Raw genomic sequence first — 42,044 nt, 5'->3', positions numbered from 1 at the left:
AAGGCCGCTCCGCGGCTCGTGAGTCCTTCCGGAGCGCCCGACCTCCGAAAAGACTCACGACCCGTATGCGGCCTACTTCGATTCCGGCCGATCGATCAAGCGCAGCCATGTCCCATCGGACTGGCGTCGCACCACTTGGACCCGTCCGCCGGTGTTGTCGGACGACGCTGTCGACGTGAGCGCCAGATCGCCTGCCAATACTGTCGGGAGCGGCGCTTCGAAGAGAAAGGTCGGCCTTGCGGCGATCAATTTTTCGCAGACGGACGCAATAGCCGCCCGCCCAACCGTTTCGCTTCCCGGCGGGAATGCCAGTACGGCATCGGGCTCGTAGAGCAGGGCCATTCCGGCAGCATCGCCTGCATTCGCGCGCTCGACGAACAAGCGGGTGAGATCTTCTGGCGTCGAGGCTGTTTCGCGGTGTTCGGACATTGTCGTGACCCACTTTCTGTGTCTCCAATTGCTGTCATCCACCATCGTGCCGACCCGAGTAACTAGAAGTCCAACAGCTAGTTCTTCTCATAGCTAGAATCACCAGTTATGGAACTGCGCCAACTCGAATACTTCGTCGCTGTCGCCGAAGAAGCGAACTTCACGAGAGCCGCCGACCGCGTGCACGTCGCGCAGCCCGGGATCAGCGCCCAGATTCGCAAGCTCGAGCGTGAGCTCGGACAGGAATTGTTCGACCGATCCGGTCGAAGTGTTCGACTGACCGATGCGGGCAAAGCGGTGATGCCTTACGTACGTAAGGCACTCGGCGCCGTTGCCGGTGCACGCACTGCGATCGAAGACCTGAGTGGACTGGTCCGCGGGCGCATCGCAGTCGGGGTAGTCGGTGCGGGGCCCACGATCACCTTCGCCAACCACCTGACTGCCTTTCATGCCGAACACCCCGGAGTCGATATCGTTCTGGCGGAGGCAGATTCGGCCACGCTGCTGGATCGCCTCCGCTCGGGCGAACTCGATTTCGTCGTCGTCGGACTTACGAACGAGCCGACTCCCGACCTCACGATCCAGATTCTGAGCGAGGACCCGATCGTTGCGGCCGTTAGTCGCGACCACCCGCTTGCCGGTCGAACGTCGATACCGCAGAGCGCAATGCGTGACCTACCTCTGATCACCCTGCCGCGCGGCAACGGTGTTCGATCGAGGATCGAAGACGTCTGTGCCAGAGCGGGTTTCGCGCCGAGGGTGGCCTTCGAGACGAGCAACATCGCGGTCCTCACGCGGCTTACCGAAGCGGGTGTCGGCATCGCGATCGTGCCAGAACAGCTGGTTGCGATCATGTCGAAAGATTTGCTCGCGTTGGCGATTCGCCCCGAGATTCGTGCGCAGATCGCACTGGCCTGGCGTACGGAAGGTGCGATCAGTCCCGCAGCGGCTGCGTTCCTGCGTCGGATTCGTTGACACCTACCGCGTCGGCTGCGGTTGGAGTGTGCCGACACGGGCAGAGTAGAGCCGCGCTAGGTTGGTCCGATGCGCGCAATTCAGGTGACCCGGCTCGATGGCCCCGATGCGGTCGAGCTCAGCGAGATCGACGAACCGAACGGTGACGGCAAGGTCATCATCGATGTGCACGCGGCAGGTGTCGCGTTCCCCGACGCGCTGCAGACGCGTGGTCTCTACCAGTACAAGCCGCCGACCCCGTTCGTCCCTGGCAGCGAGATCGCCGGCGTCGTGCGTTCGGCACCCGAAGGATCGGGGTTCGCCGCGGGAGATCGCGTCGTCGGACTGACCGCGCTCGGTGGTGGTATGGCGGAAGTTGCTGCGCTGCAACCTGATCTGGTGTTCCCTCTGCCTGACAATGTCTCGCTCGCCGCCGGCGCGGGACTGCTCTTCAACGACCTCACCGTGCACTTCGCCCTGCGTAAGCGCGGGCGGCTGAGCGACGGCGAGACCGTGCTCGTCCACGGTGCCGCCGGTGGCATTGGTACGTCCACGTTGCGAATGGCGTCGGTGTTGGGCGCCGCCCGCACGATTGCCGTGGTCAGCACCGAGGAGAAGGCCCAGATCGCGCGTGACGCAGGCGCGACCGACGTCGTCCTCACCGACGGCTGGCTCGCAGCCGTTCGCGAACTCACGCAGGGCCGCGGCGTAGATATCGTCCTCGACCCTGTCGGCGGCGACCGCTTCACCGACAGTCTGCGATCGCTCGCACCGGCAGGACGCTTGCTCGTGGTCGGCTTCACCGCGGGAGACATCCCGACCGTCAAGGTGAATCGGCTGCTGCTCAACAACGTCGACGTAGTCGGGGTCGGCTGGGGTGCTTGGTTCATGAGCCATCCGAAGTATCTCGCCGAGCAGTGGGAGCAGGTGCAGCCCCTGCTGGCGTCAGGGAAATTGGTTGCACCCGAACCGGTGACCTATCCGCTCGACCAGGCCGGTGCGGCCATCGCGTCGCTCGAAAACCGAACCGCGACGGGCAAGGTCGTCGTCACCGTTCGCTGACGGCTCCGAACACGGCGCACGGCGGTTGTGCGAATGAAACCCACCCGGCCGCGCGTCGGTAGAGTTCGGGTGTGCGAACCAAGCTGGGTGCGGCCGCGGCAGTTGCGTGTGTGGTCATGTTGTCGGGATGCGGCGGCGACAACGGTGGCGACGACGCGCCCGCAGGGAGCCCGCCGACCCGTGTGGTTTCGGAACAGGGGCCGTTCTTCGGCGAATGTGGTTCCGTTACCGACGACGAGGTCAAGGACGCTTTCAAGATGCCGGGCTTCGGCACGGTGACGCGTAACTCGGTCGGCTGCGTCTGGGAGGTCAGCGGTTCGACGGGACCGAGCGTGAGCTTCTCCTGGTACCGCGGCAGCCCGATCGGTCGCGAAGCGGCAGGCTCGGATCGATTGGCGCGCCCGCCGATGCCGGTCGAGATTCGTGGCCACAAAGGCTTCATCGGCCAGGTCCCAGGACTGCTGTGCGAACTAGGTCTGCAGTACGGCGACGACTTCTTCCACTGGTCGGTGACATTCGGACTGTTCCCACCGACGACGGACGAATGCGGAGTCGCTCGCCAGCTCGCCGAACTCACCGCATCGAGGGTGCAGGAATGAAATTCATCGGAACACCTCGTGTCCTTCGAGTGGTCGGCGCGTTGGCCGTCGCGGCCGGTCTGCTGACGGGTTGCAGCCAGACGATCGACGGCACACCGCGCGGTGAACGGCAAGCCGATGTGGGGGAGGACGGCGACTTCCGCAACCTGCTGGAGGAATGCCAGAACGTCACAGATCAGCAGATTGCCGAAACCGTCGGCGGCAATTCGATCGATCAAGCCTTCTATGGTGCGATCTGCCGGTGGGATGTCGGCGGTCCGAGCGGGCCGGCGAAGGTGACGTTCAATTGGTACGAGACGGGTTCCCTCGAGGTCGAACGTAAGACGCTGGAACAGCTGAAGTACGTCCTCACCGAGGTCAAGGTGCAGGGCCGCAGGGCAATTCAGCAGCAGCGGCCCAACGATCCCGATTCGTGTGGTGTCACCGCGGGTGCGCCCGATACCGGCATCATCGGATGGTGGGTCAACTATCAGCCAGGTAACCATCCCGATCCGTGCACAGCTGCGATCAAGTTGGCGGAGCTGACTTTGAACCTGAGTCGCTGAGTCCGGTCCTGCACAACCCCCGAAACACGTACTCTGGACACAGGTTCATCCAGCACACGTTTGGCCGCTTTGACCTTCGGGCGCGCCGACGGGTATCGTGGATCGCTGTGCCCGGAGCATGCGGGCAGGTTTGTGTGCAAAGTTTAGGCCAGCGAGAGCGGCTGACTATCTAGTCGTGCCCCGGAACTGGCCTTGCAACTGCGCGCGACACACCCGACCTCGGGACAAGAGGCAGGGTCACCAGCTCGAAGACATGAAGTTCCACCACAGCGTTAACTAATTAGCGTTAACCAGAAACAGGAAAGCCGGTCTATGCCAACCATCAACCAGCTGGTCCGCAAGGGTCGCCACGACAAGGTCGCGAAGCTCAAGACCGCGGCCCTGAAGGGCAGCCCCCAGCGGCGCGGCGTGTGCACTCGCGTGTACACAACCACTCCGAAGAAGCCGAACTCCGCGCTTCGTAAGGTCGCGCGTGTTCGCCTCACGAGCTCGGTTGAGGTCACGGCCTACATCCCCGGCGAAGGCCACAACCTGCAGGAGCACTCGATGGTGCTCGTTCGCGGCGGTCGTGTGAAGGACCTTCCGGGTGTGCGTTACAAGATCATTCGTGGCTCGCTCGACACGCAGGGCGTGAAGAGCCGCAAGCAGGCTCGCAGCAAGTACGGCGCCAAGAAGGAGAAGAGCTGATATGCCACGCAAGGGCCCCGCACCCAAGCGTCCGCTGATCAACGACCCGGTTTACGGGTCCCCGTTGGTCACGCAGCTGGTCAACAAGATCCTGCTCGACGGTAAGAAGTCGACTGCAGAGCGCATCGTGTACGGCGCGCTCGAGCAGGCCCGCGAAAAGAGTGGCACCGATCCGGTCGTCACCCTCAAGCGCGCACTCGACAACGTCAAGCCGGCCCTCGAGGTGAAGAGCCGCCGTGTCGGTGGCGCCACCTACCAGGTGCCGATCGAGGTCCGTCCGGGCCGCGCCAACACGTTGGCGCTGCGCTGGCTGGTCACGTTCTCTCGCGCTCGTCGTGAGAAGACGATGGTCGAGCGTCTTGCCAACGAGCTGCTCGACGCAAGCAACGGTTTGGGCGCTTCGGTGAAGCGTCGTGAAGACACGCACAAGATGGCCGACGCGAACAAGGCGTTCGCCCACTACCGCTGGTGACCCGAAGCTCGCTTCGGGTCGGCCGAGCCCCTCGGGCTCGGCCGCGGAGCGAAGCGAAGCCCTTCGAAAAGAACAGCCTTTAGTCCGAACTATTGCCGGAGGCAACTAGTGGCACAGGACGTGCTCACCGACCTGAACAAGGTCCGCAACATCGGCATCATGGCCCACATCGATGCGGGTAAGACCACCACAACCGAACGCATCCTCTTCTACACCGGTATCAGCTACAAGATCGGTGAAGTTCACGATGGCGCAGCCACGATGGACTGGATGGAGCAGGAGCAGGAACGCGGCATCACGATCACGTCGGCTGCCACGACTTGCTTCTGGAACGACAACCAGATCAACATCATCGACACCCCGGGTCACGTCGACTTCACGGTCGAGGTCGAGCGCTCACTGCGCGTCCTCGACGGTGCCGTTGCCGTGTTCGACGGCAAAGAAGGTGTCGAGCCGCAGTCGGAGCAGGTCTGGCGTCAGGCAGACAAGTACGACGTTCCCCGCATCTGTTTCGTCAACAAGATGGACAAGCTGGGCGCCGACTTCTACTTCACGGTGCAGACCATCAAGGAGCGCCTCGGCGCAAAGCCGTTGGTCATCCAGCTGCCGATCGGCGCAGAGGACAGCTTCGAAGGCATCGTCGACCTGGTCGAGATGAACGCGAAGGTCTGGCGCGGCGAGACCAAGCTCGGTGAAAAGTACGAGGTCGTCCCGATTCCCGACGATCTCGCCGAGCTGGCCGAGCAGTACCGCACGGAGCTGCTCGAAACCGTCGCCGAGTCCGACGAGGCGCTGCTCGAGAAGCACTTCGGTGGCGAAGAGCTGACGATCGACGAGGTCAAGGCTGCGATTCGCAAGCTGACCGTCAACTCCGAGCTCTACCCGGTGCTGTGTGGTTCGGCGTTCAAGAACAAGGGCGTTCAGCCCATGCTCGACGCCGTCATCGACTACCTGCCGTCGCCGTTGGACGTCGAGGCCACCACCGGCCACGCCCCCAACAACGAAGAAGAGGTCCTCACTCGCAAGCCCGACGCCACCGAGCCTTTCGCAGGCTTGGCGTTCAAGGTTGCGACGCACCCCTTCTTCGGCAAGCTGACCTACGTCCGCGTGTACTCCGGCAAGGTCGACTCCGGTGCCCAGGTCATCAACTCGACCAAGGGCAAGAAGGAGCGTCTGGGCAAGCTGTTCCAGATGCACTCCAACAAGGAGAACCCGGTGTCGACGGCCAGCGCCGGACACATCTACGCGGTCATCGGCCTCAAGGACACGACGACCGGCGACACGCTCAGCGATCCGCAGAACCAGATCGTTCTCGAGTCGATGACGTTCCCGGACCCGGTCATCAACGTCTCCATCGAGCCGAAGACCAAGTCCGACCAGGAGAAGTTGGGTACGGCCATCCAGAAGCTGGCCGAAGAAGACCCGACCTTCTCGGTCAAGCTCGACGAGGAGACCGGCCAGACCGTCATCGGCGGCATGGGCGAGCTCCACCTCGACATCCTCGTCGACCGCATGCGTCGCGAGTTCAAGGTCGAGGCCAACGTCGGCAAGCCGCAGGTGGCCTACCGCGAGACGATCACCAAGTTGGTCGAGAAGCACTCGTACACCCACAAGAAGCAAACGGGTGGTTCGGGTCAGTTCGCCAAGGTGATCATCAACGTCGAGCCGTTCCACGGCGAAGACGGTTCGCACTACGAGTTCGAGAACAAGGTCACCGGTGGCCGCGTTCCGAAGGAGTACATCGGATCCGTCGATGCCGGCGCACAGGACGCCATGCAGTACGGCGTACTTGCGGGCTACCCGCTGGTGGACGTCAAGGTCACCTTGACCGACGGTGCGTACCACGACGTCGACTCTTCCGAAATGGCGTTCAAGATCGCCGGCTCCGCCGCGTTCAAGGAAGCTGCTCGTAAGGCCGGTCCGGTGATCCTCGAACCGATGATGTCGGTGGAGGTCACCACGCCCGAGGCATACATGGGCGACGTGATCGGCGACCTCAACTCCCGCCGTGGCCAGATTCAGGCCATGGAGGAACGCAGCGGTGCACGTGTCGTGAAGGCACTGGTTCCGCTGTCTGAAATGTTCGGCTACATCGGAGACCTTCGGTCGAAGACTCAGGGCCGGGCGAACTACTCGATGGTGTTCGATTCCTACGCAGAGGTTCCGTCGAACGTCTCGAAGGAAATCATCGCGAAGGCAACAGGCGAATAAGCCTGGAGCCGAAGGCGACGGGTGAGTTCGCGTAAGCGAACGAGCCAATCGGGCACAACAGAGTAGTCCGATGCCTTGCACGACCGATTTATCAACCGCAATGCTGCAAACTGCAAGCACTGACAAGTCCAGGAGGACACCAAGTGGCGAAGGCGAAGTTCGAGCGGACAAAGCCGCACGTCAACATCGGGACCATCGGTCACGTTGACCACGGCAAGACGACGCTGACAGCGGCAATCACCAAGGTTCTGCACGACAAGTACCCCACTCTCAACGAGAGCTTCGCCTTCGATCAGATCGACAAGGCTCCCGAAGAGAAGGCTCGTGGTATCACGATCAACATCTCGCACGTCGAGTACCAGACGGAGAAGCGTCACTACGCTCACGTCGATGCTCCCGGTCACGCCGACTACATCAAGAACATGATCACCGGCGCGGCTCAGATGGACGGCGCGATCCTGGTTGTGGCTGCCACCGACGGCCCGATGCCCCAGACGCGTGAGCACGTGCTGCTCGCCCGTCAGGTCGGCGTTCCGTACATCCTCGTCGCGCTGAACAAGGCCGACATGGTTGACGACGACGAGATCATCGAGCTGGTCGAGATGGAGGTTCGCGAACTTCTTGCTGCGCAGGAATTCGACGAGGACGCTCCCGTCATCAAGGTCTCCGCACTCAAGGCGCTCGAGGGCGACGAGAAGTGGGCCGAGAGCATTGTCGAGCTCATGCAGGCCGTCGACGACTCGGTTCCGGACCCCGTCCGTGAGACCGAGAAGGCGTTCCTCATGCCCGTCGAGGACGTTTTCACGATCACTGGTCGCGGCACCGTCGTCACCGGCCGTATCGAGCGTGGCTCGGTCAACGTGAACGAGGAAGTCGAGATCGTCGGTATCAAGGAGAAGTCGACCAAGACGACTGTCACCGGTATCGAGATGTTCCGCAAGCTGCTCGACTCGGGCCAGGCAGGCGACAACGTCGGTCTGCTCGTTCGTGGCATCAAGCGTGAAGATGTCGAGCGTGGACAGGTTGTCGTCAAGCCGGGCACCACGACTCCGCACAAGGAGTTCGAAGGCCAGGCGTACATCCTGAACAAGGAAGAAGGCGGCCGTCACACGCCGTTCTTCAACAACTACCGTCCGCAGTTCTACTTCCGTACGACTGACGTCACGGGCGTTGTGACCCTGCCCGAGGGCACCGAGATGGTTATGCCCGGTGACAACACCGAGATGACCGTCAAGCTGATCCAGCCGGTCGCCATGGACGAGGGCCTGCGCTTCGCAATTCGTGAGGGTGGCCGTACCGTCGGTGCCGGTCGCGTCACGAAGATCATCGCGTAGTTTCACTCTCCACCAGTTCTGCCAGGCAGCGCCGGTTCCCTTCGGGGAACTGGCGCCGTTTGCTGTTCGCGACACCCGATAACGTGGTCGGTCAGACCTGGTCGTTGTGAAGGAGCGGATTGTGGGTAGAACGGCATTGGTGACCGGCGGAACCGGCGGCTTGGGCAGCGCTGTGACCGCGAAGTTGCTCGACGACGGTTGGCGGGTTGTCGTTCCATGGATCGCCGAACGCGAGATCGAACGTCTCGACAAACACCCGTCGCTGGAGCTGATCCAGGCCGATCTTTTCGACGAGGCGAGCGTCGCCGAGGTCGTCGAGTTAGCGGGTGGCCGCGAGGAAGCGCCGCTGCGCGCGGTCGCAAATCTCGTCGGTGGTTTTGCGATGGGCGGCAAGGTGCACCAGACGCCGATCGACGAGTTCGAGAAGTTGTTGCGCCTCAATCTGCGGCCGACGTACCTGACCACTCACGCCGCGGTGCCCTATCTGATCGAGGCAGGCGGCGGCTCGATCGTGGCGATCTCGACGAAAGCGGCGTTCTCGCCCTTTTCGGGAGCAGCCGGATACATCACGTCGAAGGCCGCCGTGTGGGCCTTCGTCAGCGCACTCGCCGTCGAGTATCACGACGATGGGATCCGGGTGAACGCGGTACTGCCATCGGTCATCGACACGCCGGGAAACCGCGCCAGCCAACCTGATTCGTCCCGTAAGGGTTGGGTGACCCCACAGGCCATCGCCGACGTCATCGCGTTCTTGTTCAGCGACGCCGGTGCCGCAATAACCGGTGCCCAGGTGCCGGTTCCCGGTGTGGGAACATGACGGGCGTGAGTGAGAGCGAACAGCGCGTCGTTGGGCGTGTGGTCATTGTCGGTGCCGGACTTGCAGGCTTACGCACAGCCGAGGAACTGCGTCGTTCGGGCTTCGAAGGCGACGTTGTGCTCGTCGGAAACGAAGAGCATCTGCCGTACGATCGGCCGCCGCTGTCGAAAGAAGTGATGCGCGGTGAGAAGGACGACACGACGCTCAAACCGAGAGAGTTCTTCGACGACAAAGGGATCGAGCTTCGTCTCGGTGCTCAGGCGTCCGGCGTCGACGTAGACACGAAGTCGGTTCTGTTTGCCGATGGCACCGAACTTTCCTACGACCAGCTGATCATTGCGACGGGCCTCGAGCCGCGGCGCATCGCAAGCTTCGGGGATCTCGGTGGCGTCCATGTGCTGCGGTCGCTCGACGATTCCCTCGCGCTGCGCTCCGAACTCGCACCCGGTAAGCGTGCGCTGATCGTGGGCGCGGGGTTCATCGGGTGCGAACTTGCCGCGAGCTTCCGCGCTGCGGGTGTCGAGGTGGTCCTCGTGGAACCGCAGCCGACCCCGTTGGCTGCCGTGCTCGGCGAGGAGATCGGCGGACTCGTTGCACGGCTGCACCGTGACGAGGGGGTGGACCTCCGTTGTGGGGTTGGAGTCGAGGCGCTGAAGCCGGCCGAGGGTGGCCGTGTCGGTAGCGCAGTGCTCAGCGACGGCACCGTCGTGGACGTTGATCTGGTGGTGGTCGGTGTCGGCTCGGTGCCGGTAACTGGGTGGCTCGCGGAGTCGAAGATCGCTTTGGCCGAACCTGCGGACGGTGGCGGGGTGCTCGCCGACGAGGTGGGTCGCACCGAGACCGACGGCGTTTGGGCCGTCGGCGACGTCGCTGCGTGGCGCCACAGCACCGGCAACCAGAAGCGGGTCGAGCATTGGTCCAACGCAGGCGATCAAGCGAAAGCGCTCGCGAAAGCTTTGGTCGGCGCGCAGTCGGGTCCTGCTGCGGTGCCGTACTTCTGGAGCGACCAGTACGACATCAAGATTCAGGCGCTCGGTACGCCGTCAGCGCAGGACACCGTGCATGTCGTCGAAGACGATGGGCGCAAGTTTCTCGCGTACTACTCCCGTGACGGCAAGCTGACCGGCGTCGTCGGTGGTGGCATGGCTGCGAAAGTGATGAAGGCACGTGCCAAGATCACCGCCGCCGCACCGATCGAGGAGATGCTCGGTTCGTGATCGTCGCACTGATCGACTCCGGGCTCGGGTTGCTGCCGACAGCTGCCCGACTGCGCAAGTTGCGCCCTGAACTCGATCTGCTGCTATCCATGGATCCTGCGGGCGCGCCGTGGGGTCCGAAACCCGAGTCGTGGGTTGCCGATCGTGTCGTCGCCGCGGCCGAGGCCGCCGTTGCCAATGGCGCGGAAGTCGTTGTGCTTCCATGCAATACGGCGACAGTGACGTCCGTCGATGCGGTCCGCGCGAAGCTGGGTGCCGCGATACCGGTGATCGGAACGGTCCCCGCGATCAAACCAGCGGCGGCGGTGTGCACCTCGTTCGCGGTGTGGGCGACGGCGGCAACAACTGCGAGTCGCTATCAGGCCGATCTGATCGACCGATTCGGCAACGGCGCAGAGGTTTTCGCCATCGCCTGTCACGGGTTGGCTGACTCGATCGATCGGGGCGATGTCGAAGGCGCACGGTCCGCTGTTGCTGCTGCCGCAGCGCTGACCCCTCGTCACGTGCAGGGTGTCGTACTCGGTTGCACGCACTACCCCCTTGTCATCGACGAGATCGCGGCGAGTCTCGCGCCGACGGTTCAGCTCTTCGACAGTGCGGATGCTGTTGCTGCACAAACTCTTCGACGGATCGATGCGCTCGGTCGCCCGTCGTCGGGTGGCGGAACGGTCCGCGTCCTGATCAACGGCGAGCCAGGTGAATTGCCTGCCGCCGCAGCGGCGTTCGACTACGGTCGCGAGCTGTCGCAGCCATGATCGCTGCCGACGTCGTCGCGGCGTTGGCCGCAGTGTCGGACCCGCTCGATGCGGTCCATCTGCAGCGGTTCTTCAAGACCGGTCCAGGCGAGTACGGCGAGGGTGATGTCTTCGTCGGAGTCCGCGTTCCCGCTACCCGGAAAGTGGTCAAGTCGTTCGCGGAGCTGCCCCTCGACGAGGTCGACGTTCTGCTCGACAGCGAAGTGCACGAGCATCGTCTTGCTGGTCTGCTGATCTTGAACGCGCAGTTCGCTGCGGCATCGAAACCGCGGAACTTCGACGTCGAGAAGCAGGAGCGTGTCGTCGATCGCTATCTCGGCGCGATCGGCCGGCGCCGGGTCAACAACTGGGATCTGGTCGACTCCTCGGCCGAGAACATCTTGGGCCCATGGCTTTTCGATCGTCGGCGCGATCTGTTGTTCTCGTTCGCTCGCAGCGCTGATCTGTGGGAGCGCCGGATTGCGCTCTTGACGACGTTCCATTTCATCAAGCAGGGCGACGCGTCGACGACGTTCGAACTTGCCGAGTTACTACTGCCCGACCGTGCGGACCTCATCCAGAAGGCGCTCGGCTGGATGCTCAGAGAGGTGGGCAAGAAGGTCGATGGGGCGCTGTTGCTGTCGTTTCTCGAGCAGCACGCGTCAGCGATGGGCAGGACGGCCTTGAGTTATGCCACAGAACATTTGGACCCGGAAACACGTAGGGCGCTCCGCGCCTCGTGAGTCCTTTTGGAGGGTGGGACCTCCGAAAGGACTCACGAGCGGCGTAGCCGCCTATCGGCCTTAGAACTCGATTTTGACGTAATCGGAGACTGGGTGGGATTGGCAGCCGAGGACGTAGCCGTTTTCGATGTCTTCAGGGTCGAGGATCTCGGCATTGTCCATCTCGACCTTGCCTTCCAGCACCGTGCATGCGCACGAACCGCATTCGCCCTCTTGGCACGAGTATGGAACGTCGATGCCTTTGGCCAACATGATGTCGACGAGGGTCTGCTTACGCGGCCAGTTCAGCTTGTGGACCTCGCCGTCGAGTTCCACGTCGACCGTGGCTGCGTCCGCTGCGTCCTCGTCGGAAAGCTCGACTGGTGCCGAATCTGTAAATGGGTCGCCGGCAAGGGAATTGAACACCTCGGAGCGCACGTGACTGCGCGGGACGCCCAGATCGTCGAGGGCGCGATGTACCGCGTCCATGAACAATCCGGGACCGCACATAAACGCCTGATAGGAGAGGTAGGGCGCTGCGGCAAGCGCGAGCTGCGGGACCGACGGCAGCCCGTTGAGGCTGACGAGCCAGTGGGTGACCAGCAGCCGATCCGGGTACTGGGCTGCCAGCTCGCGTAGCTCTGCGGCGAAGATGACCGACGCCTCGTCCTGGTTTGCATACAACAGCACGACCTTGCCCGTGCCTTGTGACAGAGCGGATTTCAGGATCGAGATGACCGGGGTGATGCCACTGCCCGCGGCGAGCAGCAGCAGGTCGTCGTCGAGATTCTTCGGCGTGAAGTGACCGGACGGCGGCAGCACCTCGACGGTGTCTCCGACCGCGAGGTTGTCGCAGACCCAGTTTGAGCCGTAGCCCTCCAGCGTGCGTTTGACGGTGACCTTCGGTCGGTCGTCGGTGAACGGCGAGCTGGCAAGGGAATAGCAGCGTGCAACGGATCCGGTGCGGTCGCTCGGGATCCGTAGGGTCAAGAACTGACCTGGCTTGTAGGCGAAGCGATCGCGGAGTTCGTCGGGAACAGCGAATTCGATCGAACGGGCGTCGGGCGTCTCGTCGATCACTCCGGAGACGGTCAGTAGGACCGATCGAGAGCCGTGTGGCACGTCGTCAACACTGGTCATCTCCGACGAACTCCTCTCCGCTTGGTTCTTCGAGCATGGATCAAAAAGTAGAACGTGTTCTAGTATCGATGCTACTGGGACGGCTACTGGCGAACAAGTTGCGCTTCCAGGCCGCTGATCACAGTCGCTATGCCGAATTCGTAGACATACTTTCCGTTCAGGTCCGCCATGTGTTTGGTCGCCCTTGCCAGCGACTGCGGCAGCTGGTCCGGCATGTCCGCCGGGTTCGCCTTGCCGACGCGACGACGGCCGAACAGGTAGGTGTGGATCGTTGCGTAGGCGGCAAGTACATTTCGTGCCGAGAAGCCGGCATCGAACAGGATCGCCATCACCGCATCGATGAGATCGAGTTGTTTGCGCAACATCTGCTCGAGCAGCACATCGCCGAGTCCGGGGTGCTTGCGCAGTTTCTCGTCGATTTGGTCGATGAGCTCGCGCAACCGCTCCTGCCAGCTTCCGGAGCCGATGTCGGGAACGTGAATGCCGGCAAGCGCGGCGGACGCAACCAAGTCGAGCAGGCCGCTCTTGTCGGCGACGTAGTAGTACGGGGCCATCGGAGACACGCCGAGTTCGCGGGACAGGCGTCGCATCGAAAGCTTCTCGACGCCGTCGACCCGGACGACCCGCAGTGCGGCCTCGACGATCTCGGCCTCCGACAGCGAACCCGTTCCCGAGCCCGCCGGGCGGACGGAACGGTCGGCGCCGTAACCCTCCGGGGACTCGGCTGCTGCTCGGGGTTGATTCATTGCTGGGTCGGCTCCGCTTGTCGATCTGGGCTGGTCGGACAATCCTGGCAAGTCTAGTGCCCCGCTAGTCGGCGTCCGTTCGTGTCTGCGCCACCAGGCCCGCGAGGCCGGAATCGAGGAGTCGGCAGCCGCGGGCCAGTAGGTCCGGCAGCGCGAGGGAGTCGTCGCCCAGCCACTGTTCGTACGCGGCGAGGGCGATGCCGAGCATCATCCAACCCGCCGTTCGCGGACCGTGGTCGTCGGTCTTGCTATCGGAGCTCATGGCGACGTACTCGGCGACGACGTTGCGCCAACCCTCGTACATGACGAGCGAATATGCCTGCAGCGCAGGCGCTGTGAGGATGAGTTCCATCCGCTTGCGATGCTTCTCGGCTTGATCCGGCGGGAAGGTGTTGAACTCGAGTAGTGCCATCGTGAGTCGTTCGGCGAGGGGTAGATCGGGGGAGAGTCCGGACAGGTGAGCGCGCATGTCGTCGAGGTGGACGTCGAAGTCGCCCCACGGCACCGCGTTCTTCGATGCGAAATAGCGGAAGAACGTGCGTCGCGCTATCCCTGCTGCCGCGGCGATGTCGTCGATGCTCGTTTCGTCGAAGCCGTGTGCGACGAACAGTTCGATCGCGGTCGCGCTGATCGAATCCTTGGTCGTCGATGGCCTCCGACCGACTTTTGTGGACTGATCGACTCGCACGGCGCTCCTTCGGTCTGCCAAGTTGGGTCTTCCATTTATGCACTCGATGCCATTACAGTGTGATCGACATCTCAAAACCGCTTCGAGGAGGCCGTCATGTCCGATCATCCCGCAGATGCAGTCGAGTCCGACGTTGTAGAGGAAACCCTTGTCGAAGAAGTGTCGATCGACGGCATGTGCGGCGTCTACTGAGCTCCGGCGAAACTAGTCGGGTAGTAGTCCCGTGACGAGCGTCGACCTCGACGCCCGGTGGCAGTTGCATCCACAGGTAGCCCTGCGGCCGGAACCGTTCGGCGCGTTGCTGTACCACTTCGGCACGCGCAAACTGTCGTTCCTCAAGAACAAGACGATCGTCGAGATCGTGACCAGCCTGCCGGCACATCCGGATGTGCGCTCTGCGCTCGCCGCAGCCGGTATCGACGCCGCTACGGCACCGGCATACGCGAAAGCGCTCGGCACACTTGCGGATTCGCACATGATCGTGCCGACGAGCGCTGCAGCGGACGAGTCGGCAGCAGACGAGAGAGTGGACCCGAGATGACCGCAGCCACAGCACCCGGCCGATTGGTCGACCAGTTCGAACGCGGACTGGACGCACCGATCTGTCTGACGTGGGAACTGACCTACGCCTGCAACCTCTCGTGTGTGCACTGCCTCTCCTCGTCGGGGCGGCGTGATCCACGCGAACTCAGCACCGAGCAGGCAAAAGCGGTGATCGACGAGCTCGAACGTATGCAGGTTTTCTACGTGAACATCGGGGGCGGCGAACCTACGGTCCGAGCCGACTTCTGGGAACTGGTCGACTACGCAACCGCTCACAGCGTCGGCGTGAAGTTCTCGACCAACGGCGTCAAGATCGACAAGTCCGTCGCGGCTCGCCTCGCTGCCAGCGACTACGTGGACGTGCAGATCTCCATCGACGGCGCCACCGCCGAGGTCAACGACGCGGTCCGCGGACCCGGGTCGTTCGCGATGGCCGTACGCGCCTTGGAGAACCTTGCCGAGGCGGGCTTTTCCGACGCGAAGATCTCGGTGGTCGTGACGCGGCACAACGTTTCCCAGCTCGACGAGTTCAAAGCACTCGCAGCCAAGTACGGTGCAACGCTGCGCATTACCCGACTGCGGCCGTCGGGCCGAGGGGCCGACGTTTGGGACGACCTACATCCGACCCACGAGCAGCAGCGCGAACTCTACGACTGGCTGGTCCGCAACGGTGAAGGTGTGCTGACCGGTGATTCGTTCTTCCACCTGTCGGCGTTCGGTGACGCGCTGCCGGGGCTGAACCTCTGCGGCGCAGGCAGAGTGGTGTGTCTCATCGATCCTGTCGGTGACGTCTACGCCTGTCCGTTCGCTATCCACGAACAATTTCTTGCAGGAAACGTGCTGTCCGACGGTGGTTTTCGTGAGGTCTGGCAGCACTCGACGCTGTTCGCAGAATTGCGCGAACCCACCACCGGCGGTGCCTGCAGCAAGTGCAATCACTACGACTCCTGCCGCGGGGGATGTATGGCCGCCAAGTTCTTCACCGGCCTTCCGATGGACGGACCCGACCCGGAATGTGTCGAGGGCTACGGTGAATCTGCGCTGACGGCAGCTCGTACCGTGCCGAAGTCGCATGTGGACCACTCCCGCACCGGCAATCGCCGCGCCCCGCGCGCACCGGTGCCGCTGACCCTGATGGTGACGCCACCAGCGCGTGCCTGCGACGAAAATCCCCTCTCCGGAATGCGATCGAAAGAGTCTGTGTGATGGCGCGCAATCCATGGTTCGAAACCGTCGCCGAGGCGCAGCGGCGCGCGAAGAAGCGACTTCCGAAGTCGGTCTACGGTGCGCTGATCGCTGGGTCGGAGCAGGGACTTACGCTCGACGACAACAGCGCCGCCTTCCGTGAACTCGGCTTCGCGCCACACGTCGCAGGGTTGTCGGCCAAGCGTGAGATGTCGACCACCGTTATGGGGCAACCCATTTCGATGCCGGTCATTATCTCGCCGACCGGCGTGCAGGCTGTGCATCCGGATGGTGAGGTAGCCGTGGCCCGTGCGGCGGCCGCGCGCGGAACGGCCATGGGGCTCAGCTCCTTCGCGAGCAAGCCGATCGAAGATGTGATCGCGGCCAACCCGCAGACCTTCTTTCAGATGTACTGGGCAGGCAGTCGCGACGACATCCTCGCTCGCATGGAACGTGGCCGTGCCGCCGGCGCCATGGGTTTGATCGTCACCCTCGATTGGTCGTTCTCGCACGGCCGTGATTGGGGTTCCCCGGTGATCCCCGAGAAGATGGATCTTCGTGCAATGCTGCGGTTCGCGCCGGAGGCGTTGTCGCGGCCGAGGTGGTTGACCGAATTCGCCAAGACCGGTCGCATCCCGGATCTCACGACACCGAACTTCGTCCTCCCCGGTCAGGTTCCGCCGACGTTTTTCGGCGCCTACGGGGAATGGATGCAGACCCCGCCGCCCTCGTGGGAGGACGTCGCATGGATGCGTGAGGCGTGGGGCGGTCCTTTTATGCTCAAGGGGATCATGCGCCTCGACGACGCGAAACGTGCTGTCGATGCGGGTGTTACAGCGATCTCGGTGTCCAACCACGGTGGGAACAATCTCGACGGCACCCCGGCCCCGATTCGGGCGTTGCCCGCGGTAGCCGACGCGGTCGGCGAGCAGATCGAGGTCGTACTCGACGGTGGCATCCGGCGCGGCAGCGACGTCGTCAAAGCCGTTGCCCTCGGTGCGCGCGCTGTCATGATCGGCCGGGCATACCTCTGGGGTCTGTCGGCCAACGGCCAGGCCGGTGTCGAGAACGTGCTCGACATCCTGCGCAGTGGCATCGACTCCGCGCTCCTGGGTCTCGGTCATTCCTCGATCGCCGATCTGAGTCCCGCAGATCTCGTCATCGAACCCGGGTTCGAACGGATCCTCGGCGCTTAGTTCAAGAATCTCCCCACCGACATTCGACGAAGGATCTTTCGATATGGGTCAACTCGACGGCAGGGTCGCTTTCATCACCGGTGCTGCTCGTGGGCAAGGTCGCAATCATGCGATCCGACTGGCGCGCGAAGGTGCCGACATCATCGCGGTCGACGTGTGTGCAGCCGTTTCCACCGACAATGGCTACATCCCAGCTACCGCTGAGGATCTGGTCGAAACGCGCAATCTGATCGAAGCGGAGGGCCGCAAAGCTCTGGTCGCCGAGGCGGACGTCCGCGACAGTTCGGCGTTGCAGGCGGTCGTCGATCGTGGGGTCGAGCAGTTCGGCAGGCTCGACATCGTGATCGCGAACGCGGGCATCTGCAATTGGTCACGCTTCTGGGAGATGCCGGACGAGCAATGGTCGACGCTGCTCGACATCAACCTCACCGGCGTGTGGAAGACGTTGAAGGCGACGGTGCCAGCGATGATCGCGGCGGGCAACGGTGGCTCGATCATCACCGTCAGCTCGGTGGCCGGACTCAAGTCGCTACCCGCGCAGGCGCACTATTCTGCAGCCAAGCACGGCGTCGTCGGCCTGACCAAAAGTGCCGCAATCGAATTGGGCGAATTCAAGATTCGTGTGAACTCGATCCACCCCTACGGCGTCGACACACCCATGGGCAACGACGCCAACGCATTGGCGGTGTTCCGGAACTACCCGCGCTACCTCGCAAGCTTCGGGTCGATACTCACCGACAGCCCGCTCGCGGCTCCCGACGATGTCTCCGACGCGGTGCTGTGGTTGGCGAGCGACGCATCGCGAACTGTCACCGGCAGTCAGCTGTCACTCGATATGGGTGCGACGAAGGTCTGACGTCGATCAGTTGTACTTCGCCGCCAGATAGTCCTCGAAGGTGCCGTGCCCGAAGGCTTCGCCAGGGACGAGATTGACGCCGGCGTCGTAGGCCGCAAAAAGCTTGCCGGGCAACCGAAGTCCGACGGCGGGTCGTTTGCCGCCGGTCGCCGCCCGCCACGCTGCGTGCAGGTCCCTCATCGTCCGCTGGGCGGGTCCGCCGATGTCGGGTACCCGACCGCGCGGCGAGCCCAAGGCCAACTCCGCCAACCTCGTTGCGACCTCATCGACGGCGATCGGCTGGAACCTGACCGACGGTGCGATGACGACTGGCAGATATCGCTGGGCAGAGAACATCGAATCGACGAGAGAGTGGAACTGCGTAGCGCGCTGCACCGTCAGAGGTACACCCGACGACCGGAGGATCTCTTCGATGCGCACGCGCTGTTTGTAGAACGACAGTGGTATCTCGTCGATCCCGACGATCGAAACAAGCACCAGGTGAGTAACTTTCGCTCGGACAGCGGCGGCAGCGAGGTGCTCTGCTATCACGAGATCCTTCTTGCCGTTGGTCGTCGCGAGGTGCACGACCGTATCGATTCCCGCCAGCCCCTCGTCGACGCCGTCACCTGTGAGCAGGTCGGCGGCGATTGCGTCGGCACCACCGCGCCGGGTGAGGCCCCGCGCGTCATGGCCTGCGGCAATCAGTGCTTCGAGCGTCGGCGTGCCGAGTTGGCCGGTCGAACCTGTCACCAGAAGTCGTTTTGGGGTCTCGTCTGTCGGCACGTGTCTCTCTCGTTTCGTCGTAGTGTGCTTGGTCGAGGCTAGCTTCGGGTCTGCACGATCTATGTCGAAACCTCGCGGTCGCCTCGTGCTCTGGTCGTGACCAATACGGTCTCGCAGCCGGTGACCATCGCCTCGGTCACGGCGCAGGACGGCGATCGAGTCCTGCGTGACTTGCAGTCCGACGTCCTGCCCCGGTGGATGAAGGTCTTCGGCTCGACCGCGCCTGGCACCGTGTTGGGTCCCGGTCAGGGCGGGCTTGTGTGGCTCGATGTCGTAGTCGATTCGCTCGACGATGTACCTGATCGAATCGAGCACGACATCGCCGTCGAACTGGCCGATCCGAGTCCACCGCTGCTGCCGAAGACATTGACGGAATCCGTTGCGCCAACCGATGTTCAGAAGGTCGATCCGATCGTCATCGGGGCGCCGCTCGACGGTCCGCACTGGCTCGACGGCAACAGCTGCTGCGAGGTGACGGCCCACCGCGCAGCGGTGAGCCCGCTGAACGGCGAACTGTGGGCGCCTGAGCGGTTTGCCATCGACTTCGTTGCACTCGATGCAGACGGAAAGATGTTCAAGGGCGATCGGACCAAGCTGGAGAGCTATGCGTACTACGGCGCGAACGTTCACGCGGTCGCCGACGGCAAAGTGGTGGCGGTGCGCACGGATCTGCCCGAACAGACAGCGGGTGCTAACCCGTCAGGCCTGCCGATCGACGAGTACGGCGGCAATCACGTCGTGCAGGACATCGGTAACGGCCACTACGCCTTCTACGCGCATCTGCAGACCGGTGATGGAGTCAAGGTGAAGGTCGGCGACGACCTGACGAAGGGACAGGTTGTCGGGCTGCTCGGCAACAGCGGCAACACCGATGGACCACATCTGCATTTCCATGTGATGGATGGCATCGATCCACTTGTCGCGAACGGTTTGCCGTTCGAGATCGATTCGTTCGAGCTCGAGTCGCGGATCGCGTCGGACGAGAATCTGGGGGCGGTTGCCGAGGCCGGCGCCGCGGCAGAGTACGCGCCCAATGTGTCTGCAGGCCAACGGAAAGACGAGAGCCCCCTGTACCTCGACATCATGAAGTTCGACGTCGGGTCGTAGCCGGAGCTGTGCCGCCCTCCGATGCGAGGGCTTGCGGGAACTTGGTAACCAGTTATAGTGGTTACTATGGATCGACGGCCGAGTGTTGCGATGCGCTCACCGGAGGGAACGCCCTTCTCGGTGGCGACCGGAGCGCTGTGGCTCGACCTCGTGTACACGGGAGGCGCGGGTGACCGGTCGCGTTGGGAGGCGTTGCATACGCCTTCCGATGTGGCCGCTTGGGCGCTCTCGAGTGGTGTCGTGTCCGACCCGAGTACGGTGCGGATCGACGAAGCCGACCTACGCGCTACGCATCGTTTACGAGAGACGTTGTGGGACATGGCCAATAGACTGGCCGATGGAAAGCTCCCGACCTCTGACGCAGTAGCGCACCTGAACACTGTTGCGCAAGAAGCGGACCCGGTACCACAGCTGGTGCTGCGGTCGGGTGCGCTCGAGTTGGACCGAGGCCGCAACGCCGATGGAGCCCAGGTGCTCTCGGCTATCGCGAGGGATGCGATCGCACTGTTGAGCGGTCCCCATGCGGATCGGGTCAAGCGTTGCGCCGCAACAGATTGCGCGCTGCTGTTCGTCGATACCTCCCGTCCGGGTGCGCGGCGCTGGTGCGCCATGTCCCGTTGCGGCAACCGCGACAAAGCGCGGACCAGAAGACGTTTCGAGAAGGGATAGACCATGGCAGATGTATCGGTACCTGTCGGCAAGACCAAGGATGCGGGCTGGGAGATCGGAGTCTCCAAGACGCTCGGATTCGGCGTCGACGAAGTGTGGTCGGTGCTCGTCGGTGAGCCCGGCGTGTGGCTGGGCGACGGCGCGCTCGTTCCCACTGTAAAGGGGGAACAGTGGCAGGCCGACGACGGTACAGTCGGCGAGCTTCGAAGTCGTCGCGAGCACGATCGAATTCGGCTGACCTGGCGTCGGGTGGATTGGCGCGAAGACAGCATCGTGCAAGTCGCACTGAAGGCGACGTCGCCGCAGAAGACCGTCGTCAGATTTCATCAGGAGCGGATGGTCGACGGTTCGTTGCGCGAGCAGCAGCGTAAACATTGGCAGGCAGCCATGGAACGTCTGGAACTCGCCGTAGCAAATAGTGTGCAAACCGGTGTTCGATGACGTCGTCGTGAGCAATCTCGGCAGCAGTGTGTGGTCCGACCGTGGCAATGGAACCGACACCGTGGCCGTCCCTGTCGGGTCCGTCGAACAGCACGGACCGCACCTGCCACTGGACACGGACACGACCATCGCGGTCGCTGTCGCCGCACAACTGACCGGAACCGTGCTCGCACCGGCTATCGCCTACGGGGCAAGCGGCGAGCACGAAGCCTTTCCCGGCACCGTATCGATCGGCGCGGCCGCGCTCGAATCGGTGCTGATCGAGTACGGCAGATCGAGTTGCCGATGGGCCGCTCGTGTCCTCTTCGTCAATGGACACGGCGGCAATGCGCAGTCGATCGCTAATGCGGTGCGGCAGTTACGTTTCGAAGCCCGCGACGTCGCTTGGCTGCCCTGCGCAGTACCCGGGGGAGACGCGCACGCAGGCAGGACCGAGACCTCGTTGCTGCTGCACATCGCGCCGGACCGAGTTCGGCTCGACCGTGCGGAGCCTGGCAATACGGATCCGATGGCGCTCCTGCTGCCGACGCTACGTGCCGAGGGCGTCCGTGTCTGCTCGCCCAACGGCGTGCTCGGTGACCCGACCGGAGCAAATGCGCACGAGGGTGAGCAGTTGCTCGCAGCAATGGTGGTGCGGTCGAATTCCGCCGTAGCACGATGGAAACCCGATTCGAACGGCATGTTGACCTGAAAACAGGCCACCTTGACCGTTTCGTTATCTGCTGAGCAATGTTAATTTCCCGCACAGTGACACGGCATGGGCAAATCCGCATACCATCGCCTGATGCGCCAAGGTCGACTACCCGACGGTTTTGGGGTGCGTATCGATCCAAAAGTGCGTACCTACCGTGATGGTCGGGTACTCATCGGTGGCTCACCGACCAGGATGTTGAAACTTGCGCCGTCCGCCGCCGCGATGATCGGTGACGGGTTCCTCGAAGTGACGGATCCTCAGACCGCTGTCGTCGCTCGCAGGCTGCTCGATTCCGGGGTTGCCAATCCGCGTCCGAGGTTGCTTCCGTCGACCGACGACGTCACCGTCATAGTTCCGCTCCGCAACAACGTCGGCGGTCTCGACCGACTGTTGGCGGCACTGCGGGGCCACCACGTGATCGTCGTCGACGACGGTTCCGATGTGCCGGTGCAGGTGCCGCAGGCAGGGGAGTGCCGCTGCAGTGTACCGGTCATTCGCCACGAGGTCGCGCGTGGACCCGCGGCAGCGAGAAACGCCGGAATGCGTGCAGCTACAACTGAATTCGTAGCGTTTCTCGACTCCGATGTCGTCCCTCGCAAGGGCTGGCTCGAAGTGATGCTCGGTCATTTCAGCGACCCCGAGGTTGCGTTGGTAGCGCCGAGAATTGTCGCGCTCGACCCCGAATCCAACGAGCTGGCGCGCTACGAGCACAGTCGATCGTCGCTCGATCTCGGGCGTCAGGAATCCGCCGTCCGCGCGCGCAGCCAGGTTTCCTATGTTCCGTCGGCCGCGATGCTCGCCAGGCGCAGCGTTGTGCTGGACGAGGGTGGCTTCGACGAAACGATGCATGTAGCCGAGGACGTAGACCTGTGCTGGCGGCTGGAACAAGCTGGATGGCGACTCCGGTACGAACCTGCCGCTCAGGTCGCGCACGACCACCGAGTGTCGTTCGGTCAGTGGTTCGGTCGCAAGATGTTCTACGGGACCGGCGCAGCACCGCTCGCGGCCCGGCACACCGGCAAGGTGTCGCCCCTGTCGATATCCAAGTGGACAGTCGCGGCGATCGCGTTGCTCGCAACACTGACCCGACTCGGCTTGTTCGGTGCCCTCGTGTCGCTCTCGGTGGCGATGTTCCGATTGCGAAAGGTCTTCGACGATCTCGATCAGCCGACGAGGGTCGCGGCCATCTTCGTCGCGCGAGGCTTCGTTGCGGGGCTGTGGCAAATTGCGTCGGCCATGTTCCGGCACTACTGGCCGATCACTCTGCTTGCGATCATCTTCTCGAGGCGAATACGACAAGTCGCGTTGGCTCTCGCTGTGTCGGAGGGTGTCGCAGATTGGTTGAAGCACAGGGAGACCGGAGGTCTCGACCCGGTCCGCTACATCGCTTTCAAGCGGCTCGACGACATCGCATACGGCACGGGGCTCTGGCAGGGTGCGATCCAGGCGCGGAGCATCGAGGCTTTGAAGCCGACTCTGGGTGACTGATCTGCTTCCCCATGAGGTCGATGTTGCGATTGTCGGCGCAGGCAGCGCCGGTTGTGTACTTGCCGCCAAATTGAGTGCGGCCGAGGGGCGTTCCGTCGCACTCCTCGAGTCGGGTCCTGGCTACGGCAGCATGGCCGGCTGCCCTCCCGAGCTTCTCGATCCGGGCAGGCTGCCGGTAGGTCCGGGTGCGCGTTTCGTTCGCCGGTATCGAGGTGAACTGCGGCCAGGTCAGGTTACGGAGATCGTTCGTGGGCGTGTGCTCGGCGGCTCCGGCGCCGTCAACGGGTGCTACTTCGTCCGTGCGAGGCCCGCGGATTTCGATGGGTGGCCGCAGGAGCACTGGTCGTTCTCTCAGGTGCTGCCGCACTTCCGGGCACTGGAGAACGATGAGGACTTCGGCGGCGAGTTTCACGGCTTGTCCGGTCCGATTCCGGTGCGACGAGATACGGGCGACCGACTCACTCCGCTGAGCTCGGAGTTCTATGCGGCATGCCTCGCTGCTGGGTTCGTCGACGATCCGGACAAAAACGCTCCGACAGCGATGGCGGGCGTCGGTCCGGTGCCGTCGAATATCGGGGACGGCCGCCGGATCAGCACCGCCATCGGCTATCTGTTGCCGGTGCTGCACCGACAGAATCTCGCTGTGCTCACGAACACGACAGTGACGAGGGCGCTGTTCGACGCCGACCGAGCAGTCGGGATCGAGGTCGTCGACAATGGGATCCGGCGCCGGATCGCGGCGGATCGAATTGTGTTGTGCGCGGGCGCAATCGAAACCGCTGCGCTGCTATTGCGTTCGGGGATAGGCGATCCGGAGCAGTTGCGGTCGGTCGGAGTGCCTGTCGTTGCCGCGCTGCCGGGTGTCGGTGCAGGGTTCTTCGATCATCCAGAAGTGGGGATTCCGTATCGGCCGACTCGCGGAGGCATCGCTGACGTACCTGCGCTGCAGGTTGTACTCAACACGGATGACATCGAATTCAGGACGTACACAGCGCCTTTCGCGGAACTGGTGCCGGGCAGCGGTGATGTGGTGCAGCGCTTCGGTGTTGTCCTGATGCGACCGAGGTCGAGAGGGTCGGTCCGGCTGCAGGACTCCGATCCGCGGACCGATGTCGCGATCGACTACCGGTACCTCGCAAGCGAGTCGGACAAATCAGCAATGCACGATGCAGTTCTGACAGGACGTCGACTGCTCGACGACCTGATTGCAACGGGCGTCGTGGACGCAGTATCACCCGACTTTTCCGACGCTCGATTTCTCGAGCACCTCGGCACCTCGCAGCATCTCGGTGGTACCTGCCGCATGGGCCGCTCCGCCACCGACGGTGCTGTCGTCGACGCGCGCTGCCAGGTGTTCGGAGTGACCGGGCTGTCCATCGTCGACGCCTCGATCATTCCGTCGCCGCTCAGCCGTGGACCTCATGCAACGGTCGTGATGATGGCCGAGCGCGCCGCGGAATTCATTGTCCAAAGCCCTTTTTGATCACCCTCGTCTTGGAAGAAGCTGATACGCAACGGATTTGTGTGATTTTTTTGTAATACGCTGTCGAACAACGTGATTGGCGACCAGTTCGTCCCGGTGCCTGGTGTCGCATGTCCTTGCGTGCGGGGATGTAGCGGATACGGTAATCTGCCATCAGTCACTGGCGTATTGCGAGAGTTTGGATGGCCGAGAGTTGATCGAAGGACACGATGCAGGTCGATCGGCAGATCTCGCGGTTTCGCATCCGCAGGGCATATCGCTCGTGCTGTACCGGGTCCGAGCCGTGCTCGACCTGATCGACCGCCTTGGGTCGACTCTCGACGATATTTCGGAGCTACGTAAGTCGGCGCAGTTCATTGCAGACAACATCGCCCAACTCGGTGAGAGTGCCGCTGGGATCGATAAATCCGCGCACGATATCGCTCGCGACATCGAAGGGCTCTCCAAAAGTGCGGCCGGTATCGATTCCAGCGCCGGACTACTGGCGAACGCCATGCCCGTCATCCAACGACTAGCCGAAATCGTCGACCCGCTCGAAAGTACCGTCACGCGCCTCGGTCGGTTCGTGGACCGTATGCCTGGTGGTCGACGGGCCGCCAAGGAGTTGGACCAAACCGCAAGGCCGAGGTCAGTGTGAGGACTTCACGGTAAGGACAGTGATCTCGCTCGGCGCGAAAATGCGGAACGGCGGACCCCAGAAACCCGAACCGCGGCTGGTGTAGAGCTGCGTACGGTCGCCGTGCTTGCTCAAACCCGCAACTACGGGCTGATCCAGTCGGACCAGATAGCGGAACGGCCAGATCTGGCCCCCGTGGGTGTGTCCCGAAAGCTGGAGGTCCACACCGGCACTCACGGCTTGCGAAATTTGTTTGGGCTGATGGGCGAGCAGCAGAATAGGGTGCTCCGGATCGCTACCGGCAAGTGCCGCAGCAAGATTGGCGCCGTGCCCAGCCAGGCCGGAGGCGCGGGCAGTGGCGTCGTCGACGCCGGCAATCGTCAGGGTGGCGTCCCCTCGCGTGACGACGAGGTGGCGATTGTGCAGGCTGTCCCAGCCGATGTCCTGCATGTAGTCGAGCCAGCCCTGCGCTTCGCTGAAGTATTCGTGATTTCCGGTGACGTAGACGCGAGCAAGTTTTGCGCGCATCGACGCGAGCGGTGCCGTCTGGTTGTCACGTTGCGACACGGTGCCGTCGGCGATATCTCCTACGTGGCACAGGATGTCGGCGTCGAGACCGTTGACTGCGTCGGCCAAGCCGGCGGACCACTTGGCGCGGTTGATCGGTCCGTAGTGCGTGTCGGTGACAACCACGACGCGTGCGTTGTCGAGGTCGGCACCGAGTCGGGGGATCGTGACGTCGACGCGCTTGATGCGCGGGATCCGCATTGCCTCGTAGTGGCCCCACGCCAGGAGGACTGTAACGACGACAACGACCGCAACCGCAACGATGCGGGAACGCGTCGGGTTGTCGACGCCTGCGAGCACAAGGGCAAGCCGCGCGATATCGCCGATCACGGTCCATACGAACAACACCCACGCGACTCCGAGCAACACGTCACCGGCAACGGCGGCCCGGTCCAGATGTCGACGCCCGTGCCCGAGCATCATCAAGATCGGCAGCGCGACAAGCGCTCCGGCGAACAACACGGTTCCAGCGACGGTGACCGGCGTCGGCCACTCCACGGACGAGTAGACCAGGGACCACCACGGCACCCCGAACAGCAGCACCAGTATTGCGAATACGGGGATCAGGCGCAGCCACGCGCGACGAGAGCGTCGGGGCGTCACAGCCTCGTCGACGATCGCAGCGGGGTCGGTGTCGATGGTGTTTGGATCGATGATGTTGGAATCGGCAGGGGTCGAATCGGGCACAGCAGTGTCCTCCGCAGTCGGGTCGCTACGCGGCTCGTGCGTCTTTTCGGTGGTCGGGCCGTCCGAAAAGACGCACGAGGCCGCAGGTGTCCAGGTTACGGCGTTACACCGTCTCGGTCGCGGTCGTGCAGAACCGAACGAAGCGCTCGAGATCGGCGACACTTTCTTTCGTCACCGGTAGGTAGTGCGCCGACCGGACGCGACGGTCGTGCCAGAACTGACCAGTCGGCGGTTCGGGTTGCGTCGCCGCCAACCAAACCGCGGTGTCGGCGCCTTCGGCCGCGGTTCGCAGAATCGGACCCGTGATCCGTTTGAAGGCGGGCAGCGAGTCGGCTACGCCGGGGGTATCTGCCCAACCCGGATGCATGCTGTGGACCGAGATATGTTGTTGTGCAAAGCGTTCCGCGAGGTACGGGGTGATCGCGACCTGCATTCGTTTCGTACGCGAGTAGGCGACCGCGCCCTTGTACTCGCCGTGCCGAAACTCCGGGTCGTAGGCACGCAACTTCTGGGTGTACATCCCGCCGGACGATACGAAGATGACACGAGCACCACCGGCCGCACACAGAATCGGTGCGAGCCGCTCGGTGAGAAGAACGGGACCGAGGACATGGGTAGCAAGGGCGACCTCGTGCCCTTCGCTCGTCTCTGTCCTGGTCGGTGGCATCAAACCTGCGTTGTGCACGAGTACGTCGACACTGTCGACGCGTGCCATCAGATTGGCAGCAAAATTGGCTACGTCGGCAAGGTTGGAGACGTCGCACACCTCGACTCGAACATCGGCGCCCGGAACATTCGCAACGATGTCCTTGCGGGCCTGTTCGCCTCGTTCCGAGTTGCGAACCGCAAGCAAAACCGTCGCGCCGAGCCGAGCAAGTCCCTCGGCGGTCGACTTTCCGATACCGGAATTGGCGCCGGTCACCATCGCGACTTTGCCGGCCAAGGCGTCGGGTGCCGGATCGTCGTTCGCCCAACTCTTGCGTCGAACAACAAACCCGATCCGGGAGTAACCGGGGACCACGGCGCGGTCCAACGCGGTGTCGAGTAAGCGGGACAGCCCGCGGGTTCGGCTCATGCATCTATTGTGCATCGATATCCTGTTCGTGTGGGGGTACCCGCGCAGTGGTGGCACTGTCGAACGATGGGAGACAACTGATGGGCGAGCTTCGCGTACTTGTGACGGGGGCGACAGGGTACATCGGTGGCAGGCTGGCCCCGCTGTTGTTGGCCCAAGGTCATCGTGTGCGGGTCCTGGCCCGCTCACCCGAGAAATTGAACGACGTGCCGTGGGCGGACGACGTCGAGATCGCGCGCGGCGACCTCAGTGACGCGGATTCGCTGGTAGCCGCATTCGAGTCGATCGATGTCGTGTACTACCTCGTGCACTCGATGTCCTCCGGTGGAGAGTTCGTCGACGCCGAACGGATCGGCGCGGAGAACGTAGCCAAAGCGGCCGTCGCCGCCGGTGTCGGACGCATCGTCTACCTCGGTGGTCTGCACCCCGACGAGTCGGACCTGTCGCCACATTTGCGGTCCCGCACGCAGGTCGGCGAAATTTTGATCGGCTCGGGGGTCCCGACGATCGTGCTGCAGGCCGGCATCGTCATCGGATCCGGGTCGGCGTCGTTCGAAATGATGCGCCACCTGACGAACCGGCTTCCGGTGATGACAACCCCGAAGTGGGTGAACAACCTGATCCAGCCGATCGCGGTCAGGGACGTGCTGCACTACCTCGTCGAATCTGCACATGCACCGATCGAAACCAGCCGGACGTACGACATCGGCGGCCCCGACGTGCTGCGCTACGCGGACATGATGAAGGGCTACGCGGAGGTTGCCGGTCTGCGGCGTCGTCGGATCATCGTCCTCCCGGTGCTCACACCTCGACTTGCGGGACTCTGGATCAGCTTCGTGACGCCGATTCCGAAGGCGATAGGCAGCGCGCTGATCGAGTCGATCGACAACGACGCTGTGATGAAAGAACACGACATCGATCAATTGATCTCCCGGCCCGACGAAGGCCTGATTCCCTATCGCGAAGCTGTTCGTCTCGCCCTGCACAAGGTGGAAACCGGTGAGGTAGAGACGAATTGGGCGAGCGCCTCGTCTGCGGGTGCCCCGTCGGATCCGCTCCCGTCCGATCCGGACTGGGCGGGTGAGATCGTCTACACCGACGAGCGAGGCAAGGAATGCGACGCCGACGCCGAGACGGTCTGGGCGGTGATCGAGAGTATCGGCGGCGAGAACGGCTGGTATTCGTTCCCGGTGGCGTGGTCGGTGCGTGGGTGGCTCGATCGCGCAGCAGGCGGCGTCGGCCTCAAACGTGGGCGCAGAGATCCCAAGCGTCTGCACACCGGTGATGCGCTGGATTTCTGGCGCGTCGAGCACATCGAGCGCGGCACGCTGCTGCGGCTGCGTGCGGAGATGCGTGCTCCTGGCGGAGCGTGGCTCGAATGGCGGGTCGAGTCGACCGGGCCAGGGCGGTCGCGGCTCGATCAACGCGCGATCTTCCTTCCGCGTGGCATCGCGGGCAGGAGTTACTGGTATGCGCTCGTCCCGTTCCACGGGATCATCTTCAAGGGCATGGTCAACAACATCACGGGCGCGGCGATGCGGGCGAAAGAAGCGTAGGCAACGGAAGGTGCCCCCGTTCGGGGGTAGTCGAGTGTGAGTGGTGTCACTACCGTCGGACGGTATGAGCGCATTCTCGAATCATTCGACCCAACCGAGCTACGCGTCGGGTCCGTCGACCAAGCCGCTGCTCGGCGACACCATCGGCGACAACTTCGACCGAACAGTCGAATCGTTCGGCGACCGTGACGCACTCGTCGATCGCGCGGCGGGTCGTCGCTGGACCTACCGAGAACTTGCTGCCGACGTCGACGCGCTTGCGCTCGGTCTGCTCGACGCTGGAATAGGCAAGGGCGACAGGGTCGGCATCTGGTCGCCCAACTGCGCCGAGTGGACGATCGTGCAGTACGCAACCGCGAAGATCGGCGAGATCCTCGTCAACATCAACCCCGCCTATCGGTCGCACGAATTGCAGTACGTGCTGAAGCAGGCGGGCATTGTGATGATCGTCGCCGCCGCGGAGTTCAAGACGTCGAACTACGTCGAGATGATCGATGAGGTTCGTCCGAGCTGTCCCGACCTGTCGCGTGTGGTTGTGATCGGTCGCGACGAGTGGGCAGCACTGTTGGGGGTCGGTAGTGCGGCCGAGCATGACGCGCTGGCAAGGGCGCAGGCGCAGCTCTCGTCCGACGATCCGATCAACATTCAATACACCTCGGGGACAACAGGTTTCCCGAAGGGTGCGACGTTGAGTCACCACAACATCCTGAACAACGGCTACTTCGTCGGCGAGCTGTGCAACTACACCGAGGTTGATCGCATCTGCATTCCGGTGCCGTTCTATCACTGCTTCGGGATGGTGATGGGAAACCTCGCTGCGACGACTCACGGAGCCGCGATGGTGATCCCGGCCCCTGCGTTCGATCCGAAGGAGACCTTGGCCGCCGTCGAGGCAGAACGATGCACCTCGCTCTACGGTGTGCCGACGATGTTCATCGCTGAGCTGTCCGAACCCTCCTTCGACACCTTCGACCTGTCCAGTCTGCGAACCGGGATCATGGCAGGGTCACCGTGCCCGGTCGAGGTGATGAAGCAGGTCATCGAACGGATGGGGATGAGCGAGGTGTCCATCTGTTACGGCATGACCGAGACGTCGCCGGTGTCGACGCAGACCAGGGCCGACGACACGATCGACCAGCGGACCGCGACGGTCGGGCAGGTCGGCCCGCATCTGGAAATCAAGATCGTCGACCCGGCGACCGGATCGACGGTCCGGCGAGGCGAGGCCGGCGAGCTGTGCACCCGCGGCTATTCGGTGATGCTCCGCTACTGGAACGACGCCGACAAGACTGCCGACGCCATCGACGCGGCGCGGTGGATGCACACCGGCGACATCGGCACGATGGACGCCGACGGCTACGTGGCGATCACGGGCCGCATCAAGGACATGGTGATCCGTGGCGGCGAGAACGTCTACCCGCGGGAGATCGAGGAATTCCTGTACTCGCATCCCGACATTCTCGACGCCCAGGTGATCGGCGTCCCCGACGAGAAGTACGGCGAAGAGCTGATGGCGTGGATTCGGATGAAGGACGGCGCGACACCACTTGACGTCGACGCGGTCAAAGCGTTTTGCACCGGCAAACTCGCGCATTACAAGATTCCGCGGTACGTCCACATCGTCGACGAATTTCCGATGACCGTCACAGGTAAGGTCCGCAAGATCGAAATGCGCGAACTGGCCGCGGAGTTGATCACCAGTGGTGGCTGACACGCGTCTCACGGAACATTGCCGGTGTGAGCCGCGTTACAGTAGAGAGCAACGACGGGAGACGCTCGCCTGATGACGACGCAGCCGACTGCGCACGCCAACCCTTGGATTGCACTGCACCCAGGGGATGATGTCGTGTCGCTCGCACGTCGAGTGTCGTCGGCGCATCAGTCGTTCGTCGACAGCGCCGGCGCAGACGGCGTGCGGACCGTTGTCCTCGATTCGTGGCAGCGCAGTCGCAGCAACGGTGTCGATCCGGATCGGTCGTCGGGCGTCTCGTCCTTGAGCGGTTCCGAGTTGGAGCAGTACCGGTCGACTCACCCGATGGCGTTGATCAGACCCGTGATTCGCAAGTTGCTCGTCGAGGACGCCGCCGACACCGGATTGCTCGTCGCGATCACCGATGCGCACGGTCGGCTGCTGTGGGTCGAGGGCGACACCGCGGCAAAGGACAGAGCGGTCGGAATCAACTTCACCGAAGGTGCGGACTGGAGCGAGGACAGTGTCGGCACCAACGCTCCCGGTACCTCGATCGCTTTGGACCATTGCGTTCAGATCTTCGGTGCCGAGCACTTCAGTCGCACCGTGCACGACTGGAGTTGCTCCGCGGCACCCGTCCACGATCCGGTGAGTGGTCGGATACTCGGGGCCATCGACATCACGGGCGGTCCCCGTGTGGCGGTACCCGAAGTGCTGTCGCTGATCCGGGCGACCGTTGCCGCTGCCGAATCCGAACTGCGGTTCCATGTGCTCAACGCGTCTCCGCTCGACCGTCGCCCCCCGCGCCTCGAGGTGCTCGGTTCGCGTCCGGCACTTGTGCGTGCGGGTGAGCGAATTGCGTTGTCGCGCAGGCACGCCGAAATTCTGCTTCTGCTGCTCGACCATCCGGAGGGGTTGGGCGCCGAGCACATCGCAATGCTGCTCGACGAAGGTGTGCTCGATCCCGTCACCATCCGTGCCGAAGTGTCTCGGCTGCGCAAGATCCTCGGATCCGACGTCCTCGGATCGCGACCGTACCGACTTCTTGCAGCGATGGACTCCGACATCGGCGACGTGCGAGCCGGCCTCGATCGAGGCGACGTCCGGTCTGCTGTTGCGCACTACGCCGGACCGGTGCTGCCGTCCTCGGATGCACCCGGGGTCTATCGGGTGCGCGAAGAACTCCGTGCGCGGGTGCAAGCCGCGCTGCTGCGTAGTGCCGACACAGACCTGCTCCGGCGGTGGACGTCGTCGGTCGACGGTCGCGAAGACCTGTCCGCCTGGACGGCGTACCTCGGTTCGCTCGATCCGCGATCGTCCCTGTATGCCCAGGTCAGAGCCCGAATTGCGCTGCTGGATCGCGAGTTGCGCGGGTAGGTCGGATTTACCCAACGTTGTTGCAACGTCGCGCTCGTAGTGTTCTGGATCACAGGAAGTTTATGTGATCTAACAAGGAGCCTCGATGACTGTTTTCGCCCGCCCAGGGACCGAAGATGCCCTCATGTCTTTCCAATCCCGCTACGACAACTGGATCGGTGGACAGTGGGTCGCGCCGGTCAAGGGTCAGTACTTCGAAAACCCGACTCCCGTCACCGGTGAGAACTTCTGTGAGGTCGCCCGCTCGACAGCAGAAGACATCGAACTCGCCCTCGATGCAGCGCATGCCGCAGCACCCGCATGGGGCAAGACGTCGGCAGCAGAACGCGCCGTCATCCTCAACAAGATCGCCGATCGGATCGAAGAGAACCTCGAGTCCATCGCGCTCGCCGAATCGTGGGACAACGGAAAGCCCATCCGCGAGACGCTCGCAGCCGACATCCCTCTCGCCATCGATCACTTCCGCTACTTCGCGGGAGCCATTCGGGCACAGGAAGGTTCGCTGTCCGAGATCGACGTGGACACCGTCGCCTACCACTTCCACGAGCCGCTCGGCGTTGTCGGGCAGATCATTCCGTGGAACTTCCCGATCCTCATGGCTGTATGGAAGCTCGCACCCGCTTTGGCTGCAGGCAACGCGATCGTGCTGAAGCCGGCCGAGCAGACTCCGGCCTCGATCCTGTACTTGATTTCCGTCATCGGCGATCTGCTGCCCGCCGGCGTGCTCAACATCGTCAACGGCTTCGGCACCGAGGCAGGTAAGCCGCTCGCTTCGAGCAACCGAATCGCGAAGATCGCGTTCACCGGCGAGACCACAACGGGTCGCCTGATCATGCAGTACGCCTCGCAGAACCTGATTCCGGTCACGCTGGAACTCGGTGGCAAGAGCCCCAACATCTTCTTCTCCGATGTGCTCTCCGCCAACGACGACTACCAGGACAAGGCGCTCGAAGGCTTCACGATGTTCGCCCTCAACCAGGGTGAGGTCTGCACCTGCCCGTCGCGTTCGCTGATCCAGTCGGACATCTACGACGAGTTCCTCGCACTGGCCGCCATCAGGACAAAGGCTGTGCGCCAAGGCAATCCGCTCGACTCCGAGACGATGATCGGTGCGCAGGCATCCAACGATCAGCTCGAGAAGATCCTCTCCTACATCGAGATCGGCAAGGGTGAAGGTGCCCAGCTCGTCACCGGCGGCGAGCGCGCCCAGCTCGGCGGCGACCTCAACGGCGGGTACTACGTGCAGCCGACGATCTTCACCGGCCACAACAAGATGCGGATCTTCCAGGAAGAGATCTTCGGACCGGTTGTCTCCGTCGCCTCGTTCACCGATTACGACGACGCCATCTCCCAGGCCAACGACACCCTCTACGGCCTCGGCGCAGGCGTGTGGTCGCGTGACGGCGGCACCGCGTACCGAGCAGGCCGCGACATCAAGGCGGGCCGGGTGTGGACGAACACCTACCACCAGTACCCCGCGCACGCCGCCTTCGGTGGTTACAAGCAGTCCGGCATCGGACGCGAGAACCACAAGATGATGCTGGATCACTACCAGCAGACGAAGAACCTGCTCGTCAGCTACGCCCCGAAGGCAATGGGCTTCTTCTGATGAACAACTGCTTCGTTGTCACCGGGCCTTCGGGCAACCTCTGATGGTTGCCAGGCTCGTAGCTACCGCGGAGGCGATGGACCTATTGCGTCGCCTCCGCGGGATCCACGGTGGACTGATGATGCATCAGTCCGGCGGGTGCTGTGACGGGTCGTCGCCGATGTGCTACCCCAACGGGGAGTTCATCGTCGGCGACCGTGACGTGTTGCTCGGCGTCGTCGATCTGCGGCTCGAGGTCGGCGAGATTCCCAAGGACCTGCCCGATGGCGCAGACGCGATGGCGGTCTGGATCTCGGGTTCCCAGTTCGAGGCATGGAAACACACCCAGCTGATCCTGGATGCGGTGCCCGGTCGCGGCTCGGGCTTCAGCCTCGAAACGCCGGAAGGCATGCGATTCCTCAGCAGAGCACGCGCATTCACGGCCGAGGAGAACGAGCTTCTCGGCTCGGAGCCGCTGTTCGTCGGCGTCGATTGGGAAGAGGGTCGGCGGCCACTCCCGCCCGACGCACCCCAGGTTGTCGCCGAAGCTTCCGAGGCCTGCCCGGTTCCCATTCGCCGCTGAATGCGGTGAAATAAATGCACGTAACTTCGTCGTCACGCACGGCTCATCATCGCAACGATCGGCCAGCCTATCGTGTTTACAAGCCTGTTGTCTCACAAGATATCCAGGCGCCCGTCGTCGCGTGCCGGTCGAATGCCGGTACCCCGCACACCATTCATCTACTCCGATCGGAGTAGATGAAGAGGAACAACCATGTCGATCGCTGAGCCCCCGCCCAAAGATGCCGCAACCAAAGCAGGCGCAGGACGTCACGGCGGAACCGAATCCCATGACGAGGCAGGCGACTATCTCGCCAAACGAACACTGAAAAAGGGCACCGCCGGCTGGTTGCTGCTGGCGGGCCTCGGTGTCAGCTACGTCATCTCGGGTGACTACGCAGGTTGGAACAACGGTCTCGCGGAGGGTGGGTTCGGTGGTCTGATGATCGCGGCGATCGTCATCGCCGCGATGTACCTCGCGATGGTGCTCGGCATGGCCGAACTGTCGTCCGCGTTGCCCGCAGCTGGTGGTGGCTACACATTCGCTCGTCGCGCACTTGGCCCATGGGGCGGATTCGCGACGGGCACAGCCATTCTCATCGAGTACGCGATCGCACCGGCAGCAATTGCCACCTTCATCGGGTCGTACGTCGAGTCGCTCGATCTGTTCGGCATCACCGACGGTTGGTGGATCTACCTCGCCGTGTACGCGATCTTCATCGGCATCCACCTGACGGGTGCGGGCGAAGCGCTCAAGGCGATGTTCGTCATCACCGCGATCGCGCTGGTCGGTCTCCTGGTGTTCGCTGTCGCGTCGATCGGCCTTTTCGAATCAGGCAATCTGACCGACATCCCCGCGACCGATGCCGTCGGAGCGTCGTCGTTCCTCCCGTTCGGATTCTTCGGAATTTGGGCGGCGGTGCCGTTCGCCATCTGGTTCTTCCTTGCCGTGGAAGGTGTTCCGCTCGCCGCCGAGGAAGCTCGCGATCCCGAGAAGAACGTGCCGAAGGGCATCATCATCGCCATGTTGGTGCTGCTGATCACCGCAGCGGCCGTCTTGCTTCTCGCTACGGGAGCCCTAGGTGCGGGCGCGCTGTCGGTGTCGGGCAATCCTTTGGTCGAGGCACTCGGTGACGGAACCGTGGCGAAGGTCGTCAACTACATCGGTTTGGCAGGCCTCGTCGCCAGCTTCTTCTCGATCATGTACGCCTACTCACGCCAGACGTTCGCCCTCTCGCGAGCCGGGTACCTACCCAAGAATCTGTCGGTTACCAATTCGCGAAAGGCACCGACACTCGCCCTCGTAGTTCCCGGCGTGATCGGCTTCGTCCTCTCGCTGACCGGCGAAGGCGCGATGCTGCTCAACATGGCTGTCTTCGGTGCGGCCGTCAGCTACGTCCTGATGATGGTCAGCCACATCGTGCTTCGTGTTCGGGAGCCGGAAATGCCGCGGCCCTACCGCACTCCCGGCGGCATCGTGACAACAGGGTTCGCACTCGTGATCGCCGCGGCTGCCGTCGTCGCGACGTTCCTCGTCGATCCTGTTGCAGCTCTGTGGACGTTCGTGGCATTCGGTGCGTTCATGGCGTACTTCGGGCTCTACAGCCGGCACCACCTGGTCGCCAACTCGCCCGACGAGGAGTTCGCGATTCTGGCCAAAGCCGAAGAAGATCTGGAATGACGGGATCGCTGCAGAAGGCGTACTCGCATCGGATCGGGGGAGTCACCTACTCCTTCAACGGCATTGTCGATCTGCTCGCGAAGGCGACACCGCGACGATCGGGTGACGAACTCGCCGGCTGTGCGGCAGCGTCGGATGCCGAACGCGCAGCAGCACAGTGGGCCCTTGCGGACATGCCGCTCGACGTCTTCCTGGAGGAACTCGTCGTGCCGTACGAGGACGACGAAGTGACGCGGCTGATCATCGACTCCCACGATCGCGTTGCGTTTCGGATGTTGTCGCACCTGATCGTCGGCGGTCTGCGGGATTGGCTGTTGGACGTAGCGGCAGGCACCGACCCGGCGACGCAATTGACGACGGTCGCCGGTGCTTTGACGCCGGAAATGGTTGCGGCGGTCAGCAAGATCATGCGCAACCAGGATCTGATCGCGGTCGCTCGTGCAGCGTCAGTGACAGCTGCATTCCGAACGACGGTCGGGCTGCCCGGCCGGCTGAGCACTCGGTTGCAGCCCAACCATCCGACCGACGATCCGCGCGGTATCGCGGCGTCGACGTTGGACGGTCTGTTGCTCGGCTGTGGTGACGCGGTGATCGGAATCAACCCGGCCACCGATTCTCCCAAGGCGACAGCGGACCTGCTGTATCTGTTGGACGACATCCGGCTGCGGTACGAGATTCCAGCGCAGTCGTGTGTGCTCAGCCACGTCACGACGACGATGGAACTGATCGGCAAGGGTGTGCCCGTCGACCTGGTCTTCCAATCGATCGCAGGTACGCAGGGCGCGAATTCCGGCTTCGGCGTTGATATTTCGTTGCTGCGGGAAGCCAATGCGGCAGGGCGATCGCTCGGCCGTGGCACCGTCGGCAACAACGTGATGTACCTCGAGACCGGTCAGGGGTCGGCGTTGAGTTCCGGTTGCCATCTCGGTACCGGTGGCGCGCCCGTCGACCAGCAGACCTTGGAGACGCGGGCCTACGCCGTAGCGCGGGATTTGGAACCGTTGCTCGTCAACACCGTCGTCGGGTTCATCGGCCCGGAATATCTCTACGACGGCAAGCAGATCATCCGCGCAGGCCTGGAAGATCATTTCTGCGGCAAGTTGCTGGGGCTGCCAATGGGCGTCGACGTCTGCTACACGAACCACGCAGAGGCCGACCAGGACGACATGGACAACCTGCTGACCCTGCTCGGCGCAGCAGGCGCGGCATTCGTCATTGCGGTGCCCGGTGCCGACGATGTGATGCTCGGCTACCAGAGTCTGTCGTTCCACGACGCGCTCTACGTTCGGCAGGTGCTCGGTCTGCGGCCCGCACCTGAATTCGAGGCCTGGCTGCATCGACTCGGAATGACCGATCGCGCCGGTCGAATCCTGTCGATCGACATCGGGGAGTCGCCGCTGAATGCCCTGACCGCACCTCCTGCGAGGGTGTCGTGACAGAGCTCAGTACCGCGGCATTCTGGGACGAGCTGCGCCAGAGCACCCAGTCGCGGATCGGGCTCGGTCGGGCGGGGGATTCGTTGCCAACTCAGCGGGTCCTCGAGTTCAAGGCCGCCCATGCGGCAGCGCGCGATGCAGTGCATGTCCCGCTCGATGTGGACACGTTGGTTGCTGCCGTAGCGGCGGTCGGCATCGGCGATCCGGTCGTCGTAACCAGCCTCGCTACCTCACGAGGTGAGTACCTGAGGCGTCCCGATCTCGGTCGCCAGCCCGACGATCTCACCGCTGTGCCGCGCACCGATGCGGACGTGGGATTCGTGCTGAGCGATGGACTTTCACCGCTGGCGCTGATGGAACACGGCGCCGGTCTGCTTGCCGCGCTCGCCACCGAACTCGGCGACGGATACTCCCTCGCTCCGCCCGTCATCGCAACGGAGGCACGCGTCGCGCTCGGCGACCACATCGCCGTCGCGATGGGGGTGCGAACGGTCATCGTGCTCATCGGTGAGCGGCCGGGTCTGTCGGTCGCGGACAGCCTCGGCATCTACCTCACCCATCTGCCCGACACGAGTCGTACCGACGCGGACCGCAACTGCATCTCGAACATCCACCCGCCGGAGGGGCTCGGCTACACGGTGGCCGCTCGGATTGCGGCAGGACTTGTCGAGGGCGCCCGTGCTCTCGGCCGCTCGGGCGTTGCCCTCAAGGACAACTCGCGCGACAACCCGGCGGCGGCCGTCGAATTAGGCGCTCCGCGCTTGTGAGTCTCTTGCAGAGGGCCGGCCCTCCGAAAAGACTCACGAGCGGCGGAGCCGCCCTATGCAATTTCGAATTCCCGGCTTGCGCCTCTGATCGGGAACACCCGGCCTGAGATGTCGCGTGCATCGCCCTGATAGACGATGCGATGTGTTCCGGGTTGCTGACCGGACGGAATGTCCCACGTGACCGTGATCGTGGTGACGAGCAGGTTCTGCTCGACGAGCAGCTTGGTGGACCAGTCACCGTCGTCGGCGACGCGCTTCCATGCGGCACCGTCTTTGCGCTCGACGGTGAGGTAGGTGTCGCCTCGTCGTAGGTTGTTGTTCGGATTCGCCCCCGCGAAAACAGCTTTCGCCTGTTGGCCCGTCGCATACGCCGCTGCTGGCTCGGCAAGAACGTCGCCGAAGGCTCGCCCTGCGGGAGGCATGTCGACGATCGGTTGCCCGCTCGGACTGACCGGAATTCGAGCCGTGGCGTCGTCGCCTGCGGGCCCGCCGGGGTCGACGGGCGTTCCGTCGCGAAGAGCGGTGGCAAGTTGGGCGACGATCTGCGTGACCGCAGGAAGTTGCCACCGGCCGAACAGCGTTGCGCCGCCCTCGTAGTTCTGGGTGTCGTACTCCTCCGGCGTCGTGAGGTAGTGGCCGTAGGCGTTTGTGTAACCCTGGATGATGATCGAATCGGTCGGTGCACCGAGAATCTCGGATACGGTGCGACGCAGTCGAAGTCCGGAGACGATTGTCACTTCGAACGGCAGCGAGACGAGGTGGAGCGAGCCGACGCGGACGACGTAGAACGGGAAGACCTGTTGCACGACACCAGGAACGAGGCCGACTGGCAGCAGGATCTCCTTCGGAGCCTGGGCGGCGAGAATGGCGGGCGTGATCGCGAAGATCTGGTCGGTGACAGCGCGGACCATCGGATTCCCGCCGCGTTCGCCTTCGTTGAACGGAAAGTCTTCCCCTGCACCGCCGTCTTCTTGGCTTCCTGCGGCGAAGGAAGCGCCGAGCATTGCAGGCGCGGTCTTGTGTTCGCGACCGTCGCCGGTGAATTCGGGTGCGACGATCACGTTGCTCATGTCGACGTAGCGCCAGCGAATGTCGACGCCGCCACCGATGCCGGTACCGCCCGATTGTGAACGCGCGGCTTGATATTGGCGGTCGCCGATGATTCTGGTGTTCTGGAATTCGTCGTCGGTCGGTCCCTCGCCGGGCTGCAGGTCGAGGTTGGGCGAGATGTCGCCGGGGTTGCTCTGGGCGAACGCCGCAACGATGCTGTTGTTGTTCGCGAGGTAGTCGACACCTACTTCTTCGCGTTCCCAGCGGTAGGCGGCGTAGCCCTTGTTGTCGCTACTGACGATCGTGTTCGTCGCCTTCATCGACGTGCCGTGAGTTGCGAACCAGTTGATGACGCCGTCGACGGTGCCGCCGCGGCTGATGTGCAGCGTCGTCGACTGCGGGTCGATGCGGTCGGGGAATGCTGCCCTGTCGGTCGCGGGGTCGTTGTCGAACGCGGGTGCCGACCGGTTGACTCCTGCGTCGCTCAGGCTGGAACGGGTGAGTCCGACGATGGCCGGGGCAATATCGTTGTGCGCCTTGATGATCGATTCGACGATGCCTGCCACATTCGCTTCGAAGGTCGCCGGGCGGAAGCCCGTGACCGTGATGTCGTAGAGCAGATGACCGGAGTTGCCGCCCGGCCCTGCATGCGTGTGTGTGGCCGAGAGCAGAACGTTTCCGCGGTGGTAGAGATTGCCGAATTGCGCGCCGAGTCTCCGCAGGACCTCTTCGAAGGTGCTCTGAAACATCAGCCCGGTCTCGGCGGTGACGTGCACGAGCCGGGTGTTGTTTGCAGTGTCCTGGAAGACGAATGCGCGCGAGCGCTGGCGTAGGTGCAGACCTGTGGCGGTCTGTTCGAACGACCCGTAGCCGTTCATGCCTGCCCCGAGGATTTCGCCCGTCATGTCGGCGATGCCTCGGCCGACGAGTAGGGATCCGGAGTTCGACGGCACAGCTCTCGCGCGCGCGGGATTGCCGAGCGCTCCTGCAGCCGCTGCTGCGAAAGCTGCAACAGCCGCGGAGGTGAGCACGGTCCGGCGAGGAATGCCGGACCGATGCTGGTGTGCGTATTCCGGCTGTCCCGACGTCGGCAACGTCCCACCTACATTCGATATCTGTAGTCGGTAGATAGCCGTCCAGCATGTAGTTCAGGCTGTTCTCCGGTACTGGAAGCTGCGCTCTGGACGGATTACCGTCGCTGCCGTCCATGACGGAGGTAGCGGGAGGCGCAGTTGCGTGTGATGCGAGTACTGGATCCAGTCAATGATGCGGTGTCGTTCACGCTGCTCGACGACGACGGGGTTGTCGAGCCGGTAGAACGCTATCTGCGCTACCTCTCCGATACCGAACGCTCACCGAACACGATCAAGGCACACGCCCACGACCTGAAGGATTGGTTCACCTTCCTTCGCGAGCGTGAATGCGATTGGCACAGAGTCCAGTTGGAGGATGTCGGCGGCTTCATTCGATGGCTACGACGCCCACCAGGGGTTCGGCGCTCGGCGGTGTCGGTGTTGCCCTCGGTCGAGCAATACTGCAGCGAGAGCACAGTGAACCGAAAACTGTCCACGGTTTCAGTCTTCTACCAACATGCGGCCCGCCACGGTGTCGACCTGGGCGAGTTGATGAGCTCCTGGCAGACCGGCGGGCACCGCGGCGCGTGGAAACCGTTCCTGCACCACATCAGCAAGACCGCCCCGAAGTCACGGCGAACAGTGAAGCTGCCGACCACTTCTAAGCTGCCGCGAATTCTTACTGCCATCGAGGTCCAGACGATTCTCGATTCGTGCGAACACCTTCGCGACCGACTGCTGTTCGCACTGCTCTACGACACAGGTGTCCGTATAGGTGAAGCCCTCGGATTACGCCATGAAGACATCGAAGCCGCCGAACGCGAAATCACCATCCGTCGTCGGACCAACTCCAACGGCGCCCGCTCCAAATCACCGCATCCGCGGACAATCCCGGTCAGCGTCGGTTTGATCCGCCTCTACGCCGACTATCTACATGCCGAGTACGGCGAGTTGGACAGCGACTACGTGTTCGTCAACCTGTGGGGTCGCCCGCACGGTCGACCGCTGACCTATGCCGCAACCCACGCCTTGGTATGTCGATTACGACGCGACACAGGCATCGATTTCGATCCGCACTGGTACCGGCACACCTACGCCACCCGCATGCTGCGCGACAAGGTGCCTGTCGAGGTGGTGTCGAAATTGCTCGGTCACGCCTCGCTGACCACCACGATCAGTACGTACGGGCACCTGACCAGCGACGACGCGCGACGCGCACTCGTTGATGCCGGCTGGTTCACCAACCAGTCGGTGACGTTGTGAGTCGCCCGAACCCCGGACTGTCGCTTCGACCGGTGCCGGGAACCCGACCCCAAACCGAAGAGCCGCTGAGCCCCGCACCGGATCCGTGGGAGAGCGAGTTCGGCAAAGACGTGTGGAACATGCGCGCCCTGCAGATCGCAGCGGCGAACCGGGTGACGATCCGCTTCGATCGGATCACCCGACCATGGCTCATGGATCTCGCAAAACGATGGGCTCGATGGCGATTGTCGACCGGGCTGACGGCCGAATGCGCAGCGCTCGGAACCAAAGCGG

General features: G+C 63.4%; 42 protein-coding genes. 34 read left to right on the top strand and 8 right to left on the bottom strand.

Annotation, left to right across the window (positions count from 1 at the left end):
* Positions 1-72 precede the first annotated feature (72 nt).
* Positions 73-429, bottom strand: coding sequence for a YybH family protein (locus ACHIRB_RS02780; RefSeq protein ID WP_395125771.1), 357 nt, complete (start codon positions 427-429; stop codon positions 73-75).
* 108 nt (positions 430-537) lie between these two features.
* Here ACHIRB_RS02780 and ACHIRB_RS02775 point away from each other — a divergent pair, with 108 nt between their 5' ends.
* From ACHIRB_RS02775 to ACHIRB_RS02720, 12 genes are all read left to right on the top strand, one after another.
* Complete coding sequence (locus tag ACHIRB_RS02775; protein WP_395125772.1) at positions 538-1,404, top strand: LysR family transcriptional regulator; 867 nt, start codon at positions 538-540, stop codon at positions 1,402-1,404.
* A gap of 69 nt (positions 1,405-1,473) precedes the next feature.
* Entirely contained in the window at positions 1,474-2,445 is a 972-nt protein-coding gene (locus ACHIRB_RS02770; RefSeq protein ID WP_395113150.1) for an NADPH:quinone oxidoreductase family protein, read from the top strand.
* Positions 2,446-2,516: 71 nt separating this feature from the next.
* Complete coding sequence (locus ACHIRB_RS02765) at positions 2,517-3,044, top strand: DUF3558 domain-containing protein (protein WP_395113152.1); 528 nt, start codon at positions 2,517-2,519, stop codon at positions 3,042-3,044.
* A complete protein-coding gene (locus ACHIRB_RS02760) occupies positions 3,041-3,589 on the top strand; it encodes a DUF3558 domain-containing protein (protein WP_395125773.1) in 549 nt (182 codons plus the stop codon). The genes ACHIRB_RS02765 and ACHIRB_RS02760 overlap by 4 nt, the downstream gene beginning before the upstream one ends.
* Positions 3,590-3,901: 312 nt before the next feature.
* Positions 3,902-4,276: a 30S ribosomal protein S12 gene (gene rpsL / locus ACHIRB_RS02755; RefSeq protein WP_199703438.1), complete on the top strand. Its 375-nt coding sequence runs from the start codon at positions 3,902-3,904 to the stop codon at positions 4,274-4,276.
* Between the two features lies 1 nt (position 4,277).
* Entirely contained in the window at positions 4,278-4,748 is a 471-nt protein-coding gene (gene rpsG, locus ACHIRB_RS02750) for a 30S ribosomal protein S7 (protein WP_199703437.1), read from the top strand.
* A gap of 108 nt (positions 4,749-4,856) precedes the next feature.
* Positions 4,857-6,959 (top strand): elongation factor G, encoded by a 2,103-nt coding sequence (gene fusA / locus ACHIRB_RS02745; RefSeq protein WP_199703436.1) that lies wholly within the window; start codon positions 4,857-4,859, stop codon positions 6,957-6,959.
* 143 nt (positions 6,960-7,102) lie between these two features.
* A complete protein-coding gene (gene tuf, locus ACHIRB_RS02740) occupies positions 7,103-8,293 on the top strand; it encodes an elongation factor Tu (protein ID WP_199703435.1) in 1,191 nt (396 codons plus the stop codon).
* Positions 8,294-8,414: 121 nt separating this feature from the next.
* Complete coding sequence (locus tag ACHIRB_RS02735) at positions 8,415-9,110, top strand: SDR family NAD(P)-dependent oxidoreductase (RefSeq protein WP_395113155.1); 696 nt, start codon at positions 8,415-8,417, stop codon at positions 9,108-9,110.
* A 5-nt stretch (positions 9,111-9,115) separates the two neighbouring features.
* Complete coding sequence (locus tag ACHIRB_RS02730; protein ID WP_395125774.1) at positions 9,116-10,327, top strand: NAD(P)/FAD-dependent oxidoreductase; 1,212 nt, start codon at positions 9,116-9,118, stop codon at positions 10,325-10,327.
* Positions 10,324-11,082 carry a glutamate racemase gene (locus tag ACHIRB_RS02725; RefSeq protein WP_395113157.1) on the top strand — a complete coding sequence of 253 codons (759 nt, stop codon included), beginning with the start codon at positions 10,324-10,326 and terminating at the stop codon, positions 11,080-11,082. Before ACHIRB_RS02730 ends, ACHIRB_RS02725 begins: the two co-directional genes overlap by 4 nt.
* The gene (locus ACHIRB_RS02720) at positions 11,079-11,804 is read left to right on the top strand and encodes a DNA alkylation repair protein (RefSeq protein ID WP_395125775.1); all 726 of its coding nucleotides are present in this window, start codon (positions 11,079-11,081) and stop codon (positions 11,802-11,804) included. Before ACHIRB_RS02725 ends, ACHIRB_RS02720 begins: the two co-directional genes overlap by 4 nt.
* Positions 11,805-11,864: 60 nt before the next feature.
* On the opposite strand, the gene ACHIRB_RS02715 is transcribed toward ACHIRB_RS02720, so the two are convergent.
* From ACHIRB_RS02715 to mftR, 3 genes are all read right to left on the bottom strand, one after another.
* Positions 11,865-12,923 (bottom strand): 2Fe-2S iron-sulfur cluster-binding protein, encoded by a 1,059-nt coding sequence (locus ACHIRB_RS02715; protein ID WP_395113159.1) that lies wholly within the window; start codon positions 12,921-12,923, stop codon positions 11,865-11,867.
* Positions 12,924-13,006: 83 nt separating this feature from the next.
* Positions 13,007-13,669 (bottom strand): mycofactocin system transcriptional regulator MftR2, encoded by a 663-nt coding sequence (gene mftR2, locus ACHIRB_RS02710; RefSeq protein ID WP_395113160.1) that lies wholly within the window; start codon positions 13,667-13,669, stop codon positions 13,007-13,009.
* A 64-nt stretch (positions 13,670-13,733) separates the two neighbouring features.
* Entirely contained in the window at positions 13,734-14,357 is a 624-nt protein-coding gene (gene mftR / locus ACHIRB_RS02705; protein WP_395113161.1) for a mycofactocin system transcriptional regulator, read from the bottom strand.
* 96 nt (positions 14,358-14,453) lie between these two features.
* On the opposite strand from mftR, the gene mftA reads away from it, so the two are divergent.
* Genes mftA through ACHIRB_RS02680 form a run of 5 tightly spaced genes read left to right on the top strand, consistent with a single transcriptional unit; the run spans position 14,454 to position 18,137 of the window.
* Positions 14,454-14,549, top strand: coding sequence for a mycofactocin precursor MftA (mftA, locus tag ACHIRB_RS02700; RefSeq protein ID WP_199703427.1), 96 nt, complete (start codon positions 14,454-14,456; stop codon positions 14,547-14,549).
* Positions 14,550-14,580: 31 nt separating this feature from the next.
* A complete protein-coding gene (mftB, locus tag ACHIRB_RS02695; RefSeq protein ID WP_395113162.1) occupies positions 14,581-14,898 on the top strand; it encodes a mycofactocin biosynthesis chaperone MftB in 318 nt (105 codons plus the stop codon).
* Complete coding sequence (gene mftC / locus ACHIRB_RS02690) at positions 14,895-16,106, top strand: mycofactocin radical SAM maturase (RefSeq protein WP_395125776.1); 1,212 nt, start codon at positions 14,895-14,897, stop codon at positions 16,104-16,106. Before mftB ends, mftC begins: the two co-directional genes overlap by 4 nt.
* Positions 16,106-17,281, top strand: coding sequence for a pre-mycofactocin synthase MftD (gene mftD, locus ACHIRB_RS02685; protein WP_395125777.1), 1,176 nt, complete (start codon positions 16,106-16,108; stop codon positions 17,279-17,281). The genes mftC and mftD overlap by 1 nt, the downstream gene beginning before the upstream one ends.
* Before the next feature lie 43 nt (positions 17,282-17,324).
* A complete protein-coding gene (locus ACHIRB_RS02680) occupies positions 17,325-18,137 on the top strand; it encodes a mycofactocin-coupled SDR family oxidoreductase (protein ID WP_395125778.1) in 813 nt (270 codons plus the stop codon).
* Between the two features lie 6 nt (positions 18,138-18,143).
* Here the strand turns inward: ACHIRB_RS02680 and ACHIRB_RS02675 are convergent, their stop codons facing one another.
* On the bottom strand, positions 18,144-18,869 hold the full coding sequence (locus ACHIRB_RS02675; RefSeq protein ID WP_395125779.1) for an SDR family oxidoreductase: 726 nt from the start codon (positions 18,867-18,869) through the stop codon (positions 18,144-18,146).
* Positions 18,870-18,998: 129 nt separating this feature from the next.
* On the opposite strand from ACHIRB_RS02675, the gene ACHIRB_RS02670 reads away from it, so the two are divergent.
* The 7 genes from ACHIRB_RS02670 (at position 18,999) to ACHIRB_RS02640 (ending at position 25,421) form a co-directional block, all read left to right on the top strand.
* Positions 18,999-20,009, top strand: coding sequence for a M23 family metallopeptidase (locus ACHIRB_RS02670; RefSeq protein ID WP_395113167.1), 1,011 nt, complete (start codon positions 18,999-19,001; stop codon positions 20,007-20,009).
* Positions 20,010-20,075: 66 nt separating this feature from the next.
* Positions 20,076-20,678: a CGNR zinc finger domain-containing protein gene (locus ACHIRB_RS02665; RefSeq protein ID WP_395113168.1), complete on the top strand. Its 603-nt coding sequence runs from the start codon at positions 20,076-20,078 to the stop codon at positions 20,676-20,678.
* 3 nt (positions 20,679-20,681) lie between these two features.
* Positions 20,682-21,119: an SRPBCC domain-containing protein gene (locus ACHIRB_RS02660; protein WP_395125780.1), complete on the top strand. Its 438-nt coding sequence runs from the start codon at positions 20,682-20,684 to the stop codon at positions 21,117-21,119.
* Complete coding sequence (mftE, locus tag ACHIRB_RS02655; protein WP_395125781.1) at positions 21,109-21,810, top strand: mycofactocin biosynthesis peptidyl-dipeptidase MftE; 702 nt, start codon at positions 21,109-21,111, stop codon at positions 21,808-21,810. The genes ACHIRB_RS02660 and mftE overlap by 11 nt, the downstream gene beginning before the upstream one ends.
* A 93-nt stretch (positions 21,811-21,903) precedes the next feature.
* On the top strand, positions 21,904-23,301 hold the full coding sequence (gene mftF, locus ACHIRB_RS02650) for a mycofactocin biosynthesis glycosyltransferase MftF (protein WP_395113171.1): 1,398 nt from the start codon (positions 21,904-21,906) through the stop codon (positions 23,299-23,301).
* Complete coding sequence (mftG, locus tag ACHIRB_RS02645) at positions 23,294-24,784, top strand: mycofactocin dehydrogenase MftG (RefSeq protein WP_395125782.1); 1,491 nt, start codon at positions 23,294-23,296, stop codon at positions 24,782-24,784. Before mftF ends, mftG begins: the two co-directional genes overlap by 8 nt.
* A 193-nt stretch (positions 24,785-24,977) precedes the next feature.
* Positions 24,978-25,421, top strand: a complete 444-nt coding sequence (locus ACHIRB_RS02640; protein WP_395125783.1) for a hypothetical protein — start codon at positions 24,978-24,980, stop codon at positions 25,419-25,421.
* Here the strand turns inward: ACHIRB_RS02640 and ACHIRB_RS02635 are convergent.
* Together ACHIRB_RS02635 and ACHIRB_RS02630 are read right to left on the bottom strand one after the other, a co-directional pair.
* On the bottom strand, positions 25,413-26,606 hold the full coding sequence (locus ACHIRB_RS02635) for a metallophosphoesterase (protein ID WP_395125789.1): 1,194 nt from the start codon (positions 26,604-26,606) through the stop codon (positions 25,413-25,415). The two genes, ACHIRB_RS02640 and ACHIRB_RS02635, sit on opposite strands and share 9 nt — an antisense overlap.
* A gap of 151 nt (positions 26,607-26,757) precedes the next feature.
* Positions 26,758-27,729 carry an SDR family NAD(P)-dependent oxidoreductase gene (locus ACHIRB_RS02630; protein WP_395125784.1) on the bottom strand — a complete coding sequence of 324 codons (972 nt, stop codon included), beginning with the start codon at positions 27,727-27,729 and terminating at the stop codon, positions 26,758-26,760.
* Between the two features lie 80 nt (positions 27,730-27,809).
* On the opposite strand from ACHIRB_RS02630, the gene ACHIRB_RS02625 reads away from it, so the two are divergent.
* The 8 genes from ACHIRB_RS02625 (at position 27,810) to eutC (ending at position 38,385) form a co-directional block, all read left to right on the top strand.
* A complete protein-coding gene (locus ACHIRB_RS02625; protein WP_395113175.1) occupies positions 27,810-29,285 on the top strand; it encodes an SDR family oxidoreductase in 1,476 nt (491 codons plus the stop codon).
* Between the two features lie 64 nt (positions 29,286-29,349).
* On the top strand, positions 29,350-30,996 hold the full coding sequence (locus ACHIRB_RS02620) for an AMP-binding protein (RefSeq protein WP_395125785.1): 1,647 nt from the start codon (positions 29,350-29,352) through the stop codon (positions 30,994-30,996).
* A 72-nt stretch (positions 30,997-31,068) separates the two neighbouring features.
* Entirely contained in the window at positions 31,069-32,352 is a 1,284-nt protein-coding gene (locus tag ACHIRB_RS02615) for a sigma-54-dependent transcriptional regulator family protein (protein WP_199703415.1), read from the top strand.
* Positions 32,353-32,437: 85 nt separating this feature from the next.
* Positions 32,438-33,961 (top strand): aldehyde dehydrogenase, encoded by a 1,524-nt coding sequence (gene adh / locus ACHIRB_RS02610; RefSeq protein WP_199703414.1) that lies wholly within the window; start codon positions 32,438-32,440, stop codon positions 33,959-33,961.
* Between the two features lie 43 nt (positions 33,962-34,004).
* The gene (locus ACHIRB_RS02605) at positions 34,005-34,523 is read left to right on the top strand and encodes a DUF779 domain-containing protein (RefSeq protein ID WP_395113178.1); all 519 of its coding nucleotides are present in this window, start codon (positions 34,005-34,007) and stop codon (positions 34,521-34,523) included.
* A 192-nt stretch (positions 34,524-34,715) separates the two neighbouring features.
* Entirely contained in the window at positions 34,716-36,182 is a 1,467-nt protein-coding gene (gene eat, locus ACHIRB_RS02600) for an ethanolamine permease (protein ID WP_395113179.1), read from the top strand.
* A complete protein-coding gene (locus ACHIRB_RS02595; protein ID WP_395125786.1) occupies positions 36,179-37,618 on the top strand; it encodes an ethanolamine ammonia-lyase subunit EutB in 1,440 nt (479 codons plus the stop codon). The genes eat and ACHIRB_RS02595 overlap by 4 nt, the downstream gene beginning before the upstream one ends.
* Positions 37,615-38,385 carry an ethanolamine ammonia-lyase subunit EutC gene (eutC, locus tag ACHIRB_RS02590; RefSeq protein ID WP_395125787.1) on the top strand — a complete coding sequence of 257 codons (771 nt, stop codon included), beginning with the start codon at positions 37,615-37,617 and terminating at the stop codon, positions 38,383-38,385. The genes ACHIRB_RS02595 and eutC overlap by 4 nt, the downstream gene beginning before the upstream one ends.
* A gap of 53 nt (positions 38,386-38,438) precedes the next feature.
* On the opposite strand, the gene ACHIRB_RS02585 is transcribed toward eutC, so the two are convergent.
* Positions 38,439-40,529, bottom strand: coding sequence for a neutral/alkaline ceramidase (locus ACHIRB_RS02585; RefSeq protein WP_395113182.1), 2,091 nt, complete (start codon positions 40,527-40,529; stop codon positions 38,439-38,441).
* A 147-nt stretch (positions 40,530-40,676) separates the two neighbouring features.
* Between ACHIRB_RS02585 and ACHIRB_RS02580 the strand changes: the two genes are divergently transcribed.
* Both ACHIRB_RS02580 and ACHIRB_RS02575 read left to right on the top strand, forming a co-directional pair.
* Positions 40,677-41,771, top strand: coding sequence for a site-specific integrase (locus ACHIRB_RS02580; RefSeq protein ID WP_395113201.1), 1,095 nt, complete (start codon positions 40,677-40,679; stop codon positions 41,769-41,771).
* Positions 41,768-42,044 (top strand): hypothetical protein (locus ACHIRB_RS02575; protein ID WP_395127596.1); only part of this gene is annotated, 277 nt, incomplete at its 3' end. The genes ACHIRB_RS02580 and ACHIRB_RS02575, both read left to right, overlap by 4 nt.

It is taken from the genome of Antrihabitans spumae, assembly GCF_043944905.1.
In the GTDB taxonomy this organism is placed as follows: domain Bacteria; phylum Actinomycetota; class Actinomycetes; order Mycobacteriales; family Mycobacteriaceae; genus Antrihabitans; species Antrihabitans spumae.
The sequence above is the reverse complement of the archived record's forward strand: the minus strand, read 5'-3'. Positions and strand labels throughout refer to the sequence as shown.

Excerpts from the sequence above, each read along its gene's own strand:
- ACHIRB_RS02715 (WP_395113159.1), bottom strand. The coding sequence starts at position 12,923 with ATGACCAGTGTTGACGACGTGCCACACGGCTCTCGATCGGTCCTACTG.
- ACHIRB_RS02665 (WP_395113168.1), top strand. The coding sequence starts at position 20,076 with ATGGATCGACGGCCGAGTGTTGCGATGCGCTCACCGGAGGGAACGCCC.
- ACHIRB_RS02775 (WP_395125772.1), top strand. The coding sequence starts at position 538 with ATGGAACTGCGCCAACTCGAATACTTCGTCGCTGTCGCCGAAGAAGCG.
- eat (WP_395113179.1), top strand. The coding sequence starts at position 34,716 with ATGTCGATCGCTGAGCCCCCGCCCAAAGATGCCGCAACCAAAGCAGGC.
- mftA (WP_199703427.1), top strand. The coding sequence starts at position 14,454 with ATGTCCGATCATCCCGCAGATGCAGTCGAGTCCGACGTTGTAGAGGAA.
- adh (WP_199703414.1), top strand. The coding sequence starts at position 32,438 with ATGACTGTTTTCGCCCGCCCAGGGACCGAAGATGCCCTCATGTCTTTC.
- rpsL (WP_199703438.1), top strand. The coding sequence starts at position 3,902 with ATGCCAACCATCAACCAGCTGGTCCGCAAGGGTCGCCACGACAAGGTC.
- ACHIRB_RS02595 (WP_395125786.1), top strand. The coding sequence starts at position 36,179 with ATGACGGGATCGCTGCAGAAGGCGTACTCGCATCGGATCGGGGGAGTC.
- mftC (WP_395125776.1), top strand. The coding sequence starts at position 14,895 with ATGACCGCAGCCACAGCACCCGGCCGATTGGTCGACCAGTTCGAACGC.
- mftF (WP_395113171.1), top strand. The coding sequence starts at position 21,904 with ATGCGCCAAGGTCGACTACCCGACGGTTTTGGGGTGCGTATCGATCCA.
- ACHIRB_RS02580 (WP_395113201.1), top strand. The coding sequence starts at position 40,677 with ATGCGAGTACTGGATCCAGTCAATGATGCGGTGTCGTTCACGCTGCTC.
- mftD (WP_395125777.1), top strand. The coding sequence starts at position 16,106 with ATGGCGCGCAATCCATGGTTCGAAACCGTCGCCGAGGCGCAGCGGCGC.
- ACHIRB_RS02760 (WP_395125773.1), top strand. The coding sequence starts at position 3,041 with ATGAAATTCATCGGAACACCTCGTGTCCTTCGAGTGGTCGGCGCGTTG.
- ACHIRB_RS02625 (WP_395113175.1), top strand. The coding sequence starts at position 27,810 with ATGGGCGAGCTTCGCGTACTTGTGACGGGGGCGACAGGGTACATCGGT.
- ACHIRB_RS02605 (WP_395113178.1), top strand. The coding sequence starts at position 34,005 with ATGGTTGCCAGGCTCGTAGCTACCGCGGAGGCGATGGACCTATTGCGT.
- ACHIRB_RS02720 (WP_395125775.1), top strand. The coding sequence starts at position 11,079 with ATGATCGCTGCCGACGTCGTCGCGGCGTTGGCCGCAGTGTCGGACCCG.
- ACHIRB_RS02620 (WP_395125785.1), top strand. The coding sequence starts at position 29,350 with ATGAGCGCATTCTCGAATCATTCGACCCAACCGAGCTACGCGTCGGGT.
- ACHIRB_RS02660 (WP_395125780.1), top strand. The coding sequence starts at position 20,682 with ATGGCAGATGTATCGGTACCTGTCGGCAAGACCAAGGATGCGGGCTGG.
- ACHIRB_RS02780 (WP_395125771.1), bottom strand. The coding sequence starts at position 429 with ATGTCCGAACACCGCGAAACAGCCTCGACGCCAGAAGATCTCACCCGC.
- ACHIRB_RS02680 (WP_395125778.1), top strand. The coding sequence starts at position 17,325 with ATGGGTCAACTCGACGGCAGGGTCGCTTTCATCACCGGTGCTGCTCGT.
- rpsG (WP_199703437.1), top strand. The coding sequence starts at position 4,278 with ATGCCACGCAAGGGCCCCGCACCCAAGCGTCCGCTGATCAACGACCCG.
- ACHIRB_RS02770 (WP_395113150.1), top strand. The coding sequence starts at position 1,474 with ATGCGCGCAATTCAGGTGACCCGGCTCGATGGCCCCGATGCGGTCGAG.
- ACHIRB_RS02630 (WP_395125784.1), bottom strand. The coding sequence starts at position 27,729 with ATGAGCCGAACCCGCGGGCTGTCCCGCTTACTCGACACCGCGTTGGAC.
- ACHIRB_RS02615 (WP_199703415.1), top strand. The coding sequence starts at position 31,069 with ATGACGACGCAGCCGACTGCGCACGCCAACCCTTGGATTGCACTGCAC.
- mftR2 (WP_395113160.1), bottom strand. The coding sequence starts at position 13,669 with ATGAATCAACCCCGAGCAGCAGCCGAGTCCCCGGAGGGTTACGGCGCC.